This window comes from Paenibacillus sp. FSL A5-0031 (assembly GCF_001956295.1).
Taxonomy (GTDB): Bacteria; Bacillota; Bacilli; order Paenibacillales; family Paenibacillaceae; genus Pristimantibacillus.
In genome coordinates this window covers 173,015-230,685 of the sequence record NZ_MRTD01000011.1, presented here as the reverse complement: position 1 = coordinate 230,685, position 57,671 = coordinate 173,015, and the positions used below count along the sequence as shown (strand labels likewise).

Annotated in this window: 56 protein-coding genes and 1 pseudogene (2 of these 57 running past the window's edge); 8 read left to right on the top strand and 49 right to left on the bottom strand. The window is 44.7% G+C overall.

All coding sequences use genetic code 11. The features are described 5' to 3' along the window. A protein-coding gene (locus tag BK120_RS20325) for a lytic polysaccharide monooxygenase (RefSeq protein ID WP_076269394.1) crosses the window boundary here: on the top strand, window positions 1-1,271 show its 3' portion. It extends 79 nt beyond the left edge of the window; 1,271 of the gene's 1,350 nt are visible here — the last part of the coding sequence; its start codon lies off the left edge, out of view; it ends in the stop codon at window positions 1,269-1,271. A 128-nt stretch (window positions 1,272-1,399) separates the two neighbouring features. Here BK120_RS20325 and BK120_RS20320 read toward each other — a convergent pair whose 3' ends face one another. The 13 genes from BK120_RS20320 to BK120_RS20260 all read right to left on the bottom strand — a co-directional run bounded on the left by BK120_RS20320 (window position 1,400) and on the right by BK120_RS20260 (window position 16,140). Then, window positions 1,400-3,325: an ABC transporter ATP-binding protein gene (locus BK120_RS20320; RefSeq protein WP_076269319.1), complete on the bottom strand. Its 1,926-nt coding sequence runs from the start codon at window positions 3,323-3,325 to the stop codon at window positions 1,400-1,402. 188 nt (window positions 3,326-3,513) lie between these two features. Further along, entirely contained in the window at window positions 3,514-4,575 is a 1,062-nt protein-coding gene (gene add / locus BK120_RS20315) for an adenosine deaminase (RefSeq protein ID WP_256710958.1), read from the bottom strand. 67 nt (window positions 4,576-4,642) lie between these two features. Continuing rightward, window positions 4,643-5,020 carry a hydroxyisourate hydrolase gene (gene uraH / locus BK120_RS20310; protein WP_076269318.1) on the bottom strand — a complete coding sequence of 126 codons (378 nt, stop codon included), beginning with the start codon at window positions 5,018-5,020 and terminating at the stop codon, window positions 4,643-4,645. 6 nt (window positions 5,021-5,026) lie between these two features. Beyond that, window positions 5,027-5,977 carry a factor-independent urate hydroxylase gene (gene pucL / locus BK120_RS20305; protein WP_076269317.1) on the bottom strand — a complete coding sequence of 317 codons (951 nt, stop codon included), beginning with the start codon at window positions 5,975-5,977 and terminating at the stop codon, window positions 5,027-5,029. A 17-nt stretch (window positions 5,978-5,994) separates the two neighbouring features. Then, entirely contained in the window at window positions 5,995-6,537 is a 543-nt protein-coding gene (gene uraD, locus BK120_RS20300; protein ID WP_256710957.1) for a 2-oxo-4-hydroxy-4-carboxy-5-ureidoimidazoline decarboxylase, read from the bottom strand. Continuing rightward, on the bottom strand, window positions 6,534-7,034 hold the full coding sequence (locus BK120_RS20295; protein ID WP_076269316.1) for a (2Fe-2S)-binding protein: 501 nt from the start codon (window positions 7,032-7,034) through the stop codon (window positions 6,534-6,536). The genes uraD and BK120_RS20295 overlap by 4 nt, the downstream gene beginning before the upstream one ends. A gap of 6 nt (window positions 7,035-7,040) precedes the next feature. Beyond that, entirely contained in the window at window positions 7,041-9,317 is a 2,277-nt protein-coding gene (pucD, locus tag BK120_RS20290; RefSeq protein WP_076269315.1) for a xanthine dehydrogenase subunit D, read from the bottom strand. A gap of 24 nt (window positions 9,318-9,341) precedes the next feature. Next, window positions 9,342-10,268 (bottom strand): FAD binding domain-containing protein, encoded by a 927-nt coding sequence (locus tag BK120_RS20285; protein WP_076269314.1) that lies wholly within the window; start codon window positions 10,266-10,268, stop codon window positions 9,342-9,344. A 122-nt stretch (window positions 10,269-10,390) separates the two neighbouring features. Next, a complete protein-coding gene (locus BK120_RS20280; protein ID WP_179089838.1) occupies window positions 10,391-11,020 on the bottom strand; it encodes a nucleotidyltransferase family protein in 630 nt (209 codons plus the stop codon). Continuing rightward, entirely contained in the window at window positions 10,929-12,035 is a 1,107-nt protein-coding gene (locus tag BK120_RS20275; RefSeq protein ID WP_076269312.1) for an XdhC family protein, read from the bottom strand. Before BK120_RS20275 ends, BK120_RS20280 begins: the two co-directional genes overlap by 92 nt. A 74-nt stretch (window positions 12,036-12,109) precedes the next feature. After that, the gene (locus BK120_RS20270) at window positions 12,110-13,435 is read right to left on the bottom strand and encodes a 5'-deoxyadenosine deaminase (protein ID WP_076269311.1); all 1,326 of its coding nucleotides are present in this window, start codon (window positions 13,433-13,435) and stop codon (window positions 12,110-12,112) included. A gap of 339 nt (window positions 13,436-13,774) precedes the next feature. Then, window positions 13,775-14,719, bottom strand: a complete 945-nt coding sequence (locus BK120_RS20265) for a serine hydrolase domain-containing protein (protein ID WP_076269310.1) — start codon at window positions 14,717-14,719, stop codon at window positions 13,775-13,777. Window positions 14,720-14,736: 17 nt separating this feature from the next. Further along, window positions 14,737-16,140 carry an MDR family MFS transporter gene (locus tag BK120_RS20260; protein WP_076269309.1) on the bottom strand — a complete coding sequence of 468 codons (1,404 nt, stop codon included), beginning with the start codon at window positions 16,138-16,140 and terminating at the stop codon, window positions 14,737-14,739. A gap of 549 nt (window positions 16,141-16,689) precedes the next feature. Between BK120_RS20260 and BK120_RS20250 the strand changes: the two genes are divergently transcribed. Together BK120_RS20250 and BK120_RS20245 are read left to right on the top strand one after the other, a co-directional pair. Continuing rightward, window positions 16,690-17,307, top strand: a complete 618-nt coding sequence (locus tag BK120_RS20250; RefSeq protein WP_076269307.1) for a DedA family protein — start codon at window positions 16,690-16,692, stop codon at window positions 17,305-17,307. Between the two features lie 282 nt (window positions 17,308-17,589). Continuing rightward, on the top strand, window positions 17,590-19,041 hold the full coding sequence (locus BK120_RS20245; protein ID WP_076269306.1) for a SulP family inorganic anion transporter: 1,452 nt from the start codon (window positions 17,590-17,592) through the stop codon (window positions 19,039-19,041). A 61-nt stretch (window positions 19,042-19,102) separates the two neighbouring features. Here BK120_RS20245 and BK120_RS20240 read toward each other — a convergent pair whose 3' ends face one another. Together BK120_RS20240 and BK120_RS20235 are read right to left on the bottom strand one after the other, a co-directional pair. Next, the gene (locus BK120_RS20240) at window positions 19,103-19,387 is read right to left on the bottom strand and encodes a hypothetical protein (RefSeq protein ID WP_305953895.1); all 285 of its coding nucleotides are present in this window, start codon (window positions 19,385-19,387) and stop codon (window positions 19,103-19,105) included. Window positions 19,388-19,413: 26 nt separating this feature from the next. Further along, entirely contained in the window at window positions 19,414-19,854 is a 441-nt protein-coding gene (locus BK120_RS20235) for a DUF6376 family protein (protein ID WP_076269304.1), read from the bottom strand. Between the two features lie 123 nt (window positions 19,855-19,977). Between BK120_RS20235 and BK120_RS20230 the strand changes: the two genes are divergently transcribed. After that, window positions 19,978-21,390: a hypothetical protein gene (locus BK120_RS20230; RefSeq protein ID WP_076269303.1), complete on the top strand. Its 1,413-nt coding sequence runs from the start codon at window positions 19,978-19,980 to the stop codon at window positions 21,388-21,390. Here the strand turns inward: BK120_RS20230 and BK120_RS20225 are convergent. Together BK120_RS20225 and BK120_RS20220 are read right to left on the bottom strand one after the other, a co-directional pair. After that, entirely contained in the window at window positions 21,374-21,955 is a 582-nt protein-coding gene (locus BK120_RS20225; RefSeq protein ID WP_076269302.1) for a hypothetical protein, read from the bottom strand. The two genes, BK120_RS20230 and BK120_RS20225, sit on opposite strands and share 17 nt — an antisense overlap. Window positions 21,956-22,100: 145 nt before the next feature. Then, on the bottom strand, window positions 22,101-24,323 hold the full coding sequence (locus tag BK120_RS20220; RefSeq protein WP_076269301.1) for an MMPL family transporter: 2,223 nt from the start codon (window positions 24,321-24,323) through the stop codon (window positions 22,101-22,103). 133 nt (window positions 24,324-24,456) lie between these two features. On the opposite strand from BK120_RS20220, the gene BK120_RS20215 reads away from it, so the two are divergent. From BK120_RS20215 to BK120_RS20205, 3 genes are all read left to right on the top strand, one after another. Beyond that, a complete protein-coding gene (locus tag BK120_RS20215) occupies window positions 24,457-25,083 on the top strand; it encodes a TetR/AcrR family transcriptional regulator (protein WP_076269300.1) in 627 nt (208 codons plus the stop codon). A 14-nt stretch (window positions 25,084-25,097) separates the two neighbouring features. Continuing rightward, window positions 25,098-25,388, top strand: a complete 291-nt coding sequence (locus BK120_RS20210) for a DUF3817 domain-containing protein (RefSeq protein WP_076269299.1) — start codon at window positions 25,098-25,100, stop codon at window positions 25,386-25,388. Window positions 25,389-25,509: 121 nt separating this feature from the next. Next, entirely contained in the window at window positions 25,510-25,866 is a 357-nt protein-coding gene (locus tag BK120_RS20205; protein WP_076269298.1) for a VOC family protein, read from the top strand. A gap of 322 nt (window positions 25,867-26,188) precedes the next feature. On the opposite strand, the gene BK120_RS20200 is transcribed toward BK120_RS20205, so the two are convergent. The 11 genes and pseudogenes from BK120_RS20200 to BK120_RS20150 form a co-directional block, all read right to left on the bottom strand. Further along, window positions 26,189-26,692 (bottom strand): DinB family protein, encoded by a 504-nt coding sequence (locus BK120_RS20200; protein ID WP_076269297.1) that lies wholly within the window; start codon window positions 26,690-26,692, stop codon window positions 26,189-26,191. A gap of 223 nt (window positions 26,693-26,915) precedes the next feature. Beyond that, window positions 26,916-27,398 (bottom strand): NUDIX hydrolase, encoded by a 483-nt coding sequence (locus BK120_RS20195; protein ID WP_076269296.1) that lies wholly within the window; start codon window positions 27,396-27,398, stop codon window positions 26,916-26,918. A 483-nt stretch (window positions 27,399-27,881) separates the two neighbouring features. Beyond that, a pseudogene (locus BK120_RS20190) lies at window positions 27,882-29,186 on the bottom strand (IS110 family RNA-guided transposase). Window positions 29,187-29,392: 206 nt separating this feature from the next. Then, window positions 29,393-29,929, bottom strand: a complete 537-nt coding sequence (locus BK120_RS20185; protein ID WP_076269295.1) for a hypothetical protein — start codon at window positions 29,927-29,929, stop codon at window positions 29,393-29,395. Window positions 29,930-30,093: 164 nt separating this feature from the next. Further along, complete coding sequence (locus BK120_RS20180) at window positions 30,094-30,621, bottom strand: GNAT family N-acetyltransferase (RefSeq protein ID WP_076269294.1); 528 nt, start codon at window positions 30,619-30,621, stop codon at window positions 30,094-30,096. A 149-nt stretch (window positions 30,622-30,770) separates the two neighbouring features. Beyond that, window positions 30,771-32,495, bottom strand: coding sequence for an assimilatory sulfite reductase (NADPH) hemoprotein subunit (gene cysI / locus BK120_RS20175; protein ID WP_076269293.1), 1,725 nt, complete (start codon window positions 32,493-32,495; stop codon window positions 30,771-30,773). 52 nt (window positions 32,496-32,547) lie between these two features. Beyond that, on the bottom strand, window positions 32,548-34,410 hold the full coding sequence (locus BK120_RS20170; protein WP_076269292.1) for an assimilatory sulfite reductase (NADPH) flavoprotein subunit: 1,863 nt from the start codon (window positions 34,408-34,410) through the stop codon (window positions 32,548-32,550). A gap of 342 nt (window positions 34,411-34,752) precedes the next feature. After that, window positions 34,753-35,541 (bottom strand): undecaprenyl-diphosphate phosphatase, encoded by a 789-nt coding sequence (locus BK120_RS20165; protein WP_076269291.1) that lies wholly within the window; start codon window positions 35,539-35,541, stop codon window positions 34,753-34,755. Window positions 35,542-35,592: 51 nt separating this feature from the next. After that, window positions 35,593-36,906: a hemolysin family protein gene (locus BK120_RS20160; protein WP_076269290.1), complete on the bottom strand. Its 1,314-nt coding sequence runs from the start codon at window positions 36,904-36,906 to the stop codon at window positions 35,593-35,595. 30 nt (window positions 36,907-36,936) lie between these two features. Next, complete coding sequence (locus BK120_RS20155; protein ID WP_076269289.1) at window positions 36,937-37,296, bottom strand: Lin0512 family protein; 360 nt, start codon at window positions 37,294-37,296, stop codon at window positions 36,937-36,939. Window positions 37,297-37,343: 47 nt separating this feature from the next. Beyond that, a complete protein-coding gene (locus BK120_RS20150) occupies window positions 37,344-38,492 on the bottom strand; it encodes a DUF3900 domain-containing protein (protein ID WP_083682213.1) in 1,149 nt (382 codons plus the stop codon). 250 nt (window positions 38,493-38,742) lie between these two features. On the opposite strand from BK120_RS20150, the gene BK120_RS20145 reads away from it, so the two are divergent. Continuing rightward, the gene (locus BK120_RS20145; RefSeq protein ID WP_256710956.1) at window positions 38,743-39,669 is read left to right on the top strand and encodes a methyl-accepting chemotaxis protein; all 927 of its coding nucleotides are present in this window, start codon (window positions 38,743-38,745) and stop codon (window positions 39,667-39,669) included. Between the two features lie 136 nt (window positions 39,670-39,805). Here the strand turns inward: BK120_RS20145 and BK120_RS20140 are convergent, their stop codons facing one another. From BK120_RS20140 to BK120_RS20050, 21 genes are all read right to left on the bottom strand, one after another. Continuing rightward, window positions 39,806-40,300 carry a shikimate kinase gene (locus BK120_RS20140; RefSeq protein ID WP_076269389.1) on the bottom strand — a complete coding sequence of 165 codons (495 nt, stop codon included), beginning with the start codon at window positions 40,298-40,300 and terminating at the stop codon, window positions 39,806-39,808. Window positions 40,301-40,429: 129 nt separating this feature from the next. After that, window positions 40,430-40,915 carry a YhfM domain-containing protein gene (locus tag BK120_RS20135; protein ID WP_076269288.1) on the bottom strand — a complete coding sequence of 162 codons (486 nt, stop codon included), beginning with the start codon at window positions 40,913-40,915 and terminating at the stop codon, window positions 40,430-40,432. A 259-nt stretch (window positions 40,916-41,174) separates the two neighbouring features. Next, complete coding sequence (locus tag BK120_RS20130) at window positions 41,175-41,549, bottom strand: VOC family protein (protein WP_076269287.1); 375 nt, start codon at window positions 41,547-41,549, stop codon at window positions 41,175-41,177. A gap of 186 nt (window positions 41,550-41,735) precedes the next feature. After that, a complete protein-coding gene (locus tag BK120_RS20125) occupies window positions 41,736-42,830 on the bottom strand; it encodes a nitric oxide synthase oxygenase (RefSeq protein WP_076269286.1) in 1,095 nt (364 codons plus the stop codon). Continuing rightward, a complete protein-coding gene (locus tag BK120_RS20120) occupies window positions 42,830-43,675 on the bottom strand; it encodes an EcsC family protein (protein ID WP_076269285.1) in 846 nt (281 codons plus the stop codon). The genes BK120_RS20125 and BK120_RS20120 overlap by 1 nt, the downstream gene beginning before the upstream one ends. 65 nt (window positions 43,676-43,740) lie before the next feature. Continuing rightward, the gene (modB, locus tag BK120_RS20115; protein ID WP_076269284.1) at window positions 43,741-44,403 is read right to left on the bottom strand and encodes a molybdate ABC transporter permease subunit; all 663 of its coding nucleotides are present in this window, start codon (window positions 44,401-44,403) and stop codon (window positions 43,741-43,743) included. A gap of 50 nt (window positions 44,404-44,453) precedes the next feature. Continuing rightward, complete coding sequence (locus BK120_RS20110; protein WP_076269283.1) at window positions 44,454-46,535, bottom strand: HelD family protein; 2,082 nt, start codon at window positions 46,533-46,535, stop codon at window positions 44,454-44,456. An 81-nt stretch (window positions 46,536-46,616) separates the two neighbouring features. After that, window positions 46,617-46,907 carry a DUF1294 domain-containing protein gene (locus BK120_RS20105; RefSeq protein WP_076269282.1) on the bottom strand — a complete coding sequence of 97 codons (291 nt, stop codon included), beginning with the start codon at window positions 46,905-46,907 and terminating at the stop codon, window positions 46,617-46,619. A 66-nt stretch (window positions 46,908-46,973) separates the two neighbouring features. After that, the gene (gene hrpB / locus BK120_RS20100; RefSeq protein ID WP_076269281.1) at window positions 46,974-49,514 is read right to left on the bottom strand and encodes an ATP-dependent helicase HrpB; all 2,541 of its coding nucleotides are present in this window, start codon (window positions 49,512-49,514) and stop codon (window positions 46,974-46,976) included. A 27-nt stretch (window positions 49,515-49,541) separates the two neighbouring features. After that, window positions 49,542-50,366, bottom strand: a complete 825-nt coding sequence (locus BK120_RS20095; protein ID WP_076269280.1) for a hypothetical protein — start codon at window positions 50,364-50,366, stop codon at window positions 49,542-49,544. Between the two features lie 22 nt (window positions 50,367-50,388). Next, on the bottom strand, window positions 50,389-51,339 hold the full coding sequence (corA, locus tag BK120_RS20090; protein WP_076269279.1) for a magnesium/cobalt transporter CorA: 951 nt from the start codon (window positions 51,337-51,339) through the stop codon (window positions 50,389-50,391). A gap of 177 nt (window positions 51,340-51,516) precedes the next feature. Beyond that, window positions 51,517-51,741 (bottom strand): hypothetical protein, encoded by a 225-nt coding sequence (locus BK120_RS34940; RefSeq protein ID WP_144376803.1) that lies wholly within the window; start codon window positions 51,739-51,741, stop codon window positions 51,517-51,519. Beyond that, window positions 51,738-51,938 carry a GNAT family N-acetyltransferase gene (locus tag BK120_RS36435; protein ID WP_179089837.1) on the bottom strand — a complete coding sequence of 67 codons (201 nt, stop codon included), beginning with the start codon at window positions 51,936-51,938 and terminating at the stop codon, window positions 51,738-51,740. Before BK120_RS36435 ends, BK120_RS34940 begins: the two co-directional genes overlap by 4 nt. After that, window positions 51,847-52,176 carry a GNAT family N-acetyltransferase gene (locus BK120_RS35360; protein WP_076269278.1) on the bottom strand — a complete coding sequence of 110 codons (330 nt, stop codon included), beginning with the start codon at window positions 52,174-52,176 and terminating at the stop codon, window positions 51,847-51,849. The genes BK120_RS36435 and BK120_RS35360 overlap by 92 nt, the downstream gene beginning before the upstream one ends. Before the next feature lie 44 nt (window positions 52,177-52,220). Beyond that, window positions 52,221-52,934 carry an adenosylcobinamide amidohydrolase gene (locus BK120_RS20080; RefSeq protein WP_076269277.1) on the bottom strand — a complete coding sequence of 238 codons (714 nt, stop codon included), beginning with the start codon at window positions 52,932-52,934 and terminating at the stop codon, window positions 52,221-52,223. 86 nt (window positions 52,935-53,020) lie between these two features. After that, a complete protein-coding gene (cobD, locus tag BK120_RS20075; protein ID WP_076269276.1) occupies window positions 53,021-54,121 on the bottom strand; it encodes a threonine-phosphate decarboxylase CobD in 1,101 nt (366 codons plus the stop codon). 21 nt (window positions 54,122-54,142) lie between these two features. After that, window positions 54,143-54,955, bottom strand: a complete 813-nt coding sequence (gene cobS / locus BK120_RS20070; protein WP_076269275.1) for an adenosylcobinamide-GDP ribazoletransferase — start codon at window positions 54,953-54,955, stop codon at window positions 54,143-54,145. Next, a complete protein-coding gene (gene cbiB / locus BK120_RS20065) occupies window positions 54,937-55,917 on the bottom strand; it encodes an adenosylcobinamide-phosphate synthase CbiB (protein ID WP_076269274.1) in 981 nt (326 codons plus the stop codon). Before cbiB ends, cobS begins: the two co-directional genes overlap by 19 nt. Further along, complete coding sequence (gene cobU / locus BK120_RS20060; RefSeq protein WP_076269273.1) at window positions 55,914-56,504, bottom strand: bifunctional adenosylcobinamide kinase/adenosylcobinamide-phosphate guanylyltransferase; 591 nt, start codon at window positions 56,502-56,504, stop codon at window positions 55,914-55,916. The genes cbiB and cobU overlap by 4 nt, the downstream gene beginning before the upstream one ends. 10 nt (window positions 56,505-56,514) lie before the next feature. Next, window positions 56,515-57,591 carry a nicotinate-nucleotide--dimethylbenzimidazole phosphoribosyltransferase gene (gene cobT, locus BK120_RS20055; protein ID WP_076269272.1) on the bottom strand — a complete coding sequence of 359 codons (1,077 nt, stop codon included), beginning with the start codon at window positions 57,589-57,591 and terminating at the stop codon, window positions 56,515-56,517. A 26-nt stretch (window positions 57,592-57,617) separates the two neighbouring features. Further along, window positions 57,618-57,671 carry the final stretch of a heme ABC transporter ATP-binding protein gene (locus tag BK120_RS20050; RefSeq protein WP_076269271.1) on the bottom strand. Its footprint extends 729 nt past the window's final position, so the window shows 54 of its 783 coding nt (coding positions 730-783); the start codon falls outside the window, past its right edge — the gene reads right to left on this strand; it ends in the stop codon at window positions 57,618-57,620.

Below are 57,671 nucleotides of genomic sequence, written 5' to 3'. Positions count from 1 at the left end.
GATTGACGCTGTTCTCACAACAGCTTTTTGCACATGGTTATGTTGAAGGGCCTGCCAGCCGTGCTGCACTTTGTAAATCTGGTCAAAATACTGATTGTGGTCCAATCGTTTATGAGCCTCAAAGCCTTGAAGCACCTAAGGGTTTCCCCGCAGCAGGTCCTGCTGACGGTAAAATAGCTAGCGCTAATGGCGCTTTCCCTAAACTTGATGAGCAATCCGCTACTCGCTGGTCGAAAGTGAATATGTCTTCCGGTCCAAATACATTTACTTGGAAGCTGACTGCTAATCATGCAACAGCTAGCTGGAAATACTATATAACGAAACCAAATTGGAATCCAAATGCTGCACTAACTCGGGACTCCTTTGATTTAACGCCATTCTGTTCTGTAAATTATGGCGGCACGCAGCCTCCATTCTCCTATTCGAACAGCTGCAACGTACCTGAACGCAGCGGATATCATATCATTTTGGCGGTTTGGGAAGTCGCTGACACACCGAACGCTTTCTACAATGTCATTGATGCAAACTTCAGCGGCAGCAACCCTGTTGATACGCAAGCACCTACAGCACCTTCCGCTTTAACGACTACAGCGAAAACAACGAACAGCGTGTCCTTGGCATGGAATGCTTCGACGGACAATGTAAGCGTTACCGGATACCGGATATATAACGGCAGCACTTTAACTGGTTCCGTTTCTGGAACAACTCTTGCTTACAATGTAACGGGATTAGCTGCGAATACAGCTTACACATTCAGCGTCAAAGCAATCGACAATGCTGGCAATGAATCGAGTGCAAGCAACTCGCTGTCAGTTACAACAAACGCTCCAGTCGGCAATGATACACAAGCGCCAACTGCACCAGGCGCCCTTCATGTAATGGGTGCGCCAACATCCAGCAGCTTAATGCTTATGTGGAATCCATCGACTGATAATGTAGGGGTATCAGGCTACCGCATTTATAACGGAACAACGTTAGTTACAACAGTAGCCGGCACTGCAACTTTCTACACGGTTACAGGACTTAGCGCAAGCACAGCTTATACATTTAATGTTCAAGCGATCGATGCTGCCGGCAATGTTTCCGCTGCAAGCACGGTTACTGGAACAACCGCTGCCGCTTCCTCGGCTGCACCTTGGGCAGCCAATACAGCATACACAACAGGTACACTTGTTTCGTACAATGGCTCCACATACGAGTGTCGTCAATCTCATACCTCGCTTGTTGGCTGGGAACCTTCCAATGTTCCTTCGCTATGGCTTTTGAAATAATTCAGGCTGCTCTAAGCCAATTGCTTTCAAACCTCGAATGAGTACAATAAATGCCTCGTAACAAAAAAGGCTGTCCCTCAAGGTCAATGTAGATCTAGACCTTGAAGGACAGCCTCTTCTTATGTTCTTTATTGCGCCAGTCCTGTCATCTCTTCAGGCTTCATTGCTTTCAATTGCTGTTCATACAATTTGCGATAAAGCCCGCCTTCCCGAAGCAGCGTGCGATGGCTTCCTCTTTGTACAATTTCTCCATCATCGATAACCAATATCTGATTGGCGCGAACAACAGTAGCTAAACGATGCGCAATGACAAATGTTGTCCTTCCGACCATGAGGCGTTCAAGCGCTTCTGTCACCATAGCTTCCGATTCGGAATCAAGAGCAGATGTCGCTTCGTCCAAAATTAATATTTTGGGATCCTTCAAAATCGCTCTCGCAATGGCCAGCCTTTGCTTTTGTCCGCCCGACAATCGCATGCCTCGTTCGCCAATGACAGCTTCATAACCGTCCTTAAACGCGATAATGAAATCATGGGCATTTGCTGCTTTGGCAGCTGCGACAACCTCGTCATCCGTAGCATCGGGTCGACCATAAACCAGATTATCCCTGATCGTGCCCGAGAAAAGAATGTTTTCCTGTAAAACCAATGCAATATGCTTTCGCAAATCATCCAGATTGTATTCACGCACATCGACGCCGTCAATAAACACCGTACCCTCTACAGGCTCATAAAATCGCGGAATAAGGTTGATTAACGTCGATTTGCCTGCGCCGCTTGGCCCCACAAGCGCAATCACTTCGCCGGAGCGCGCTTCAAACGTAATGTCCTTTATTCCTTGTCTTTCTTCAATCGTAACTTCCGGCGGGAATGGATGTACATTCGTTGGTTTCCAATAAAACCGTTTAGTCGCCTTCTCACGTTCGATGATATCCGTGTCTTCAGTACCGTTAACGGTTTGTGCTGGTATTATATTTCGTGTCTTATAGTTATAGGTAACATTAACGAAAACGACATGCCCCTCACACGTTGGCATAGGAAGCGCATCCTCTGACTCCTTAATCGAAGGTTTCTCATCCAGCATTTCAAACACTCGTTCAATATTTGTAATCGAGTTTTGAATGGTGACATTAACATCTGCGAATCGCTGTATCGGTCCATAAAGATTGCCCAGCAGCAATTGAAAAGCGATGATTTCACCTGCTGTCATCTTACCTGCAAGTACTAAGCTGCCTCCGCCGAGCCAAATGATAATGCCGCCGATATGGGCAAACGATTCACTAAGCCTGCCAAGCACATTTGAGAATAAATGAGCGTACACCGTATGGTTATAATGCTGCTTTGTCTGCTTGCCAAACCGGGCCCGCTCCTGTCTTTCACCGTTGAATGCTTGCACGATCCGTATTCCCGCCATACGCTCGACAAGAGTGCCTGATATACGCTCCATCTGCCGATGAACGGAACGCCATGCAAGCCGAATATGCACATTCATGTTCGTAAATGACAAGTAATAAAAAGGCAAAATAATAAGTGAAAGCGATGCTAAGTACACATTCATCCGAAATAACAGAAACCCCGCAAAAAGCACCATAAACAAATCGAGAACAAGGTTAATGATGCCCCCGCCAATCAAGTTTTGAGCCCCTCCGATGTCATGAATGACTCTAGAGGATATTCCTCCCACTTGCCTTTGATCATAGAAGCTGACAGGCATCTTTTGCAGATGATGATACAGCTGCTCGCGAAGATCCTTCATCATTCGATTGCCAAGCATCGCCGAGAAATAATTTCTTAAAAAGCTGACAATAACACCAAAAAATAAAATAATAGCCATGATGCCTACAATTTGATAAAGCCCCCAGTTCCCTTTGCCTGCAAGTACATCGTCGAGCAAAATTTGCGTGTAGATGGGTGTTGATAGAGGTGCAACGAATTGAACCATACCTAACAAAATGATAAGTCCTATCGACCACCAGTAAGGTTTTGCCCATAGTAAATATCGTTTAACTGGACTAATGTGAATCCCTCCCGAAACACAATTAATAACTTTTTCCATCTTAGTTCATGATGTAAGGGATTACAAAGCCCAAGGTGCACAGGATATAGCAGAAAATGGTTGCGATTGGGAGTAATGTCTATCTGTCAATGCTCAGATGAAACATTTTCAATAAATTCAAGGATTTAGGAGCAAAAACAAAGGCTCCACGTCAATATCCGACGTGAAGCCTTTTACCTTATATTTTGTTAAACCTTAAATCCTTTTGCTGCCCATTCATTTTCCAGCTTAGCAATCAATAATTGTTTCTCTGCTTCCTCTAAGAAAGCAGCCTTTGCGCCGTTTAGCACGATTTTGGCGATATCATTCATCGTTAAGCCGCAATGCTCAGCCAGCTGCTCATATTCCTTCTGAATCGTCGTATTCGAAACCGTTCGGTTGTCCGTATTTACTGTAACAATGATCCCATCCTCCAAATAACGGCGGATCGGATACGCGTCCCAGCTTGGAACAGCTTTTGTCTGGATGTTGCTGAGCGGGCACATCTCCAAAGGTATTTGTCGTTCCCTCACGAGAGCAACGACCTCCGGGTCTTCCTGCATCCGAATGCCGTGGCCGATACGTACAGCACCTAAGCCCGTGATAGCGACTCGGACGTTTTCCGCACCTGCCGCTTCTCCCGCGTGGATCGTAATCGGCAGCCCCAGCTGCTGTGCCTCTTCAAAGAGCTGAAGGAACAGCTTGGCGGGAAATCCTGCCTCGTCACCAGCCAAATCGACGGCAACGACACCTTTATTATAAAATCGTGCTGCTTCTTCAACAACGTCCTTATTGAGCGCATAGGAATGATGCCTCATACAAATAATGATTGCTCTAGCTACCGTGCCAAATGCTTGCTCACCGCGCTTTAAGCCAATTATCACATGCTGGATGACATCCTGAATGGTTAAGCCTTGTGTGCGATGCAGCTGAGGAGCAAAGCGAACCTCAATATAGCTTACCTTATCGATTGCAGCCTGCTCAACAAGCTCATAAGCAACTCTCTCTAACGCTGATCCCGTTTGCAAGTACGGCAAGACAAAACCAAACTTGTCCAAATACTCCTTTAAGCTCTCGCAAGTTTCTCCAACCTGCATATGAGACAGAAGCTCCGTTTCCGAGTCTATTTGTAAAGGATTTCCTTGCTCGATAGCGAGCTCTCTAATGGTCTCCGGCTTTACACTCCCATCCAAATGCACATGCAAATCAACCTTAGGCAGCTGCGACAATAACGTTGTCATAGCTGCAGTTTTTTCATTCATTAACGCCATCGTCAAATCCCCTTTCGGTATATTCATACACTATCCTGATAGTTTGTATACATAAGCGCAAAATGGGCTAGCTTCCACGATAGGTGCTGTAGCCGCCAGGAGCAACTAATAATGGAACGTGATAATGCGAGTTTTTATCGCGAATGCGGAACCTAATCGGAATTTCATCAAATATGCTCTCTTCTATCGCTGACAAATGTTCCGATCGCCGAAAAAATTCTCCTGCTGCAAAAACGATCTCATAGGTTCCGCACTGAATATTTTCACCCAGAAGCAATGGCTCATCAACGCGTCCATCTTCATTGGTCTTATAAGAACCAATGAGCCTAGGCTGCTTTGCGGCTTCCGCACTCTCCTCACCCAAATACCATAGCTCTATGGTTATGCCAACAACCGGTTTGCCTCCAGCAAGATCAAGAACATGCGTCGTAACTTTTCCGTTCACTCCGGATCACTCCCCCTCAATCAGGTCAGCTCTTGTAAGAGTGAATCCTTGGAAGCCATAAGGCGGACGTGGTTCAGTAAACACGCCTGCTGCTGCGGAATGCTCAGGCTCCATTACCGTTTCCCATGTCCGATTGTTCGACTCGAATCGAACCTCAGACAGCTGCGGGAAGGTTGTAAGAATGCTTTTTCCAATTTGATAGATTAAATACTGAATGGAAGGTGAGTTTGCAAGATGGAATAACGTGTGGGCTAAATCATGAATCTGCTCGGATGGAACATAATTTCCGCGCCGACTGTCCAATGCATCCTCTGCATGCTCATAAGTCCAAAAGATATGAAGGAAAATAAATAAAGGACGATCATAGCTTTCAGGCAACGTTGTATATTCATCGCGAACAAATCCATAAAATGAGCTGCCCCTCACCTTAATTAGCTGAATATGGGACAATGCACTTTCATGTTCAGCGAGTTGCAAGCTATTAGCTGTCCGTATCCATTTTTGCGAAGCGCTCGCATGCTCGTTGTGCGATCTTCGAAACACAAGCTGGCTATCGTTCCAGCTGCTGCCTTCGGCAATCGTGACGGAATTAAAAGGCAGCCGATCCGCACGAATCTCAATCGCATCGATATGCGAATAACGCTCCATAAATCGCTCGCTTATGAAAGCTAGCAGTCCCTCTGTTGTACTTCCTTCATAATGAGCGGTTTGCCGTAATATAAAATTTTTCATCGAGTCAGTAGCTACGACCTGCGCATTGTCACCCTCCGTAAAGGAGGTAAGCAGCACCTCGCTGCTCACGGAGAAGGTGATGTTATGAGCAAAAATAATATTAGGATCACCCGTATACGTTGATTGAGGGATCGATTTAACAGAAAGCGGTATTGCGTATGTCCGGTAGCTCAGCACATCGCCTTTGCCATAATATAATGTTCGTCCGCTGCGTAATTTTAGCATAATGATCGTTCCTTTCTCTACTCCATGATGAGATCTCTTAAACGAAATCCGGAAATTTTCTCAATTTCTCGCAATGCTTGCTCTATTTCTTCAGCAGCAGAATGCCATAATCTAGCTTCCATCGCTGCGAGTATATCCTCTTTCTTTTTTCCTCTTACTGCGAAAATAAAGGGAAACCCAAATGATTTTACATACGTTTGATTTAATCCGAGGAAGAGCTCGTATTCATCTGTCGTCAATTGATCCAAACCAGCACCTTGCTGCTCTATTGCGGAATACTCGGCAACCGAAAGCCTTGTTCCAAGGTCGGGATGGGCGCGGAACAAATCGATAATCGTCTCTACTCTCGATTCCCGCACAACGTTCATCATCGCGTCATGAAGCGCTTCGACCGAAGCAAACGGACGTGCTGCACTTGCCGATGCTGCCACCCAAGGCGAATGCTCAAATATCGTTCCCAGCCAAGCAATGAACTGCTCGCGTGTACATGCATTGATTTGATCCATATTTATTCTCAATTCCAGTACCCCTCGTGAATCGATCTCATGCCTATCTCTCATATCGCTTGACGCCTCCCTTCAATGGCTCGTTTCACAGCTCTCCATATTCCGCCATATCCAGTACAGCGACACGAATTACCTGACAAGGCTTCTGCAATTTCATCGTCTGACGGCTCTGGCTGGTGGTCGAGCAGCGATTTAACGGAAACGATCATTCCTGGTGTGCAATAACCGCATTGAAAGCCACCTTCCTCTAGAAAGGCTTGCCCAATCGGGTCGATCCCCTCTGACGAAATACCTTCTATCGTCGTAATCCGCTTGCTGGTGCATTGATAAGCCATCGTTAAACAAGAATTGACCGCCTGGCCATCAATCAGTACCATACAGGCACCACACCTGCCGATATCACATGATCGCTTCGTCCCCGTAAGCGCCAAGTCATCACGCAATATGGTCAGCAATCTGGTGGAAGCTGCCGTTTCAATCTTAAGCTCCTGTTCATTAATGAAGCATTCGAGTGCAAACGGTGTTTGAACTTTTGCAGTATGATCGCTCATCTCCGTTCACCCCTTCATAAGAAAAAATGGCTTTTCTTGCAAAAAAGCAGGGTCTATCGGCAGTTTAGTCACCCATTTCCCGCAAGCTTGCCTTATAGCAGCTGCGATAGCAGGTGCTAGAGTAACCGATCCGACCTCGCCAATACCGCGTGGCCCATAATCATCCCCCTCAGGCAAATGCTCAATGGCTTCCACTTCTACTAACCCTTTTTGGTCGAAGATCGTCGGAACAAGATACGTATCCAAATTTCGCGTAACATATTGTCCTTTTTCCATAATCGCATCTTCCATAAGTGTAAAACCAAGAGCCATACTGCTGCCTCCTTCGATTTGACCGAGGAAGCCTTGTGGATTTATGACAGGTCCAGCCGCTACCGCATGATACTGCTGCAGCACCTTGACTCGCCCTGTCAGCGTATTAATCTCAACCTTTACAACTACGGCCGAATAGGTATACATAAAATGTGCGCCTACACGTTCTGTAGGTGAGGTTGGAAATGAAAAAGAAGTTTCACAGCGAATAGAGGAATCGCAAGCTTCAGCAAGCTCTTGGTAGGTAAGCAGCAGTGCGTTGCTCGACGTCTCTCTTATGCCGCCTTCACCCAGTTGCAGCTCCTGAGCTGGCTGTCCTAACACTGCTTCAGCTCGTTTTAGCAACTGCTCTGTAAATGGCTGTTTTAACTTTTGAAGTGATTTCCACATCATTGCTGTTGCACGTGAAGCCGTAGTTGAACCGCTGTTTGGCACAACATCGGTATCGCCGATAATGATCCGCAAATCATCTGCTCCTAACTTGAACTGTTCGATGAGCATCTGCTCCAGCGATGCAATGAGACCTTGCCCAAACTCCTCATAACCGAATACGGCTTCAATCTTCCCGTCTTTCGCAAGCTCTAAGCGACCGCCTGCAGGGTCAGGAATACCAACTCCAAGTCCTGCGCCATGCATCGTAAAAGCTGCTCCGATGCCCGTTTTCACCCAAGGTTCTGCGCCATCTTTGCTTCGTGACTTATTTTGCAGCTTCTCCTGCATCAATGGGCTGTTTGTGATGGCATTCCATACTCGCTCGGCACCTTCCGTCACCACGATCGGTTGATCAAATGGCCCGAGATCTTCCATTTGGCGCATATTTAATAGGCGAAATGTCCAAGGGTCAATGCCAACCTGCTCAGCCAGTCGATCCAATTGCCCCTCAAGTGCGAAGATAGCTTGATTGCCACCAAAACCTCGGAATTCACCCGACATGCCGTTGTTCGTAAATACCGATACGCCTTCAACGTCCAAATGCTCGTATTTATAAGGGCCAATAACATGCTCTACAGCAAAATTAAGCACCTCGGCTCCAAGCGTTGAATAGGGGCCCGTATCAGAAATAAGTCTGACTTGGTGAGCAATTAATTTCCCTGCAGAGTCAGTGCCCGTTTTCATCGTAATTTTCATCGGATGCCGCTTTAAGCCAGCACGAACCGATTCCTGCCTCGAATTATGCATCTTGACTGGTTTTCCTGTATAAGTGGCGAGCAGCGCCCCGTAAGGCTGTACATTCAACTCGTCCTTCCCGCCAAACGAGCCTCCAATGGGGCTGGATACGATCCGAATATCCTCTTGTGGTACAGCTAAAATTCGTGATAATTGCATACGATCCATAAAGCCGTGCTGCGTTGGTGAATATACCGTTAACCGATGATTCGCCTCCGGCACGAACAGGCCGCCTTCCGTTTCCATATACGTGTGCATTTGGCGCGGCGTGTAATAGGTTTCCTCTACGATATAAGCACATTGCTCGAATCCAGCCTCAGCGTTCCCTCTATGAAAGGATGCCCGGTGCAACGCATTGCCTTTTGGATGAAGCAGAGGTGCGTCATCCCGCAGCGCGTGCTCCGGATCGTCCACTACCTGCAAAACCTCATATTCAACTTCGATAAGTGCAATTGCTCTTTGTGCAATGGCAAGGGATTCAGCAGCTACTGTCGCTATTGCATCACCCACATATCTCACCCGCTCCTCGCATAAAACAGGCTGGTCAGGATGTGCAATGCCAAAAGCATTTAAACCAGGGACATCTTCAAAGGTAAGCACGGCGTGGACACCGGTTAGTTGCTTGGCTTTATCTGTATGAATGGACAGAATACGCGCATGAGGATATTCACTTCGCAGAACAAGGCCATAAAGCATATGCTCTCTTGTCATATCGGTTAGATAAACAAGACTGCCTGTAACTTTACCTGGACCATCAGGACGGATTCGCCATCTACCTCCGCTGCTTGTGCGGTTTAAGAGCATACGCTCACTCCTTCCTGTCATTCCTCAATCTCTAGCTGCCTTCCAAAGCTCCGCTGCGATGACGTTAGCTGCTGTAATCTTCCGATACGACGATGATGCGAATAAATCTTCCCTAGGTTCGTACTCTTGCAAAATACAATCATAGGCTTGTTGAAGAAGCTGATGATCCACAGCCGCTCCTACGATTTCTGCTTCTAATCGTTCTAGCCTTTGCGGAAGCGTTTGTCCTCCTCCAAGCGCGATTCTTAGTTCCATGAGCACGCCAGCGGACGAAATCGCGCCTAAAATGGCTGCAGTTACAATAGACGGAGTAAATGCTTCACGACGTCCTACTTTATGGTAAGCGCCAAAATGCTTGATTTTCGAAATGGTATTTTCCTCTTCATCCCCACACGCCGTGTTCTCTTCCTTAAATCGTGTGAAAGGCAGGATGATGCTGAGGAGCAATCGCTCACATCCTTGTGCCGGATCGTTTGCTAGAAGCAAATAGCTGGATAAAGGAGCGCGCTGCTCTATTGCACCGTTGTACCAAATCACTTCAGCATCATAGGCAAGGAGAGCGGGAATAGCGTCACCAACTAAGGAGGAAACATTACCGCCAATCGTTGCTAAATGCCGGATGGACGGCGCTGCTATTGCGCGTACAGCATCGGTGACTAATGGGAAATTTCGCTGCAGGAATGCATTCGTCCGACAAGCCTGCAAAGTCACTTGGCCGCCAATAATGACACCTGATTCGCCGATTTTAACTTCGTTTAATCCACGAATCGTACTCAAATTGATCAAATGTTTCGGGATAGCGGAAACACCAGATTCCCACTGCGTTCGAAGCAAGGTTCCACCTGAAATATATAATCCATCAAACCCATAGCTTTGTTTAAGCAGCCAAGCCTCTGCGGCCGTCTGAGGATGCCATACAAGAGGAGATGACATGATCTCCTGAGCATTCATGTTCACATTACTCCCCCGATCTGTTTGCATCTAAATAAGTGCGTACCCCTGCTCCAAACAAGGTCATTGCAAGCCTGCGTACCATTTGTTTGGCCCGAAGTAATCTGCTAAAAAAGGTATCTCTAGCACTCTTTAGACAAACCCAAATATCGTTTTTTAGCTAAAGCAAAATCAGCTGGCGTATCTACGTCAAATAATGTCTCACGATCTAACGCCAGCAGCCCATAGCCTTGAAAATCAGTTGATCCGAACAGCTTACGAGCTCCAGCATCGCCCTTTAATTGGAATAAAGAATCGAACATGGAGCGGGATAATATCGCCGGAGGCATTAGAACAATTTTCCCTTCATTCGCTTCATGCACAGCGGTTGCGACAAAATCCAGCTCCGGACGCTCACTCCAACAGCGGGTAAGCCTATTAATCATTCCGGAAGTAATAAAGGGTTGATCAGCGAGTACAACCACAACTGCATCAAGCGCAGCTCCCTCTCTCAGAAGCGCTTCAAGGCCGCAGCGGATTGAATAGGACATTCCCTTCTGCGCATCCGCACATTCAATCATAGTGACGCCGCTTGACTGAAAATGATGAGCAGCACTCACAGCACGATCCTCTGCCCCGATCCAGTCATTTGAATCTTCGGGATTAACAACAACCTTTATTTCATGAAGATCGCTGGACAACAGAGCCAGCAGCCCCATCCGTGCCAGCGGCTTGTTCTTCGACAGCTCGAGCGATTGCTTTCGAACTCCCATACGTTTGCTCTGTCCTGCTGCTAAATAAAGGGCTGATATTCGCATGTTTGCTCCCCTCCTGGCGCAGGCTCCCTTTCCTTGCTGCACGTATGGCAATTAATTCAGCCGCAACGCTGACAGCTATTTCATACGGTCCATCTGCATGAATCGAGAGACCTATCGGAGCGTGTACATTGGATGGGATGAGAAAGGTCTCAAACAGCATCCGTATCCGCTTCTTTGAACCAAGAACGCCGATGTAAACAAGCTTTAGAGGCAATGCAAGCCTAATCATCTCCTTATCCTGAGACAAATTATGGCTGCATACGATTAAATAATCATCTGGACGTAGTTGCACCTGCTCCATAATTTGTACGGGAGATCCAATCACACATTCGGCGTGTGGAAACCTTTCCTTCGTACATAACGCCGGCCGCCAATCAGCCGCTATAACACGAAAGCCAATTTGCATCGCTAACGAATAGATAGCTTCCGCGTCTTTTCCTAGCCCGAATAACACCAAACGAGGTCTAGGCGTAATTATGATCGACATTTGATTGGAATTGTTGTTCATTCCATCTTCATAGTCCACCAGTGATTGATCGCCAAGGTTTTCAATAAGAGCGTAGCTGATTTCCTTTTCATCCCAGCTTCGCATTAGCTTAACGGAAATACCGGCATCATTTTTTGCTTTCGCTTCAAGCAAAAGCGTCCGCAATTGTCCTTCCACAGGCTCCAGCAACATGCGAATTTCGCCGCCGCAACCCACACTCTCACCCCATATAACATCCTCTTCAGGCTTCATATTATAATTGACACAAATGAATTGACCGGAATCCCATACCCCCGCCGCCCTTTCCAACAAATCTTGCTCTAAGCAGCCAGGGCTAACCGATCCAATCTGATCACCGCTGAAGCTGAACAACATCGATGCTCCGGTCTTACGATAGGAATGACCCTCAACACATACAATGGTAGCGAGCACACTCGGCTCGTCGCTTGCCTTCAACGATTCCAATACATCATGCATATCCATCCGCTATCCCTCCATTAGCATTAGCGTATTTAACCCTCGCAGCGTAATCATTAGCTTAGCCTTCAACCTATCAGCTACAATCGAGCGATCAATTTTTTGAGTGAGCGATCCGCTTCCTTTAAGACAACTTTTTTATCAACCGTTCTCACAATCTTGTTTTCCATAACCACTTGCCCATCAATAAGAACGGTATCAACATCGCCTCTTGTCGCCGCATAAACAACTCTTGAATACCAATCTGCATCGAATGATGGATACACATGGAAATCCTCCAAATCAAGCAGCTGCAAATCTGCAAGTTTCCCAGTCTCAATACTGCCGATCTCATTTTCTAAGCCAAGCACCTTCGCACCGCCCATCGTCGCCATCCGCAGCACCGTTTTTGCATTCATAATCGTTGGGCCATGCTTCACCTTTTGCATATAAGCGGTTAAGCGCATCTCCTGAAACATATCCAAATTATTGTTGCAAGGCGCGCCATCCGCACCAATGCCAATATCAATCCCTTGCTCAAGAAGATGCGGAATTTCTGCAACGCCTGACGCAAGCTTCATATTAGAGCCCGGGCAATGAGTAATCTTGACTCCCCTCTCCCGTATAATTCTTTTTTCCTCTTCATCTAACCAAATGCTATGTGCCAAAATGAGATTCGGCTTCGCAAGTCCAATATGATCGAGATAGACGACATTTCTCATTCCGCGTTCCGCCTCGACCATTGCAATTTCGCCCTGGTTTTCCGATGCATGCGTGTGCACCATTACGCCATACTTGGCAGACAAGTCACGAACCCCAATAAGCAATTCCTCGGTACATGAAACAACAAAACGCGGGCAAAAGGCGTATTGAATTCTCCCATTTTCGGCACCATGCCATTTTTCGAGAAGATCCACACTGTCCTGCAGCGATTTTTGAGTATTTTCCTGCAGAGCAAGCGGCACCTCCGTACCATGATCCATCATCACTTTTCCAGAGAGAGCTCGAATGCCGCTTTCTTTAATGGCTTGGAAAGCCGATTCTGTATAATGAACCGTCTCCATATCTAGAATTGTCGTTGTACCGCTGCGAATCAGTTCACCAATCCCGAGCATGGCTGAGTAGTAAACTGAATCCTCACTATGAGCAGCCTCAAGCGGCCAAATCTTTTCCTTCAACCATTCAATGAGCGATAAATCATCAGCCCTCCCTCGAAACAGCGTTTGGCATAAATGGATATGCGTTTGTACAAACCCGGGCAGCAGCACTTTGCCACCTGCTTCAATAACACGATCAACATTCTGTGTCTCCAACCGTTCGCCCATTTGGGCAATTCGACTTCCCTCTATTAAGACATCACCTGTGAAAATCTGATTGTCATGGTTCATAGTCATAACTACTGCGTTCCGAATAAGTATAGTTGTCATTCAAAAATCCCCCTCATGCCTCAAGTGCTAGTATGTTAAATTCACCAAATATTCTGCCTTTATTAATTACAGCATCACCGTCATCCTACAAACAGAAAGACAATGCAGTCATTCACTTTCTTTGCGTAAGGTTATCTAACATAATAATGCAGAATTGATCGTTAGGCAATACGTTTCTTTAAATATTTATATGCTTTACTACGAAATATCGTAACTACTTAACATTAATGTTACATGAATATTCCGCCAAATAAATTCAATTCAGCAAAAAGAACAAAAAACCGCTCCAAACACGGAAAAATCGCGTTTGGAGCGGCTTTTGATTTGTTCACATACCGTTTATTGTTTATTTGTTCCTAAACAAGAAGGAATAATATGTTCAAATATAAGTCGTCTTGACCATATGGCCTCATTTCGTTTCGTTATTTGTTTTCGAACGACGATTACAAGCTCATGCTCAGGCGCGATGAGCAAATATTGACCGCCATGGCCAAAAGCAAAATAACAATCGCATTGGCCGTTGTGACTCTCCGGCGAATACCACCAGTGATAGCCATAGCCGCCATAGATCGGCGGTTCATACTGCATCAATCCGCGATGATGGAGCTGAGTCGATTCTGCTATCCATGAAGCTGACAGCAGCTGCTCGTTGTCAAACTGTCCGCTACCTACAAATAAACTGCCTATCTTCGCAAGATCTCTGCCATACAGTTGAAGTCCGGTTCCGCCTTCATTAATACCTGCCCGTTCCATCCATCTCGCACTGCGAAAGCCAAGCGGAGCAAACAAATAATCTTTGGCAAACGAAAGAGCAGGCATCCCAGTTGCTGAAGTCAATATCGCAGACAACAGATGGGATCCACCCGAGTTATAAGCAAAAGCTGTTCCAGGCTCAGAAATCAGCGGCTGATTGAATACAAATTGTATGGGATCTTTCGCTGCTTTCAAGGCTTTATAAGGCTTGTCAAAGTCAGGCCAATCAAACCCAGGCGTCATGGTCAGCAAATGCTTGATGGAGATTTGGCTGAGCGCTTCGCTTATTTCCTGCGGATGGTCCAAATAATTCGTAATGGGCTCGTCCACACTCTTAAGAAAATGTTTATCAATCGCGATTCCAATTAACGCGGATAAGATGCTTTTTGTACAAGAATAGAGCGGACCGATTGAATCCTGTCCGCTCTCATACCATTCGCCAAGCAGCTTTTGTCCTTTAAGCACGATAACAGATTTCATTTTCCATTCGGCTAACAGGTTGTTACTTGCTTCCAAATCTACAGGATTCATCTGTTTAATCGACCTTTCTAAGAAGCATTTCTTTGCTGCTGTTCAGGCTGCTTAATCTTAGGCATGCCAATTGATACAAATACAACAAAAACAGATAATACCGCTACCCATATAAATATCGTATGCAAGCTTCCTGCAAGAACTGTTGCTTCAATTCGATCAGCTTGACCGGTATGAAGCAGCAAACCAAACACAGTAATCCCAATTGTCTGGCCGAGTGTACGAATGAAATTGTTGCTCGCCACAGCAGATCCACGAAGCTCCCAGCCGACAGCTGAAGATACGGCTACCGTTATGGATGTAAGAGAAAGGCCAAACGAAAGTCCTGCCAAAAACGTATAAATGATAAATAATACAATGGATGTAGAAGCTGTCATAAAAGCGAAACCAATGCTGCTGACGAACAAGAAGCAAGAACCCGCGACACTAATAAAACGCAATCCTTTTTTGGCTATCCAGTTTCCTGCTAATATTGAGCCCAGCGGCCATGCTACGGATAGTGGAATCATGGCAAGTCCAGAGTACGTAGCCGGTTTGCCGTAAACGCCTTGAATCCATAAAGGCAAATAAAATATTATGACGACATTGATCACACACAATAAGAAACTGCTAAGATTCGCCATGCTAATAATCGGATTCCGAAATAGCTGGAACGGAATGATCGGTTCTGGAGAACGTTTTTCGATACGAGCAAAAATGACGAAAAATAGTACAGCTACACCGAATAAAACGCTAATCGTTAGTTTTCCGCCGTTTCCACCATCGGCATCGCGAATTAGCGTCATCGCATACAAGAAACTGAACATAGCGATCGTAAAGGTAACGATGCCAGGATAATCGATATGTCTCTTTTTCTTCTCCAATGTCTCCCGCAGTGAAGTGGAGAGCAAATAAATAGCAACGATTCCAAACGGCAAATTCATATAGAAGATTGCCCGCCAGGATATGTAATCGACCAACAGACCGCCAAACAATGGGCCTGAAATACCCGCTATCCCCCATATGCTTGACATCCAGCCCTGCACCTTCGCACGCTGTTCATAGGGATATAAATCTCCAATGATCGTATAAGGTATCGTCGTGAGCGCACCTGCTCCGAGTCCTTGCAAAGCACGAAACATAATAAGCTGATTCATTGATTGCGCTACACCTGAAAGCATGGAGCCGGCAAGAAAGATCAATGCCCCGATAATAAATATTTTCTTTCGACCGTAAAGATCGGATAGCTTGCCGTAAACAGGAGTAGTAATAACGGTTGCAAGCAAATAGATCGAAATGATCCAGCTGTACTGCTGGATTCCTTGAAGTTCTCCCGTAATGCTAGGCATGGCTGTACTTACGATCGTCCCCTCGATAGCAGCAAGAAATGTGGCGACGAATAATGCAATGGTAACTTTTTTCCGTGTCTGATTAGCGTTCATTGTTCATCCTTTCTGTGAATAACATGATAAATAAAAAAATATTCACACGACCTTTCTATTATGGTCGCTGGAAGCATGAAATATCAACGTATTTATTTCAATCAAGACGTTCGCGATAAACGAATCTCCTTCTTTTGCATGCATAATTTAGTACAAACCCGCAATATATATTGTGATCGATCAACTTCAGCTGTACGCCAAAATTCACGATCGCCAAAAAGCTGACATAAAGCCTGTTCAGCTGTTTTATATGAAGCATGTTCTTCTATTAAGATTGTGACGCAAACCGTAAAACATAGCGATTCATATCGCCGTAAAGCATCCACCTTTTTTTGGAAATCCAGCATGAGAATAGTCGCCCCTTCATACACATAAAACCTATTCCCTATTGTAACTGTTCCTGAAAAGCAATTAGTTACGAAATGGTTAAATTTGAATCCTTTCCTCTCACCAATCGTATGTATGGTATCCTTTCGGATTCGGATATGTTAACATGTTTGAAGTGGAATAATAAAAATTCTATTTTTTGGTAGGTTAGGATGTTGCCGAGTGTATGATTTATTATTGAACATAATAGATGATTTTGGTTATTTCGCTTTATTCCTCGTTTTATGTCTTGGCTTAATCGGTTTGCCCATACCTAATGAAGCAGTCGTGATGACTGGCGGAGCCTTAGCAGAATCCGGTGTATTATCGCCGATACCCGCTTTTATTATGACGTGTCTAGGTATTTGCTCCGCTATGACCTTTGGATACAGCATCGGTAGATTTGCAGGAAGCAAGTTGTCCAACTGGTTCAGCCAGAAGAAAAACATAAGTAAATTTGTCGCTAAATCCGAACAGTTAAGTGAAAAGTACGGCGGCTACGCCATTAGCCTTAGCCTTTGTCTTCCTTTTTTAAGACATGTCACTCCTTATGTTATGGGGATGAATCGCATGCCTTACAAAAGATTCGCAATCTTCGCTTACCCATCCGCATTTGTATGGACACTCATCTACTTTATTATTGGTACGTTCGTAGGAGATCAAGTGCAAGACCTCTCTGATCACATTTACAAATATTTAATCTGGGTCATTTATGCCATCATTGTCATCGTTGTTGGTTTTATCATTTATAAATATTATAAAAGCAAACAACAAAAGGATCATATCGAACGGCCAATGTAGCCGTTACAGATTCAAGAACCATCGCAAGCCGCGGTGGTTCTTTTCTATTCCTAGCCTTATGCCTGAAAATTAGATAATACAAGATAACTGGCGAATTCACTGGATGTAATCGCTTTCTCAAGATATCGAGCCACGTTGTTTTCACTTTATTTGTTGTATAATAACGAACAGTGTGCAACGGCCCCGACTTTTCTGCGAGAGGAAAGTCAACCAATATCATTTTCATGTTATTGGTGTCAATAAAATTAGACAAATGACTGCAATTTGGGAGGTTTATTTGCTTTGCTTGAACAACTAAAAAAATCATGGTTTTCAAATGTACGCGGTGATATTTTGGCGGGCATTACAGTGGCGTTGGCGCTCATACCGGAGTCTATCTCTTTTTCTTTAATGGTAGGTGTCGGGCCAATGGTTGGATTGTACGCCTCCTTCTGCATCGCTGTCATTATTTCCATAGTTGGCGGCAGACCCGGAATGATTTCCGCTGCGACAGGAGCGATGGCGTTACTGATGGTCTCTCTAGTTAAAGATCATGGCATCGAGTATTTGTTCGCAGCTACGATTTTGGCGGGTGTATTGCAGTATATTATGGGCGTGCTCAAGCTAGGGCAGCTTATTCAATTCATTCCGCAATCCGTCATGCTCGGCTTTGTCAATGCATTAGGCATCCTCATCTTCACTACCCAGCTTGTTCATTTTGTGGGTGCTACTTGGATCATGTATGCACTTGTTGCTTTAACATTAGTCATTATCTATACGCTGCCTAAATTCACAAAGGTTATACCTTCACCACTGGCTGCAATTATTATCGTTTCCATTATAGCCGTTGCCATCGGCGCGGATCTCAAAACCGTTGGCGACAGAGGTTTAATCGAAAGCACATTGCCGCTGTTCCATATTCCGGATACGTTATTTTCGCTTCATACGTTGTGGATCATATTGCCGTATTCCTTCTCACTCTCTATCGTAGGAATTTTGGAGTCGCTTTTAACAGCTTCGGTCCTTGATGAAATGACAGATACCACAAGCAACAAAAACAAAGAGGTACGCGGTCAAGGCATTGCAAACATGGTGACAGGCTTCTTTGGCGGAATGGCAGGCTGTGCATTAATTGGTCAATCGGTCATCAATGTGAAATCAGGCGGCCGAACTAGACTTTCCACCTTCGTAGCTGGCTCGTTCCTGCTCTTTCTTATTATGGTATTAAGCGATGTCGTCAATAAAATTCCGATGGCTGCTTTAGTCGGCGTCATGATTATGGTATCTATTAGCACATTTGATTGGAAATCAGTATTTCATATTCATAAAGTCCCACGTACCGATGCGCTTATCATGATCGTTACAGTAGTAATTGTTCTTATCACACATGACTTGTCAAAAGGCGTATTTGCTGGAGTTGTGCTAAGTGCATTTGTATTCGTTGGTAAAATGGCGAAAATCCGTGTTTCCATCGCAGGCGAACGCTCGAAAAATCTTACTTATCACGTAACCGGACAGTTGTTTTTCGGGACAACCAGTCGTTTTGTGACCCTTTTTAATTATAAAGATGATCCAACACATGTGACCATTAACTTTAGCGGCTCGCATGTATGGGATCAATCCGCAGTGACCGCCATAGCGAAGGTTAAAAACAAATATGAGCAGCTGAACAAAAAAGTTTCATTTACGGGGCTCAATGAGGAAAGCAAACTAATTATACGTCATTTGGGCTTAACTTCATCTGGCGGTCATTAACAAATAAAGCTCATGCAAGTGCACCTGTCGGTGTGCTAGCATGAGCTTTTCTAATCATTTTCTATTCCTGTTTTTCATCCTTAACTAGCTTTTCCTTGGCTGTATCGATGAAGAAATCAAACAGCTCGTCATCTTCCTCTAACAAATCCTCAAGTGCCAGCAGCTCTTCTTCCTTGCCTGATTCATGAAGGAAAAACAAGCCATAACCCCACTCTTTGCCTCGCTTGCTGTGCAGTGCAATTTCATACTCATTCTTATGTCCTTCTACCCCGAATTGAACATTGCCTACGTAACCGTCTTCTTTCGAATACGTCATAGTAGCCTGTATTACATTGATGTTAATCACTTCTGTTCTTCCTTTCTCATCGTTCATTACGGTGCGAGCTGATTGATTTGATTTAACAGCTCGTTAATTTTGTTGATCGTATCTGGAATACCCGTCGATTCAAAAGCGGCTCTACCCTGCTCAATATTCGTTAGAGCTTGATCGATACCCTGCTGCAGCGTCGCGTTGTAATCGGCAATCGATTGATGGATATCTTTTGCGTAATCAGGTACCTGCAGTCCTTCATAATGGACAACCTGTTCCTTCAAAGCAAGAAGCTTCTCCTTTAAATCCGTTCTTTTGTCCAAATCCGTCACTGCTTGCTCTGCAAGTGTATTCATATCTTGTCCGAAATCCGTTAACGTTTGTAAGTAATCCGTCGTTTCTGTTGCAAAATTTACCGTTTGACCTACTTGATCAATAATACCACACCCAGATGTCATTAGCATTATGGAGAGCAATATTATCGAAACGCCTCGTTTAATCATAAGCAACCTCCTTGTCATAATCATCCTACTACCGAGATGAACGCCTATTCGAGTTGATGCATACATTACTGTACGATTAACAGCTCATGCTGGTTTCGTGTATGTCACAAGGAGATGATCGAGATGGATATTCATTTATCGGCGATTCACTGGGTTTATTTGACCTTTATTATCGCAATCATTGGATTTATGCTGATGCGACGCGATACAACGCTTATTTGTATTGCCGGAATCTTAGGAATTGGAATACTAGCAACCACATCGGCAAGCGGTTCTGTAAGCGGTATTTTTAACAGCTTTATCTTTGCCATAAAAGAATTGCTGGGAACGATTTTAATTATATCCATCATCGTCGCCATGAGTCGTATCCTTATTCGAACCGGTATAAACGAGATTATGATATCTCCGTTTACCCGTTTTCTTAGAACGCCCGCGCTCGCCTTCTGGGGAATCGGCTTAATTATGATGGTAACCTCATTTTTCTTCTGGCCTTCGCCAGCGGTTGCACTCATCGGTGCCGTCTTACTCCCTGTAGCTTTACGTGTTGGGCTGCCTGCACTCGGAGCGGCAGTCGCTATGAATTTATTCGGACATGGCATCGCCTTGTCTGGTGATTATATCATCCAAGGCGCACCGAAGCTTACTGCAGATGCTGCTGGTATTCCTGTCAGCTCCGTCATGCAGGCCAGCATTCCGTTAGTCATTGTCATGGGGGTTGTCACAACCGTTGCTGCCTACTGGATCATGCGACGTGATCAGAAACTTGGTACATGGCGTGATGGACTTGTCCTTTCAGCCGCAGGGCCAGATTCGTCAAACGACCCCAGCTTCGATGCCGACCGCAATGCGCTGTCACTGAGTACAAAGCGCTGGCTCGCAGCACTTATTCCTTTGTTATTCGCACTTGATGTGGCAGCCATGTTCGTGCTTAAGCTTCAAGGCGGTGATGCCACTGCGCTGATTGGCGGAACAGCCATACTCATTATGCTGTTCATTACAATGCTGACACACCGTGGCAAAGGGTTCGAGAAAACGACTAGTTATTTAATTGAAGGCTTCCTATTCGGCTTCAAAGTATTTGGACCGGTTATACCGATTGCGGCTTTCTTTTACTTGGGCGACTCTGGTTTTCTAGCCATGTTCGGCGACAAGCTTCCTGAAGCGTCGCATGGAATAGTTAATGACCTCGGTATTGCCCTTGCTCATGTCGTACCCGTTAATGGAGTTGTTGGCTCGATTACGTTAACAGTAGTCGGAGCTGTGACCGGCCTTGATGGTTCAGGCTTCTCTGGTATCTCGCTTGCAGGCTCGATCGCGCAGCTCTTTGGCCACGCTATAGGCTCTGGGATTGCCACTTTGACTGCTCTTGGTCAAGTTGCTGCAATCTGGGTAGGCGGCGGTACAATCATACCTTGGGCGCTTATCCCTGCTGCAGCCATTTGCGGGGTAGATCCGTTTGAACTTGCGCGTCGCAATTTAAAACCGGTGCTCATCGGTCTTTGTGTGACAACGATCGTTGCTATGTTCTTGATTTAGATCGCTTTCGTTGACGATAAAATACGGAGATGAGTGATACTACAGCAACACCGCCAAGTCCTATGTACCAGCCTTGTGCAAATGAGCTTTCCGTTTTCTTAACGGGGATATCAGGCTGCGGCGGCAATGAACCGATGCCCAGCAGCTTGATATGTTGATTTGCTTCACTATGCAATAGTGTCGCGCTGCAGAGTGCTTGTAGCGATTTGCCAGTTGTTTTTGCGTAAACCAAATAACGTTCTCCTACTTTAAACGTATAGCCGCAGCTGTCTTTGCTTTCAGGCGTTTTCACTTCAAGCGTTGGAGCAACATGTCCTTTCCACACTTCATTGACTTGGAAGCTGGCTTTGACCGCTCTCTCAGAGGAGCGAAACAAGGATTGTGAGGATGTTTTAACGGAAGTTGCCGTTCCTTCAAACACTGCGTCACTTTTGATTTTGCTTTCCTCCACCGTACCTGGCTTTACGCAAGAACAGGCTTGGACATTCGATGGGATAATCAATAAGCTGCTGATAAAGAATATAGAAATTATTCCAACTGTAAGTATAAGTTTTTTATTGATCATATCTACTCCCCCAACCTTTTCTCTATAGCAGGCATTTATGCCTTTAGGTTAAGACGGTTTCTTATGGGAAAATGTTTCATTTATAGCAATAAAAAAGCTGTTTCTCCGTAGTAGAAGCTACGGTCGAAACAGCTTTTTTTGATTGTTATCCTTTTACCTTTTGTTTTGTTTCCTCTACAAGTGATACTTTTGCTGGCCAGAACGCTCTCTTGCCCAGTAAAGTCGTAATAGCCGGTACGAGGAATGGACGAACGATAAAGGTATCCATTAATACCCCAATCGCTGTAATGAGGCCAAACTGGACAAGCACTTGGATAGGAAGCGTAGCAAGCACAGCAAACGTAGCGGCAAGTATAAGTCCTGCTGAAGTGATAACGCCACCCGTTTCACTAACGCCTTCTTTGATGGCTTGCTTCAGCGGCAGCGTTTTGCTCTTTTTCCAAATGCTTGAGATCATAAATATATTGTAATCTTCACCAAGCGCAATGAGGAAAACGAAAGCATAAAGCGGAATTGCACCTTGAATGGCATCAACGCCCATGATGTAATGCAGGATCACCCAGCCTAAGCCAAGTGCAGCTGCATACGACAGCAATACAGTGCCGATTAAGTATAATGTTGCAGTAATGGATCTTAAATAAGCAAACAGCAGAATCATGATAAGTCCGATAACTAAAGGAATAATGACATTATTATCATGATCCGTCAGCACCTTGGAATCATATTGCGTAGCTGTCTGGCCAGCGATCCATACTTTTTGATCAGCCTCAGCAACGTTTCCATTCGTAAGCGCAGCTTCTGTTGCAGCTCGGAGTAACGGAATCGTCTCCATTGCTTCCTGGGAATATGGATTCGTATTCAAGATGACCGTATACGAAAGTAAATTAGGGTCATTAACGCTCGGCTGCGGCTCCTGAACATGATCTACAAGCGGTACAGCTGCAAGCTTTTCTGCTAACTCAGGTACTGCACCATCCGTCGCAGCAACCACTGTAATCGGTGCTAAATCTCCTGGCGTAAATGACTTCGAAATCACTTCAAAACCTTCTCTTGAAGGCATATCTTTTGGAAAAGAAGACAATAAATCATAAGTAAATTTAATTTGACTGGAGAAACTTGCGAAAATTCCTAATATCAAAACAGAGGTGATAACGACCATCCAAGGCTTCGTTATCACGAGATTTCCAATTTTGGAGCCTAGCTTTTTCTCCGAATTCGGCTTGCGGTACACTTTTCCTTTTTTGTCCGCATGTGCATGCCCCATCGCATCTGTACGCGGGATAAACGGGTAAAATGAGGCTCTTCCAATAATCGAAAGCAATGCCGGAACCAGCGTCAAACTTGCGATTCCCATAATAAGGATCGATAAGCTGAATGGAACTGCGAACCGATCATAAGCACCGTACTTAGCCGCAAGCAAAGCAAGCAAAGAAAGAACTACCGTAAAGCCGCTCATTGCAATAGCACCCGATGCGTCTTTGAACGATCGTTTTAGTGCTTTCATTTTGTCGCTTTCACGAGTAAGCTCTTGACGGAAATGCGAGATGAAAAATAAACAATAATCAGTACCTGCTCCGAATAAGAGCACAGTCATAATGGATATAGCTTGACCATCCACCGTTATCCAGCCTTCACCTGCCATAAAGCCAAGCAATGGTCCTGTAACAGCATAAGCAAATCCAACCCCAATGAGTGGAATGATAGCAAGAATCGGTGAGCGGTAAATGAGGAGCAGCAAGACTAGTACGATAAGTACTGTTGCGATCATCAGTGATACATCCGCTCCTTTGAACAAATCGGTTGCATCAACCGAAATCCCAACAGGACCGCTGACACGTACGCTTAATTCAGCAGCATCATGGATAGGTACGGAAAAAGGTTCTTTACCTGATGCTTCTCCGATGATAGCTTTAATGGACTCAATATTTTCCTTCAAAACTTCAGTTTCTGTTGCTTCACCGAACTGAATCGGCTGAACGAGTGTCGTTCCGTCTTCTGAAGCAAATTTTTGCAAAGCAGGTAAAGACATTTGATGAAGAGGTATAACCTCGCCTTGCTCTTTCAACGGATTTTCAACAATCTTCTGCGTCGTTTTTTGAATAAGCGCATAATCCGCTTCTGTTAAGCCGCCTTCTCGATGCCAGACCACCAATGCTGGAATGCCAGAGGAGCTTGGAAACTTATCCTTTATTAATTGATCAGCGACAACGGACGGGCTGTCAGCCTCTAGGTTTGGAGCATTGCTTACTTCTTTGTCGCCCACAGCTGGCAGAAATACAGTTAGCAGCCCGGCTAATACAATCCACGCAACTAATGTTATCCACCTTGTACGTCGTCCAGCGACCATTCCTGCTAATCTTTCGATCATTTGACAAATCCTCCATTTCACATTACGACTAATATCGTTTAAAATTAACTCATGCGATAATTTAATTATATATACCGAAAGGTTAATTAATCAATTCATATTTATTACAATTTGATGAATGGAGGGCATGTCGATGAGCGAGGACCAAATAAAACGCAAACCAGGCCGGCCCAAAGGCACAGGTTCAATTCAGACGATGCAGCAAATTTTGCGCACAGCAGCCTTTTTATTTATGGAGCAAGGTTTCGAAAAAGTTTCATTAGAAAGTGTAGCCCAAGCATGCGGGGTTACTAAAGCAAGCGTTTATTATTATTTTAATAATAAAAGCGTTTTGTTCACGGAATGTCTTCAATTTGTTCTAAAGATGGCTTATGATCAAACTTCAAAAATTGTTAGCAGCACCGGGTCGCTGAAGGAAAGAATGCTTGTTGTTGCTGAACGCCATATGAACAATGCTCATGTTGAGTTTGAAACGATGATGCGGGAAGCTTCCAGCGGTTTGACTGAGGAGCAAATTACGAGCATTCGTACGAGCGAGCAAGCGATACACGAATTAATTGGGAGTGTATTTCAGAAGGCAATGGACGAGGGCGAAATCAAACGGGGTGATTCGATGCTGCTTGCTCATGTCTTTACAGCTATGTTGACGGTACGAAACCGTAAAGAAATCATTAATAATGAAAAAACAGTGGAACAAGCCGCGTTCGAAATCGTAGAACTATTGTGGGCAGGACTTGAACCTCGCTCGCAATCTTATTAATTGGAGGTTTTTTAATGCTTAAAACCGCAATGGGTCGTCTGCGGGTCGTTGGTTTCATCGAAGGGTTATCTTTTCTATTACTTCTTTTGATAGCAATGCCCCTCAAATACTGGGCTGATATTCCAGAACCCGTGACTATTGTAGGCGGACTTCATGGCCTCTTATTCGTTCTTTATATCCTTGCTGTCTTCCATGTATGGATTAAACACCGCTGGTCGATTCTCAAGGCAGCAGCAGCGTTTATCGCAGCTTTCCTTCCGTTTGGCACATTTATTCTTGATAAGAAGCTGCTTCGCGATCAATAAGTTAAAGAGGTTATTCCGAGCAATTGGAATAACCTCTTTTTGATAATAATGGAAGAAATGATGTGATCTAGCCCTCAAAGCATGATAGAATAAATGTAAAATTAAAGGAGAGTGTTTCATAATGGGTATTATTATGAATAGAGTAGGAGCAATCTTTGTTACGGTTAGCGATATTGAAAAAGCTCGTGAATGGTATTGCTCCATTCTTGAATTGGAGCCTACCTATGATATCATTGCAGGTCATTTATGCTGTATTCCTTTAGATAACAACGGCCAAAACCTTGTTTTAGACAGTAAAATTTATACAGAAGATACTTATGCAAGAACACCTATTTTTCATTTTAATACGGATGACATCCATGCTGCTTTTCAATTCATGCGTGATAAGAATGTAGAGCTTGTAAGCGAAATTGAACATGGTCACTTTTTCAGCTTTAAAGACCCCGACGGAAATTTGCTGATGGTTTGCAAATGCTAGAAAAATTTTTCGGTGAGAATAAAGTATTGGACTGGAGTTGTTGGTCTAGCAAAGTTTTTGAATTGAAGAATCGTCAGCTTTTGAAAAATTTGATTTAGACTACACCATAAATATAAAGCAGCGACAGACCAAGACTTGATAATAAAGTCTTAGACTGCCGCTTTTGAAATTAAACTAATTTTACCCGTTAGTTCAATAGAATCAACAGTTTCAGTCCGATGGTATCCTCTTGTCTATGATTCAAGTCACCACTTTCAATCCTATTATAAAATACTTATAAATCCCACTATAGCCAAACGGCCAAAGCGGATATAATCTTACTCTAAATTACTGGAGATAGCACTCCATACTCGGCCCACTGCTCTTTTGTCGGGCCGTAAAGATCCGGCACACGAAGGCCTGCCTGACGCATCAGGACTGTCATCTGACCACGATGATGAATCTCATGCTTTACGAGAATATCCAGCATTAAGCCGTTTGGCCATTGATCACCATACATATCGCTCATGATCAGCAGATTCTCATCTTTCCAACTGGACTGTATAGCATCAAGGAGCGCTTGTGAGGTCCTCTTATAGACTGACGCGATGTCTGCTGCCGAAGCTGGCACCGGCATATCTTCGCCCGGTCCTTCGAAAGACAGTCCCGTCCGAGATGGCATTTCGTGCAACGTCTGTACAAGGTGCCATGCAACACGTCCAAGCGTTCTATGATCGCTTGATATCTGTTGGCCAAGAGACTCATCGGTCAGCATCTCCAGTGTCCGCATTGTTGCTTCCGTTTCATTTTGCCAAGTTGCGGTAAAATCTTTAATGTGTTTATACATATCCAACATCTCCTTTTTGTAATGGAATCAAGTTTATTATACCGAACACTAGTTCGCAAGTAAATATTTACATTTACTTAAACTACCCCCGTTAACCAAACAAAGCTGCCGAAAATCATTGCGCTAATCCCAAAATATAATTAACTACGTATGGTTAATACTTTTGATCAATTTGTTTACGCTAGCCTGCCCGTTAGCGTAACGAGCTTTGCAATCAAACCTTCTACTTAAGTGATTTTAAGTAAAACATTATCCCTGCTCTGTCTACATTAGAAAATTGCAAAGGTTCATCATCCATCAAACGTCTTAATTCGTTTACTGAAATCCATCGTGGGTACTTAGTATCATCACCGGAAGATAATAACTCCCCTTGCACTTTGCACCGGAAATAAACTCCAACTGAATCGAAAGGACCCTTTAATGTTTGATAAGCTCCAAACGGTCTTATACATTCCACGTGGAATTCTGGGTCGATTCCTGTTGTATCGACCCGTGTATCCTCGCCTTCAATTTCAACTACATCCAGTCCAGTCTCTTCCTTAACTTCCCTTATTAGAGCTTGTGTTAAAGATTCATATTGCTCAATTCTGCCACCAGGAAGTTCAATTTTTTTCGCTTCACCCGCTTTATCCCTTGTTTGTACTACTATTTCTAATGTTCCGTTTACTATTCTTTCAATTATGGCACGAGAATTTACTAAAAACATTTGTATCAACCCCATTTCGCACTATTAAATTAACCAAAATATGGTTTTGCTATAATGGATTATTCTACGCGAGCTTCAAACTATCCTCCCTCTATGGAGAATAGTTTTTCTCTTAAATTCGCTTGTTTTCGTAGGTTTTGAACGTTTTTCTTTCGTACCCCAGACAACCACTGAATGGAATCAGGTTGTAGAGGATGTAAAATATAGGGCGAAGAAAGTGCAAAAATATATCCATCCAGACCACTCGTTTTAAAAAGTGGACATTCTGGAGATATATGGTCGCACCTTTGGATCTCCACTTAGGCTCATGGCGGTCAACCCTCCCATGTCTCACAGAGTCTTCGCTCCCACATTCCTTCATTCAACCTGTCCATGAGGTGGAGGTCGGATATTGCTGCGAGGGCAGGATCTTTCTCCGTATGATAGTTCTGTTCCGACTCATCCGTGCTTCAATTGTTTGTACCTTTTATTGATGTTCGACGTCTATGAAAACTTTGAAACTAAGCTGCTAACGACACTGCCGTGTACCTTGGGATATCCTGCAACATCTTTTTTTTCACTGAACTGATGCCCCTTCTTCAAGACCCCAAATAGAATTCGAATCAGCTTGTTGCATAGCGCAATGATCGAATGCATCTTTTTCAAGGGATTATCTAGTCGTTTGGTATAGTATTGATGCAATGCCTTAAACGCACAGTTCTTAGCCACCAGTGGCATCATGACACGAAATAGCAGCGCTCGTAGTCGCTTACGACCTCGCTTCGTGATCTTCGTTTGTCCTTTGTGTTTACCGGACGTGTTTTCTTTTAGGTTCAAGCCGGCGAGCTTAATGATTTGTTTCGGATGCCGGTAATACGTAATGTCACCAATTTCAGCGAGGAAACCGGCTATAATTTCCCGGCCAATGCCTTTTATGTCCAGTAATTGCTTCTCATGGGGGATTTGCTCCAAGAGCTTATCCAGCCTTGCCTCAAGCTCTTCAAACTTACTCTCAAGCAACTCGTACTGCGTTAACAACAGTTGAAGCTCAAGTTTTGCTAGTGCGGTCCCTTCTCGTAAACCAACAGAACGGCTTGCCGCTGCTTTCAGACTTCTCATACGCTCCATGCCGAGACCTCGCTTGGCAACCTTTCTGAGGTGACTTAGCAAGGTTTCCTCAGACTCAGAAACCAGCTCATGCGGCAACAAACAAAGACTGAGCATTTGGCGTGCTGACTTGCATTCCCTGTCCTTAAATACCGTGAGGAACTCTGGAAAGTACCGATCCAATCAGTTATGGACGCGGCCTTGCACCACACGCAGGTCAGTCGACATATGATCGCGAATTTTCATCGCTTCCCTTAGTTAAACATAGATGCCCTGGGGAAGGTTGGGTACGGCGTATCTCCCGTCTTTGACGAGCTGTGCGATGACTTTGGCATCTTTTATGTCATTCTTGGTTGGTGAATTGTCATCCAATTCTTTGCTTTACTTCACGTGGAGTGGATTAACCACAGCACACGTAACGTGCTGTTCTCTTAGAAAATGGGCCAGGTTCAGCCAGTAGTGACCAGTCGGTTCCATGCCAACAACGACATTCTGGAATTCCTGCTCTGTTGCAATCTTTTCGAACCAGCTTACGAACATTTCGAAGCCTTCTCGATTATTCTCAAACGTAATGGGCTTCCCGAACTCGACTCCGCGGTAGTCTTGTGCCCTGGCCACATGTTTGAATTTAGCAATGTCTACACCGACAATTAAGGTAGAAGAAGTAATTTGATTAATGCGTTCATTTTGAATAGAATTCATTTTGTAGTCTCCTTGGTTTGTATTTGGATCCGGTCGCTGGCGAGCATCTGGGACCCTCATACATCATAACAAGGAGTCTTTTTGTTTCTCAAAACTCGTATTTCTTCATTATAGGAATGCTGCCCGTTAGCTTAATAAGAAGAGCAGGCCACTGTAGCGCCTGCTCTTCATGAGCGTTATTCAACTATCGTTCTTCGTTAGTTCAATCATTTCCTACTTTCTTCTTCAAACTTCTTGATTAACCCTTGGGACCTTTTCATTGCTTCCTGCCTGTCTTTCGCTGGTGCTGTAATCATATATCCGTTTGATGGGGACCACTGGCCATCATCATTCATAACTTTAATTGTAAATTCAGAGAATTTATTATCAGTATATACCAAACCGTAAGTAAAAATATTAGACTCTATTCTACCTTTATCATCTATGATTCGAAAACCGGAAGAAATAGTTGTAAAATTATAACCATCGTAATGCAACTCTAATTTTGTTCTATCTTTAGGAATTTGAGGAACCTTACTTCCTTCAAAGTCAATTTCACCTTTAAAGCTTCTTTTTCCATTTATATGATTTTGTATTTTCCCATCAAGATGTACGTTTATATGCTCGGTTATTCCTTCCGTTCCTAATTGATAATATACACCATTGATGGTCTCTGAGTACTGCTTAGGTATCAAGTACCAAATAGAGAATACACTTAGAATTATTGCAAATGCAGCAAGTACAACAGTAATTTTTCGCTTCATTACACACCCCCTTTATTTTTTAGGCTCTTCCTTTAATAAACGTAAACATACTCACTAAGTTGCACTATCCTGCCCGTCGCTTAATGAAACATCGTCAATCTAATACTTTATTTGCACAGTCTAAAACTTTATTTTCTTCTGACAAGAATAGCTAGCTGCATTGATTATAGGTCTATCCAAAACCTTTTAATAATATTGCCATTTTCCTCTACGAATTCTGATTCCATCACGCCGCCGTTTTTTAAAATCGTTTTTTCTGAGCCGATATTCCCTTTATCACAAACAACTAGCACTTTTTGATGGCCCCAACCTTTTAACAGCTCCAACGTATTTGATAATATGATATTGGCATACCCTTTTCTTCTCTCCGATGGACGAACGCCATATCCGATATGGCCGCCTTGATTGAGCAGTTTTTCATTTAAGCGATGCCGAATATTAACCGCTCCTACAATTAAGTTGTCCTCACTTAGGAGCCAATAAGTGGAATGTGGAACACGATCACTGCTTGATATTTTAGATTCATTATCTTCAGCATACAAAAAATCTATCATGGCATTAAAATCTTCCGGTTCTCTCTCAATGACCCACGGAACCATGTCTTCACCGCTCTTTATCCAGTCCTCATAAAAGGATATATACGCGTCGCGGTATTCGATCGTTGGTTTAATTAATCTCGCTGATTTTGGCATAAGCACGCTCCACTCCGATGATTTTTACCAAATTAACACATTTAATGAATAGGGTCAATCTTATTCCATCAATGATTCATCGTGCTCTTCATAACAAAGAAGACTAAGGCATATCGCCCTAGTCTTCTTTTGCTTAAATTATACTTATATTAGTTATGGAATTGTTGACCATCATGAACAGCCTTTACATAACCCGCGCGGATTACGAAATCTCCGAAATGCTCGCCCGTTTCCCGTTCCTTCGCATACTGATTAATAATCGGTTTTAAAGTATCGAGAATTTCGGTCTCATCGATATTTTCACGGTAAAGCTTGTTTAGTCTATCACCTGCATAGCCCGCGCCCATATACATATTGTATTTGCCGAGTGCCTTGCCGATAAATGAGATTTCTCCAAGCGCTGGTCTTGCGCAGCCGTTCGGGCATCCAGTCATCCTAATGTTGATCTCCTGGTCACGCAGCCCTGCTTCATTAATAATCGGCTCCAGCTTATCGATCAGTGTTGGAAGGTACCGTTCTGCTTCCGCCATAGCAAGACCGCAAGTCGGCAACGAAACACAAGATAATGAGCTTCGGCGCAGCGCAGAGTGCTGCGTACCGTCCGTAAGTCCGTATTGCTCTGCTAGCTCCGTAATTTTGCGTTTCTTCTGGCTGCTAACATTACCGATAATAAGATTCTGATTCGGAGTAATGCGGAAGTCGCCTGTATGAACTTTGGCGATTTCGCGTAAACCCGTCATTTGCGGGTTGCCTTCTTGATCTTCAATACGTCCGCTCTGGATAAACAACGTCAAATTCCATTTGCCGTTGCTTCCCTTCAGCCAGCCATAACGGTCTCCGTTATTTTGGAATTGATAAGGACGTACCTCTTCAAGCTGCCAGCCAAGACGGTTTTGCAGCTCGGTTTTGAACCATTCAATACCATGACGGTCAATCGTATACTTAAACCGAGCGTTTTTGCGAACTGAACGGTTGCCATAGTCACGTTGAATCATAACGGTCTTCTCGGCAAGCTCGACAATACGCTCCGGCGGACAGAAGCCAATCACTTTACCAAGCTGCGGATAAGTCGTTGTATCGCCGTGTGTCATCCCCATACCGCCGCCAACGGAAATGTTAAAGCCCTTCAGCTTGCCATCTTCCACGATTGCAATGTAGCCGATGTCTTGAGAGAATACATCCACATCATTAAAAGGCGGAATCGCAAATCCGATTTTGAACTTACGCGGCAAATATACAGGTCCGTAGATCGGCTCTACTTCCGCTCCATCCTCTTTACCATCGATTACTTTTTCTCCATCCAACCAAATTTCGTGATAAGCGCGAGTACGCGGCGCCAAATGATCATTCACTTGACGTGCCCAGTAGCTTACTTCCTCATGATGGTTCGATTGAAAAGGATTTGGACTGCACATAACGTTCCGATTGACGTCACCGCAGGCAGCAAGTGTAGTCATCAGCTCGCTATTGATTTTTTGAAGCGTAGGCTTCAAATTCCATTTCAAAATGCCATGCATTTGGAACGTTTGACGTGTCGTGAGTCGCAAAGTCCCGTTGCCGTACTTGTGAGCTAGTTCATCCATGGCAAGCCATTGATCAGAGGTTGCTACACCGCTTGGCAGTACCACCCGGATCATGAATTGGAATGCCGGCTCCAGCTTCTGCTTTTCACGTTCATTGCGCAAATCTCTGTCATCCTGCATATAACTTCCATGAAACTTCAACAACCGATTGTCATCCTCAGGCAAACCGCCTGTAATCGGATTGCTCATCGTTTCTACTAATGCGCCGCGCAAATAGTTGCTTTCGCTTTTGATATGCTCAACTTCACTTGGCGGTCCACCGATAGGTTTTACCAACTGCTCTTTCGCCATTGTTGCTGTCTCCTCTCGCAATCATTCAAGTACTCATGTTGTTATCTATTTATTAATAAACATCACGTTGGTAGCGTTGTTGATCCTGCATATCATTCAAATAAGCAGCCGCTTGCTCAGCGCTTAATCCGCCCTCTTGCTCTATGACAGTTAATAGAGCCGTATGGACATCATGTGCCATATGTTTCTCATCACCGCAAATATAAACATAAGCGCCAACTTGAAGCCATTCGAATAGTTCACGGCTCTTCTGCAGCAAACGATGCTGTACATATACCTTCTCTTCCGTATCGCGGGAGAAAGCCACATCAAGTTTGGTCAAGACGCCGTCTTTAAGCATTCTTTGCCAATCGGTCTGATATAAGAAATCCGTAACAAAGTGGCGATCTCCATAAAACAGCCATGATTTTCCTTCTGCGCCAATTTCCTCGCGCTCTTCAAGGAAAGCACGGAATGGAGCAACACCAGTACCTGGACCAATCATAATAATTGGAGTATTCGTATCCGCAGGCAGCTTGAAATTCGGATTTTGTTGAATGTAGATCGGCAGACTGTCGCCTGGTTGTACACGCTCTGCACAATGTACGGAGCATACCCCATAACGCTCACGACCATGAGACTCATAACGAACAGCTCTCACGGTAAGATGAACCTCATCCTCATTCGCTTTAAAACTGCTGGCAATGGAATAAAGTCTTGCTGGCAGCTTACGCAAGATAGCAACAAATTGTTTTGCGCTTCCTTGCCAAGGCTCAAAATCCTGCAATAAATCAAGTAGATCCCGACCGTTAATGTAGCTTCTAAGCGCTTGCTCTTGCCCTTGAGCTAGCAGTTCACGAAGTGCTGAGTTTGAAGTCAGTTCGGCTGCTTGCGTGATCAGCGGTTTCGTTAGAGCTGTAATTTCATAATACTTAAGTAGAGCTTCACGCAATGAGCCTTGCTCACCGCTCTTATTGATCGGAACAACTTCTTCAGCGTTCCAATTCATTTGCTTAATAATTGCATCCACTAGCTCTGGATGATTTTCAGGATAAATACCAAGGCTATCCCCTGGTTCATATTGTAAATTAGAGCCTTCAAGCGACAGCTCCAAATGACGAGTTTCCCGATCAGATCCGCGGCCATTTAAGTTAATATTCGCAAGAACTTCAGCCTTAAAAGGGTTGTTTCGCGAATAGGCGGATAGTTCTGGTGTTGTTTCGCTGCTTGTTTGCGCTATAGCTGCAGTCGTTCCCGAGGCAGCATTCAAACGATCATTTAATGAGCTGATAACCTCTGCTGACCAGCCAGCAACAGCCTCATCGTAATCGAGATCACAATCTACACGAGGAACAAGACGTTTTGCACCAAGCTCTTCAAGACGTTGATCAAAGTCTTTACCCGTTTGACAGAAAAATTCATACGACGTATCGCCAAGCGACAAGACAGAAAAGCTAACGTTTTCTAGCTGCGGAGCTCGCTTGCTGTAAAGGAACTCGTGGAAGCTCTTCGCATTATCCGGCGGTTCCCCTTCACCATGAGTACTGACAACCAAAAACAGGTTTTCAACTTTTTTCAAATTGTTTGTCTTAAACTTGTTCATTGGCGCAAGTGTCACTTGCAGACCCTGTTCTTCCAGCTTGCGCGATAAGCTGGTAGCTACCCGCTGGCAATTGCCGGTTTGAGAGCCAAACAATACAGTAACCTCGCGGGAAACCGCTGGTTGACTGATAGCCGAAATGACTTCTGCAACTGCTGCTCCCTCGGAGACAGCCTGCACATCCGCACTAATCGTTAACGGACCTGCTGATGCTTGACGAGCAAACAAATAACCTGTCAGCCAAATTTGCTGAGACTCCGATAGTGATGGTACAAGGCGATTCAGAAGGTCAACTTGCTCTTGATTAAAAGGACTGTTCGTTACCTGAAGTTGCAACAATATCCACCTCTCATAAACATAAAATCATCATTAGTTTTCATAGTCATATTTTAAAATTAGTGCTTCAGAAGTGCTTCAATAATTATTAACCTAACATAATCAGACAAATCCATCAACGATGATTTCATGTTCCAAAATTACAATTTTATGGAAAAAGATCGTTATTCATCCACAAAACAAAGAAATCAGGGCAATTTGCCCTGATTATCTCGGATTTATTAGAAAAAATGATCGATTGGATATAAATTAATGATAGTTGATCCAAGCGAATTTTTGCTACATTATATGTAGTTGAAAATCATTCTCGATAATTTTGTCGAAAATCAGTGTTTTCTCCATTTATAAAATAATAAAATAAAAAAGTGCTGCGAGCGCAAAACGATAATAGGCAAACCATGAAAGCCTAATTTTTTTCATCATATTTATGAACGTTACGACCGCAATCATACCTACAACAAATGCAGCTATTAGCCCAATTAGAAAGAGAGGCAAATCCGACATCGTGAGAAACTCTCGGCTTTTAAGTAGGTCTATTCCACTCGCTCCAGCCATAATCGGGACGGATACTAAAAAAGTAAACTCTGCCGCAGCCTTCTGGCTTACACCAAACAGCATGCCGCCAGATATCGTCGAGCCTGAACGCGAGAACCCCGGCCATAATGCGAGTATCTGAAAACATCCAACAGCAAAGGCCTGCTTGTAGGTAATATCATCAAGCTCCTCTGCAGTCGGCTTCTTTCGTATACGATCGGCGATAATCATCAGTATACCACCCGCCACAAGACCAATCAGCACTTTCTCAGCAACGAACAACTCGCCTTTTATAAACGAATGAAGCAGAACAGCACATGCTCCCGCCGGTGCCATTGCAATAATGATGTGAAGAGCATTCAAACCCGAATTTTTGCCTACCTTGAAATTAAGTAAACTCGCAAACCGATTTCGGTATAACACAAGCACAGCCAGCACTGCGCCAAATTGAATGACCACCTCAAAGGTTTTCACTCGATCACCTGTGAAATTCAACAGCTCCGCTGTTAAAATCAAGTGACCCGTTGATGAAACTGGTAAAAACTCAGTAAGGCCCTCCACGATACCCATAATAATCGCATTAATTAGATCGCCCAACGCCCAATCTCCTCCTAGAAATAGACTGAAAATTACTCACTCTATACAAGCCTATGCATGTCCGTAGGTTCCCATTTCATTTTCGATCAAATCGGTATGAATTTCGATTTTTCGGATTCGATTGTCGTCACGTTCACGAATAATGAAGGTCATATTCCCATAGGTCCACGGCTCACCGATAGGAAGCTCGGGCTTCTGATTAAAAAGCCAACCGCCTACAGAATCTACTTCTTCACTTTCAAGATCAGTTCCTGCAATCTCGTTCCAATCACTGATCAGCGCCTTGCCATTAACCAAATAACGCTGCTGCTCAATATATTCGATTTCTTTCACTTCATCCTCATCAAACTCATCACGGATTTCCCCTACAATTTCTTCTATGATGTCTTCGATGGTAATGAGCCCCGCCGTTCCACCATATTCGTCCAACAGAATTGCAATTTGAACGCGTTCCTGCTGCATTTTGCGGAGCAGCTTATTGATTGGCATGACTTCAGGAACCGACATAACGGGCTGAAGCAACGACGTTACGTCGATATCTCGGTTTGTTTCATAGCGGAGAAAAAATTGCTTTGTATTTAATATCCCAATGATATTGTCTTTGCTTCCTTTGGCAACAGGAAAACGTGTGTATTGTTCTCGTATTATAATTTCGAGGTTCTCCGCGCGAGTTTGATCCACATACAAGCAGGCCATATCCGTCCGAGGAACCATAATTTCTCTCGCAAGCCGCTCATCAAATGCAAAAATCCGGTTGACATAGCCATATTCACTTTTATTAATTTTCCCGCTCTCATAGCTTTCCGACAAAATGATGCGGATTTCCTCTTCGGAATGAGCCTCATGCTCATTCGCTGGCTTTAAGCCCAGCAATCTTACCAAGGAGTTCGCAGATCCGTTGAGAAGCCAAATAAACGGATACATCACCTTATAAAAAACGATGATAATCGGAGCTGTAAACTGACTGACTTCTTCCGATTTAATGATGGCTAACGTTTTGGGAGCAAGTTCTCCTAGTACGACATGCAAGTACGTTACAATGATGAAAGAAATGACAAACGAAAGCACCGAGCTCAGCTCGCCTTCGATATGTATCCGATCAAATAACGGGTGCAATATAAGCTCAATCGTTGGTTCTCCCAACCATCCGAGGCCAAGCGCCGTAATTGTAATGCCGAGCTGGCAGGCAGATAAATAACCGTCAAGCTTGCTCGTTACCTGCTCAACCGCTCTAGCATTTTTCATGCCCTCTGCTACCATCTGATTGACGCGGCTTGATCGCATGCGAATAATTGCAAATTCAGTCGCGACAAAAAAAGCTGTAAATACAAGCAATAATACGAATAGTGCAAGCTTTAAAACCATCGTCTTCTCCCTTTTGCAATGGAGATGCTACTAGTAGCCCACCTCAACTGATGCATTAACGATGTATATCAAATCGTTTTTATCATCTTTGTCCGGCAGTACTACACCGCTAGTCGTCAGCATGCCGCCGTGTATGACTTCTACAGTCACTTGTCCATACGGCAGCACTGCTTTTACCTGCTCAACGTCAAGAAGCTCATGATCACAAGGAAGTGCAAGCCTTACCCGCACCTTCATGTTATCAAGCGTTCCTCCTGGCAGTACGGATCGCAGTCCGGGCATCGAGTTATGATGAATCGCGTTTTGTACCGCGCGCACCGATGCCTTTGTAATATTTTGACCGTGTAGATCGCATCCCATGCCTATTTCTATAAAAAATAAGTTGTCCACTTAAATATCCTCTCCTTCAAAGTGAAATTTCATACGTACTAGATGACTTACCATGGAACATCATCGTTATTGCCTGTGCCTTCTCCAGCAGGGGTGTAGCTATATCCGGAATCCGCATCCTCAGCAGGCTTCTTGCTTCCGATACGCGGCATAACATCAACCAGATCAAGCGGCTGGACGAGCTCAACCGGCGACATGCCCTTATCGAATTGGAAGGAATCACCTTCAATTACGACGACGTAACGTCCATTATGTTTGGCAAAATGGATGCTGTCGCCAAAGTCAGCAAGCAGTCCTTTTACAGTAACGTCGCCTAGTTTAAATGTAAAAGGTAAATCCGGCTTCTGCTCAACTAATGCCGCAGCTGCAACTTCTACCTGCTCAGGCGTCCACCACTCCTGAAGGTCGCGCTTCTCGCTTGCCGCCCACACCTCAACCGCATTTTCCTCCTCACGGCGCTCTGAGCTTTCATCCTCTTGCCACTTATCCGCAATATATTGATGAACCATCTCCACCACTTGCTCACCCATGACCTCAGGCAAAGGCTTCTCATAAGAAACATATTTTAAGAAATCTTCAAAATAACGTGCATGCGATGCCTGATGAATTTTTAGCTCCCAATTCTCTAGCATGCCCTCCTCCGGCATATGCGGATACTGAATCGATTTGATGCTGCGAGCAGATATTGCCATCTCCACCTGGGAGATTAAGCTTTTTTCATCTGAAATACGAGCAATCTTAGGCTCAAAATCACATTTCAGCAAAAATAAAAACGGCTCATCGAAATACGTATTAAGCTTGGATAACGCAATAATAAATGCGCCTCCCCTTACTGCACTCGTATCCATGTAGATTCGAACGAGCTCGTCGGCAATGCCGATAAAGCGCTCCTTTGAATCCGCGTCACGCAGCCGCTGAAATAAATTGTAGTTCTGATTGCTGCCGAGTTCATAACCGGGCTCAACCATAAATCGTCCAATCTTCGTTGGCGCGCCTGCTGAGTTTGGATTGCGCTCTACTTTTCTTTTGACGATCCGTTTAAATTCATCATCCAAAAACCTTTGAATTTCACTATCTTCATACGTGTCCTCTTCTAAAGTCTGATAATGTTTAAACCGTTTTCCTGATGATGCGGCACTCTCTTCACCATCGGTATGAATAACGAAAAAGGATAAATATTGCATATTAAAATCCACGTTTATAATTCCTCCAAGCAAGCTGATGTCATCTACTTAGAATAGCATATCTCGCCTCTTCGCGACATCAGATGAGAGAGCCAATCACATTAATCTCGCATCTGAATCTGATAGAATTTCAAACATGTTCCAAGTGCATTTCAAACCCTTGATAATAATATCTTGCACAACATGTACAATGTTTGTAGAATGTTGTGAAGGCTATTTTTGCTTACTATAAGCATTCGAACGAATGAAGGAGAATCTCGACATGACAGAACGTAACACCATGCTACATACGAGTACCCAGGTATTGGACAAGCGAGCTGTTCTTACAGCTATTGAGCAGTCGCTCGCCATGATTGAATTCGATGTTCAAGGGAAGGTTTTATGGGCAAACGAAAATTTTGCGCAAGCCATGGGATATCACTCCACAGAGATGCCAGGCATGCTGCATAAGCAATTTTGTTCGCAACAATTTGTGAATAGCACTGCGTATGCCAAACTCTGGGAAGACTTGCGCAATGGACTACCTTTTCAGAATAAAATTTTGCGGATTACAAAAACCGGAAATGCAATTTGGCTGGAGGCCACTTACATGCCGGTTAGGGACGAAGAAGGCAGAGTCATTGCGATTTTAAAAATGGCAACCGATATTAATGCCCGCGAGCAGGCTACTTCTCAGATGACAGAGAATTTGCTGAAAATGTCCGAGGAGCTGCTCGGCCGTGCCCAAGAAGGGATATCACACAGCCAAGAAGTGGAAGCGGCTATTGAAAGAGTGGCTGTAGGTGCAAGCGATAATATGACTGTCCTTCACCTGCTGGAACAACAAACAAGCTTCATTCGTAAAATCGTTCGTACCATCCGCGATATTGCTTCGCAAACGAATATTTTATCTTTAAATGCGGCAATCGAAGCAGCACATGCCGGTGAGCATGGCCGGGGCTTCAATGTGGTCGCGATAGAGGTCCGCAAGCTAGCTGGTGAAGTCCAGGAAGCAACCAAAGAAGTAAATGGGTATGTAGAAGATATCGTAAACCATGTTCAAGAGGTCGTAAACGGCACCAAACTATCACAAGAGGTCGTTGCGGAAAGCCAGCTGCGCATTCAACGGGCTGTCGATGAATTCATGAGCATTGGGGAAGCGGCGCGGCAGCTGGATATGCAGGCGAAAGAGCTTAAAAATACGATATAGCAATCATCTATCATCTTCAGCATGGCCCGAAATGAGATGAATATGATTCTCCCGTACGGCCTCAAGCTGTTTCTACTCCCCTCACACGAGTAATTATGTAATAAATGTTAAACATTAGGTGCACTATTTTGCTCCTTTATTTCTTCATGCTCTCTATAATTTCGCTAACACAATGTTCGATATCCTTATTTGAGCAATCAAAAGTTCTATCACTATACTTCATGTATAGCGGCACTCTTTCCTCATAAACGTCCTTCAGGCTATTTCCCTTCTTCATTACAATCCCTCTAGTTGTTATGTTTATGAGCCGCCTTTGAATTTCTTCATATGGGACATGCAAATAAACAATGTGCCCAACCTGTTTCAGGGCATTCATAGCTTTATTTGAATAGATAACACTTCCACCTGTAGAAATAATACAATTTTCCAGTTCCAATTCAGAAACGATTTTCTCTTCGGTTTCCATAAATTTGTCGATACCATCATGATCAATTATTTCTTGCAGCAGCCTACCTTCTTGTTGTTGAATAACAAGATCTGTATCGATGAAATCCATTCCTAAAGCTTTTGCAAGCAGCACACCTAAAGTGCTTTTACCCGCACCTGACATACCAATTAGTACGATATTCATATTTTTCCTCACCTTTGTAATGCCTCCATTTTCCCCTTAAAATAAATCGAACTAAACCTCAAAGTAGCACGGCAAGGCTGTCATCCTACCTGCTGCCTCGTTCAGTTAATTGTTCAGATCATTGTTAACCTAATCCTTTACACCATTTGTCAGCCGCTTGTTGATTAACTCATCAATTTGATTGATCGCTTCTTCACTTAAGAAATATGACTTTTGTACTTCAAGATCTGTAATCATTTTTAGAGGTTTGCTATTCCAGTATCGAAATCGTTGCTCCGAGGATGCATATTTTACGACGGATATGTCGTAGTTCGGTCCGATAGCAACAACCTCCCCTGTAGCTCTAACCGCATCTTTTATTGCATCTGAAAATGCTTGAAATTCATTTTTCTCGGTAAGCGTCGCTAATGGTTTAGGCATTTGCTCTAAATCTATGCCATCAGGTTCTATGATAACAATGTCCTTTATCTCATTCACTGGCAATTGCGCCAATGGCAAATTTGCTTCAACTACAGTATTTTCGGAAATTCGGTCTGACGCTGCGGGATCAGACTTTGTGGAACAACCAGATAGACAAACCGCAATAAACAATACAATGCAGACAAGCTTTTGCACGAGAACCCCCTGCCTCTCTAACAGTCAAATTAAAAGTACACACATCTACTTCGACGTATATTAATAATTTTATGTTGCTTGATTTTTGGGGATCACCTGCACAGATTTGCTAGATGTAAGCTTTTATTAGAAATCGTTATGGCCAATAGAAAGAGCAGGCCGATTAGCGCCTGCTCATCCAAATGTATGATTCAAATATCATTTAACGTCAGCTATTAAAAGTCTATCAGTTGGTTACAGTTTACCAAAATTAACATTCCTAAATAGTATGTGCAACCAACATATTGCCATCAGGATCAAAAAACTTCAAAAACCTTCTACCTTCCTCGCCTGGCGGTGCTTGTGGGTTACCGTGTACCTTAACGCCGGCTTCAGATAGCTTTCTGCAAAGCTCATCCATATCCTCTACCTGAAATCCGATGCTTGGAAACGGTTCACCGTTAACTGAAAACGTTGATGATTCCTTATCTGAAGACTGCCATAAAAAGATATGTGTTTTATCTTCCTTAAAGCCTATAATAGCAAATTTACCGAAATTAGCATGTAACGTACAATCGAGATTGGTAATATACCATAAAGCTGCTTCCTCCAAGTTTTTCACTGGAATCTGTACATGACTAATAAATTTTCCCATAAAAGAGCCTCCTTATTTTTTAAGTCTCCTATTAAAACAATCAAGCATTCATAATTTTCTCTGAAAAAGCCAGTTCATCTTAAAATTTGACCTCCACATGCTTAAAATAAAAAAATAGAGGAGATTAGCCCAATTCATGAACTAACATTCCTCTATTTATCTTACTACATTTCATACATTATTTGCTTAATATGGAGCAGCTTGTGCTCGATAAGCAGGCGTTCGTTCCGTATCATCAAAGCTGCGATGCCATATGCCCGTTGTAGCGGGTGACATAGGCGGTATAAGCCATGACCAACGACCGGTCACTGCTCTCCCCTGCTCCTGCTCTTGCTTCTCAAAACGTAGAAACTGCTCCGATGCTGTATGATGGTCAACAATGCTGACGCCCTGCTTTTTGAATGAATGCAGTACAGCTACATTTAGCTCCGTTAAAGCACGGTCCTTCCATAACGAAGTATTCGTTGACATATCAAATTGAAAAAGCTTTGCAACATTCGGCAGCTGATTATAGCGACTGGTGTCCGATAGGTTTCTCGCTCCGATTTCTGTACCCATGTACCATCCATTAAAAGGAGCAGCCTTATACATGATTCCACCAATTTCAAGCTCCATATCGGATATAAAAGGAACGGCGTACCACTGCAATGCGAGCTGCTCGAACTCCTGATTCTCAGGATGCGTCAACGCAACCTCCAGCACGTTCTCTTTAGGCAGCTCATACCATTTAGGCGATTTCCCAGAAAGCGAAATGACTAGCGGAAGCACGTCAAATCGAGTACCTTCACCCTTCCAGCCCAGCTTCTCACAAACAGCTGTAAAGGGTGCGGAGGCAGGATCGCCAATAATAGCGTCTCCTTCGCTATAACCTGCATAACGTACGAGCTGATGATTCCAAATTCTTACGTTATTTTGGGAGTGGCTGGCCGGAAAAATCGTAATAGCCGGCCTAATCCTACCTCCATTTGTTGCATAGCTCATATGTTGGAAGATTCGTTTTGCGGCGTCTAGCTCATCCACTATATCGCGTGCATCGAATACTTCCAGCGTCTGCCAAAACAATCGACCGATACAGCGGTTATTGTTCCGCCACGCCATCTTTGCACCATGCTTAAGTTCTTCATACGTATGTGTATAATAACCAGTATCCTCTAATTGCTTCAGCACTTCATCAATTCGCCGCTTCGCTTCTTCTTCGGTTTTTCCAAGCTCATAATATGCTTCACCTAGGAAAGCAATCGCTTGCTCGGCTATGTTCTTTCTCATGCTGCTCGTCGTCATTATGCTTTCGCCTCATTTTCCCCCAGCTTTATCAATACTCTGCGTTTCCGATACAGCATGGTTGCTGCTTCTGCAACATCATTCAGCATGCCCCGATTGATGAACGCTCCGAATAACATGCCTGCCACAGGTATCATTTGAAATAGCTTCTTCCAGCCAAAATTGTCCCGATAAACAGCAACCACTTCACTCCAGCCCTGCAGCTGCGACAGCATTTGATTGCTTCGGTTCACTTCCTCATAAGCACCGAGCTCATCAAGTATCGCTTTTTTTCCTACAATATCTGAAGAAGCAAATTGCATTACTTTAACTGCAAATACACGTTCTTCCTTGCTTTTTGGATCAAATCCGTAGCAAATCGCAATTTCTTGAATGATCTTCAGCGATAAGCCGAGTATTGCTGGAATATCGATCGCTAATGTAAAAATGCCGCCAATTCCTGTCGTTGCCCCTTGAAGCGTGGCCATTTTCGAACGACTGGATGCCAATTGCTCAGCAGTTAAGTTTAAAATAGACAACGGCATATCAGCCACATCGTTAATGGTCGTCTCTTCATGATTGGCTCCAAGAAGCCCATCGTTCTGAGCAGCATTTTGATGCAGTTTATCAATAACCGAACGCTCCGAAATCAAATATTTCCCGCCATTTTGAATATAGCTTCCGATCTCATCCACTGCAAGTCCTAGTTTTTCCTGTATAAACTTTGGAGTAATTTTGTCGAGCAGCATAAATGGCAAACGCCCAAGCTTTTCCCAAAACCATAAATCCTTCTGATCTTTTTCCCATTTCTCTATTTCAAGCAAAGCAGATTTCAAATTTTCTGGTGAATCCATGACAGTAGGCATCTTCGGGCACGCTCCTTCTCCGCAAGTAATACGCAGAAAAACTGGATTCGGATTCGTCCTTCACATTATTGTTCCAATTTGCGTCCCGTAAACAGCAGCATGACAAAAGAGAACGAAATAATAGCTATCGTCCATGCCCAAGCCATTCCCATTTCACCCGTCTCAACAGCGATGTAAATAGCAGTAGGTACTGTCTGCGTGCGACCTGGTATATTTCCTGCAATCATCAAGGTTGCGCCAAACTCGCCAAGGCCTCGAGCAAATCCTAGCAAGTATGCCGTAGTCAGTGATCGTTTAGCAAGCGGCAGCGTGATATATCTCAGCACCTGCAGCTCACTGGCTCCTGCTGAACGTGCAGAATCCTCAAGATGGCGATCGACGGAAAGAAAACCAACCTTCATCGTCTGATAAACGAGCGGAAACGCAACAATGACCGCCGCGATAACCGCGGCGATCCATGAGAAAACGATAGGCTGAGCAAATAACCACTCATATGCTTTACCGATCCAACTCCCTCGTCCAAGCGTAATGAGAAGAATGAATCCAACGACGGTTGGGGGAAGGACCAGCGGAAGCATGAAGAAGGTTTCTACGATACTTTTGCCTTTAAAAGAATGCCGTGACATGAAGCGCGCTACAAGCATTCCAATAATGGCAACGATAATGCTAGCAATAATAGATACTCTTAAAGAGAGCCATACTGGCGGCAGCCATTCGTCCCAGTTCATAAATAAGTAGCCTCCGGATAGACGTTATGTTGCTGCCTATTATATCGAAATTAAGCTTCGTCGCCCAGCAGTAATGTGAGTTTTCCGCGATAAAACAGCTTAAGCTTATGCAAGGCGCGCGTGCATCCGACGTACAATAGCTTCGCATCAAGCTCAGAATAAGCTTCCTCGCTCGCATCTGCTACCAAAACCGCATCGAATTCCAAACCTTTAGACAAATAGACAGGTACTACAGACAGGCCGCCGCCATATGCAGGCTGCTTGCTCTGCACTAACGAAGCGTCCAAACCTTGCTTAATCAAGAAGTTATAAATTTCTTCGCATTCAATCGCTGTACGGCCAATGACAGAAATCGTCTCATATTCTGACTTCGATTGCCATTCACGGATAGTACTTTCAATGGAAGCTAACCAATTATCGTTTTCAACTGGCACTGCAAGAACGGCATCTCCGCTTCGGAAAACAGGCACCGCAGGTTTGACTTCGCCGATCATGCTTCCTAAAATTTTATTGGCAAATTCGATAATTTCCATTGTCGAACGATAGCTACGATTGAGCTCATAAAAGTCTATCTGCTCTTCATTAAACAAAGTGGTAAGCTCTGTCCAGCTTTGTACGCCTGCGTAGGCATGAATTCCTTGCTGCAAATCGCCTAGCACGGTCATCGATGCTGTTCTTTGACACAGCCGCAGTACTTCCAGCTGAAATGGAGAATAATCCTGTGCTTCATCTATAACGATATGATCGAAAAACTGCTTCGGCAATCCAAATAGCTGAAGCTGGATATAGGCGAGCGGTGCCAAATCCTCCGCAGCAGCCATTTCTTTCTTCAAACGTTCGGCAGTTGCAGCTGCGATAACCTTAGGAATACGGCTCTCAAGCAGTTTTCCGCTGAATAACGAAGCATATAGCTGTAAAGAGGTATAGGCCGGAATTTTTTTGGTGTAGCTATTAAACTTAGTGAGCGCCTTCGCTCTTATTTTTTTATCAACAATCCGCTTCATCTTCAGCTCGGACTCCATCCAGCGACGAATCCGACTAACCAGTCGATCTCGTTTCTTCATGAGCGTCTCTTCGCCATAATCGGTATCATACCACTCGCGGATTTGCTCTGGCGAGAGCTCAAGCCCGTCAATTGGCATAAAAGATGTCGTTGGCACAATTCGTTTCTCAAAGTTGGCGATCCGCTCATCAATAATTGCTTTAAAATCGAGATTCCCTTTAAAACGTCCGGATGCATTCTCCACTTCTGAAGCGGTTCTGCGTTCTTCGAACCAATAAGCCATCGTATCGGAAGGATCGCTGACGGTTACTGCTTTCTCCAGCAGCTCAAGAGACCAGTCACTGAATGTCGTTTGCTGAATATCACCCACGCCTAGCTCTGGCAATACACCGGATATGTAGTCTAGGAACATTCGGTTAGGCGCAAAGATGATCATGCGCTCCGCTCGCATCCGATCGGCGTACTGATAAAGCAAGAAAGCAAGTCTATGCAGCGCAACGGTCGTTTTACCGCTTCCCGCGACGCCCTGTATAAACAACGCTTTGTTACGATCCGCACGAATAATACGGTCTTGCTCGCCTTGGATCGTAGAAACGATATCACGCAGCTTATTATCCTTGTTCTCTCCTAAGCGATACAAAAGGAATTCATCCGTTACCGAGCCTTCTTCTTGGCCGCGTACATAACTATCAACCAGACGAATGATTTCTCCCTGGCGGATCATGAAATTTCGCTTTAAATGGACATATCCTTCAATTTCTCCGTCAGGCGATTCATAGGAAGCTGGCGCTTCTCCGCCTGTGAAGGAATAAAACAAGCTTGCTGCTGGCGCACGCCAATCGATGACAAGCAGCTCATTGCTGCCTTGCTTTGCCACGCCGGCTTTTCCAATATATAGGGGCTTTGTTTCGCCCACTGGCAACTCTTGAAAATCAATGCGGCCGAAATAAGGCTCACGCTTCGATATTTCAAGTCTAAGTCTACGTTCCTCTTGCTGTAAATCGAGCATTTGCTCTGTGAAATCATCGCCTTTGTAGCGTGGACCAATTTCTTGAAGCTGATTTACAATATCATTCAGCGACTCGGTTAATCGATCCTGCTCTTCTTGATAGGCACTTTGAACGGTCATGTCAGTTACCTCCTAAGTTTGTGGTGTGCAAGAAAAAAAAAGAGAAGCCCCAATATACCATAGGAAGGCTTCTCAAAGCAATCAAGAGTTTATCGTCATTCCAATAAGCTTGGCAGCTCCCAGAATGAGCAATATATTTAAGACAAACAGAAAAGGAATTCCTACTGTAAATGAGCGATGTTTTGTTTTATGACGCCATTTTTTCATCGCAAGCCATGTTCCGCCTGCACCGCCAATGGCACTCAGCAAAAACAATCGTTTTTCGGGAACACGCCTGCGCTGCTTCTTAGCGCTTTTCTTATCAAAGCCCATAAGCGCAAACGTGTAAATATTTATAAACAGCAAATATAGTATGACTAAATAAATGATCATTGCTTTGGCACACATCCTCTCAGAATAGGGAGATTTCTCGTGCTTAGGCAGAAACAGCTGAGTCCCTTATGTGTTTCTCGGCTTCGCTCGATTCGTCGGCATCGCTGTGTAAGGATCATCCGGCCAATAATGCTTCGGATAACGTCCTTTCAAATCCTTCTTTACTTCGAAATACGTATTCTCCCAAAAGCTGCGCAAATCACGCGTCACTTGAACCGGTCGCTGCGACGGAGATAAAAGATGCAGTGTAACCGGCAATCTACCCCTTGCTAGTCGTGGTGTATCCGTTAGACCGAATAGCTCCTGTAACCTTACGGCGAGCACTGGCGACTCCGGATCACTGTAGTCTATCGGTATGCGAGAACCGCTAGGTACAACGATATGGGTAGGAACCTGCTCATCAAGCTCCTGTTTTTGCTTCCAGCTAAGCTTGCCTTCAAGCAGCTGAAGCATGGAGAGCTTTTGTAAATCAGCACGGCTCTTCATCCCGAATAGATGCGGCTTCAGCCACTCATCAAGCGTGCCGAGAAGCTCTTCATCTGAAGCATCGGGCCAATCATCGCCAGCCAGCGCCATCAGCTTCATCCTTGCTTTCAACTGCTGCGCCTGCTTGCTCATTGGCAGCATTACAAATCCAGTTTCCTGAATCGCAGAAATCAAAGCATCCGCAACAAGTTGTTCATCCGGTTTCTGAAGAATGCTTTCTTTCATCACAATACTGCCAAGTCGCAATCGTTTCCTTGCACGAACAGCTTGTGCAGCAGCATCCCACTCTACGACCTCTTCAGCTGTTATATAACTACTTAGATAATGCTCGATATCGCTTAGATGAAGTTCAGCCGCTAACCGTATCCGGCTTTCGGAGCCTGTATCATCGAGCTCGCAAGCAGCAAGATAGGCTGAACGTGATAGCGGCTGAAGTTCAGGCAGTACGGCTCCTCTGCCATTAGCTAATAAGTATCGGCCATCGCTGCGCCTTTGAGCGATTCGGTCCGGATACGCAAATGCCAGCAAAATGCCAATCGGAATAGGCGACTTGTGCTGAGCTGTTTTCTCAGAAGCTGTCTCGACAGCGGTTTGCGCTGACAATTTCCGCTCCCATTGATCCGCTTGCGCGATAACTCGGCGTACTGCGCCTCTGCTAGGATGCTCGGAGCTGCCGCCCTTCAGCAGTTTGCCATCTTTTCCGGACAGCTGATATAACAAATCCAACCGAAGCTGCACATCTACATTGCGCTCCTGTGGAAGTAAATCACGTTCGCTTAGCAAAGCTGCTGCATCACATGCCAGTCGCGCAGAACCTAGCTCTGAAGCATGCAAAATCATGGCACCGAGCCGCGGATGCAAACCAAACTGTGCCATTTTCACTCCCGCGGCTGTTGGTTTACTGTCACCGTCTATTGCGTTTAGCTCTTTCAGCAAAGCAACCGCTTGCTCATAAGCAGCTGCAGGCGGCGGCGTCAACCAATTAAGCTCCTGCGGATCTTTTATTCCCCAAATGGCTAGCTCAAGGGCAAGGGCAGCAAGATCTGCCTCAAGCAGCTCGGGTGTACTTTGTTTCGGCAAATATAGATGCTCTTGCTCTGTCCATAACCGATAACAAGCGCCTTTAGCCAACCGTCCTGCTCTCCCTCTGCGCTGATCCGCGGAAGCGATCGAAACCGGCAATGTTTCCAGCCGAGTCATGCCTGTTCTTGGAGAAAACCGGGGAACTCGCATTAAGCCGCTGTCTACAACAACCTTAACTCCTTCAACGGTCAGACTTGATTCTGCAATGGAAGTTGCAAGCACAACCTTGCGTTCGCCATCAGCACATGGAGCAACAGCCGCATCTTGTTTCTCGAGCGGCAAGCTGCCATGCAGCTCCTCTACTCGAGCAAATGAAGATACGCTGCTCTCCATTAACCATCGGGCTGTGCGGCGTATCTCTGCAACACCTGGCAAAAACGCTAATACATCTCCATCAAACGAACGGAGCGCTTCCATAATCGTTTGTGCCATGTGGGGCTCTATAGGTCCCGTAAGCTTTGCTTTCATGTACTGTGTCTCAACAGGGAAAACCCGGCCTTCGCTGCTAATAATTGGTGCATCCTCAAGCAGTTCGGCAATCGGCTCTGCATCCAGCGTTGCTGACATAATAACGAGGCGTAAATCATCTCTCAGCAATTGCTGTGATTGCAAGCAAAGCGTTAAGCCAAGATCGCCATGCAAATGTCGTTCATGGAATTCATCGAACAAGATCGCCCCAACCTGCTCGAGTGCGGGGTCCTCCTGCAGCATGCGCGTTAATACACCTTCCGTCACCACTTCAATACGTGTTTGCGAACTAACCCGAGAATCTAATCTCACCCGATAACCAACCGTTTCACCAGCCTGCTCGCCTAGCGATTTTGCCATAAACTGTGCGGCTGACCTTGCGGCGAGTCTGCGCGGCTCAAGCATTATTATTTTTTTGCTTCCCAGCCATGGCTGATCAAGCAGCGCAAGAGGAACTCGTGTCGTCTTTCCGGCTCCCGGCTCTGCGATCAGCACCGCATTCACACCGCTTTGGAGAGCCAATAGCAGTTCCGGCAATACCTGATCAATCGGCAATTGTTGTTGATTCATGCTGATTGCTCCTTATCTTATCTCAACTCATTTTACGATTCGAATCATTTGTACAACCGGTCTGTTATCCCCAGGCAACGATGCCTTGCTGCCAAAAAGCTGGGACGACCCGTCACCGTCTAGAAATATGCCATCAACCAGCTTTCCATCGCCAACGCTTGATATAATCGCTTCTCTAAATACGGCAAGCGAGTTTTTCGTTTCGCTAACAATTAAATATAACGCCCCTGCTTGATCATACACCGCTGCCGATCGCAAGCGATTGTCATCTGGGAACGGCGCGTTCTCCTTAACCGACTGCTCGATCCAATGCGCATCATCGCCTAAGCTCATGCTAATGCCGCCTTGTGCCCAGAAACGTGTGTGATCCTTCACTTTTATCTCGGACGCTTGACTTGCAACTTGAACGCTTAATGAATCAGAAGCGCCATCCCAGACGAGTGTGCCTCGCTCATATTTTACGTTTTCACTTCCCGTTCCGAAATTGCCAATTTCCTTATTAACCGGAATACTATTTACGACTCCGATGCTTAACAGCTGATTGCCGTAAAAAAATCCGCCGTTAATGCCGACCTTCCCTGTAAGCGTAACATTCGTATTGATTGTTTCCAGCGTGACATACGCGGGCTTTGTTTGCAGTACGTGCAGCTTTACTCCGCTAGGCGATGTCTCTGAAAAATAGGAGTAATGCAACGCTTGCTCAGACTTTGAGAGATTAACCGCATTGCGATTTCCGAGTGAAATAATCATCAAATAAAGCATCACGACTAGCACAAGCATTATTCCCGCCATAATGCCGACTATGGTGAACAGCCGCTTTTTGCTCATCCGAGCAGGTTCTTTCATTTCCATTGCTCTCCAAGCTCCTTAACATTCATTTAAACCAACCTTTGCTTCGGAACCAAGCATACATGCCAAGCCCGATGACGAGCATAATCGTTATGACAGCAAAATAACCCCACGTCCACTCCAGCTCAGGCATATTTTGAAAGTTCATGCCATAAATGCCTGCCAAAAAAGTGAGCGGCATAAAGATCGTCGTGATAACGGTAAGAGTTTTCATAATGGAGTTCATCCGATTGGAGTTAAAGGAAATGAAGCTGTCACGAAGATCTGCCGTCATCTCTCGACTTGAATCCATCATTTCAGTCAATTTGAGCAAATGATCATAAATATCATGATAAAAGGCCATATAAGGCTTCAGCCCGTCAATGCGATCGGAATTCGTTATGCGATACAATAAATCACGCATAGGTACAATCGTTTTGCGCAAACGCAGCAGCCTAGAACGTATGTTGAAAATATCGCTCATAGCGGTTTGACTTTGTTCGTCACCACTACCGATTTCCATATCAAGAAGCTGGTCTTCCAGCTCATGAACCGCAGGGAAATATTGATCAACCAGCTTGTCTATTACGAGATATGCCGCATATAGCTGGCCTTTCTCGCCGATCTTCGTGCTCGATATTAGCTTAGTTTGAGCTTCCTCAATCTCTGGTGATCGCTCATAATGAAACGTAACAATAAACGATGGACCGATGAACATATTGATTTCATTTACGGTCAACGTCTTACGCTCAATTTCGTGCAGCACAAAAAAATGAATATCGTCGTAATGATCTACTTTCGGCCGCTGAAGCAAATGGTAGCAATCCTCGATAGCGAGCGGATGAAAATGAAAAAAGGTATCGAGCAGTCTGCACTCCTCTTCCTTCGGGTTACTAAAGTCGACCCAATACCAGTCAAGCTCAGGCGAGTTTAGATCTTCTATCGTTAAATCAGTTAACCATTGCTTTTGTTTTGTATAACCTACTATTTTAATCAAAGGAAGTTCCTCCGTTCTAAGCGGCACACGATCGATCTTATGACCGATTGTTCAACTATATCATTTTACACGATTTCACAATCGCTGTAATGTAACTCCGCTATTTTATTCCGCTGCTTCTTTTATATTTATCGATGAGCATTCCCTCTAATTGGCGCCTTGCTTCCAAATATAAGTCTAGATTGCGGATAAATGCTCAAACCATTCGTATTCTTTTGCCCATTTTCGCAGCTTTCTCTCATACTTTGTCTGTTTGAGCTTCTCCCATTTCCCGTTTCCGTCCGCTATAAATAAATCGGCAATAAACTCAAAGACAATTTCAATTAACATCCCCATTGTTATTTTGTCTCCGGCATGGCGTAGTCGGTAGTCGGTAAAAGTCCAAGCAGTACGCTGTTTCATTGTTTAAGCTGCATGTTCGTATAATAGGGTTCAAAACCACAACTCGTCCAAAATTGCTGCCCGCGCGGATTTGAGGCCAACACATCAATCGTCACTTTGGCACCGCTAGGAAATGAGTCGCGGACTAATTGTTTTAATACTGCGCTTCCATAACCATGGCTCCGTTGCTGTCGAGTGGTACTGTCTGAGATAAACATTTGACTCCTCTGGATAAAAAACATCTGCGCTGATTTGATATACCGCATAACCTAAAATAGCAGAATCCTTCTCAAACAATGAAATCTCCCAATCGCTTGACAGCCACCCAAGAAATCTGTCTTCAAGCTGCGCGAGAGTCATTGGATTACGGCTGCCTTCATCCTCGATAAGCTCTTTGTTCATTTGAGAGAGAAGCTTAAGATCATCGATCGTCGCTTTCCGTATCCAAAATTCCAATTCGCAAACCTCCATTTAGTCATTATAGCGAAGGTCATTAATCCTTAGTCATCATGCTGCGTTCGTGCTGCTTCTAACACGGTCTCATAGACCGCTTCTCCAATCGCGCAACCAATTGTCGTAGCTGCACCAGCATACGCATGTACCGCATTCCAGCTTGCTGCTTGACTAACCGCTACGACAATGGCATCCGTTGTCGTCCCCGTAGCTGATTGTCCTGTTTCCATCTCAACGATGCCTAAATGCTGTAATGCTGCTGTTTTCGCTTCAGTTGCTGTTATGACCGCATTCACCATAGCTGATTCAGTCATTTGACCATCGATTAAAATAACAATATTGATCGTTCCCGGAGAATAAGCAGAGAAGGTACTTCGCGGCATACCAGATCTTGCTGCATTTCGTGTGCCTACCGTCGTACAGCAGATAAGCTTAAACCGATCGCCTTCCATTTCAGTGATGGATGCATGTGTCAGCTTCGCTGCTGTTAATAAACCTACTGTAGCTACTGGTTCGCAGCCCCATTGCGTACATTGATTAACGATGTCGAGAACAGGATCTTCACATTGATAAGTAAGCGGAACTTTCCAATTCACAATCCGATTGGTATAAGAAAAGCCGCCCGGATGAATCGCGCTGCTTAGCGCATACAAAGGAACATTGCTGCTTGCTTCAATGCGGTCCTCAAGGAGCTGCAAGCTTACGCCGCACCACAGCTGTGATTGATAATAATACTGGTCTTTGCGAAAGGGCTGTGTCACTGCTTTCCCTCCTTTTGCTGTCACAGAAGCTTATACATGAGTTTAATTTGTAATGGGTAGGAAATTTGTATTTCGTTCAAATCCCCTTATCCGCCTTGGTTTTCATTCCATTTCAAGCAATGCTTAAAAGCAGCGATCAGCTGTTCATTTTGCTGCCGAAGTTTAATAGCAACCCGGATATACGTATGATCAAGCCCTGCAAATCTCGATGCATCGCGAATAAGCACCCCTTGCTTGCCCATCTCGAGCTGAAGCATGCTGGCACTGAGACCCGCATCGCTCGGAATCCTAATGAGCAAATAATTGGCTGCACTTGGGTTAACGTCAAAGCCGATGGCCTCAAGCTCAGACATGAGCCAAGGTCTTTCCTGCTCTAACCAAGCGAGTGTACGCTCTGCATAATCCTTCTCATCCAGCACCGCTTCCCCAATCAGCTGCGCTAAAGAGTTAACGCTCCATGGTATTTGCAAGCGTCGCAAGCCGCTTATCGTTCTAGGCATGCCAACGATATATCCAAGTCGAATGCCTGGTATCGCATAAAATTTTGTCATTGAGCGGATGACGAACAACCGTTCATGCCTAGTTGCTTCTTGAACAAGGCTGTACCGTGCTTCATCAGGCACAAAATCCATAAACGCCTCGTCAACTACGACGTAGGCGCCTTTACTTAAGAGTGCTCGAATTAGTTCTGGATCTACAAGCTGACCCGTCGGATTGTTTGGCGAACCGAGCATAACTAATGATCCTGTGGCGGCCGCTTCGCATAAATGCTCGGAATCCAAGCTAAGCTTAAACTGCATGTGCGATGATAATTTAATTTCATACACAGCTCCGCCGATTTTCCGAATGGCATCGCCATATTCATCAAAGCACGGAATGGCAAGCGTCGTTAACTTTGGTTGCAGCGTACGGACGATAAGATCGATTAGTTCTGCCGCTCCGTTTCCTACTACGATGGATTGAGCATCAATATTATGTAGTTCAGCAAGCTTCTTTCTTAGGCCGCGAACGGCTGGATCAGGGTATTGCTCTATCATATCTGCATAGGCAAGAAGCGCTTGTTTAACGCTTAATGGCGCACCTAGCGGATTCATATTCGAGCTGAAATCAACAAATTTATGCGCAGGTATATCGAACGCTTCTTCCGCGGTCCGCAAATCGCCGCCATGACCATATCTTTCCAACATTTAACAAAAACAACTCCTTTTCTATTGCGCATATAACCAGATGACCGCCGCAAGCAGCAATAACGCTTCAATCGCTTCGTTCATCGCACCATATGTATCCCCAGTTAATCCGCCAAGCTTCCGATTTAACCATGCTGCTATGAAACCACCGCAGCAAATCGTTAAGATGACGATAATAAGCAGCATTATTAATGCTACGTTTGTACCTGTGCCAGCGATCCAAAAAGTAAGGACAGAAAGAATGGCTGCCATCACAAAAGAAGCAGTCGCTTGCGGCCATTTGACCTCATTAAATAAAACGGCGATCCCTTCACCCTGACGGGCATTCGGCCACCAAGCAATAGCTGCGCTCATCCAAGCACGGCTCCAAATCGGCACGATGACAAGCAATGGTCCATATTGCTCAAAATGGTCACCTCTCAGCAGTTCTGCTAATAACGACGCCTTGAGAAGAAGGAGCAATACTGCGGCAATGACGCCCATCGCTCCAACTCGGCTATCCTTCATAATCTCTAGCATGCGCTCGGGTGAGCGGTGACTCAGCACGCCGTCCGCTGTATCCATCCAACCGTCCAAATGCAGCCCCCCGCTTAATGCAGTCCATATCGCAAGAATCAGTACAGCACTTGGCCAAGCAGGGACAAACAATGCTAGCAGCCACGTACATGCAAGGAGACAGATACCGATAAACGCACCAGCTACAGGGAAATAGACAACACTTCGCAAGAGAACAGATCCTTGGAAAGGAACAGTGATGGGAATTGGAAAACGAGTTAGAAATTGAAAAGCAGCAATAAGTGCTTGGAAATGCAGCTTTAGTTCACGACGAACCATACGGTGATCACCCCCGCAAATAATATAAAACTAACGCTGTACAGTAATCGCACGCTTAGTACAATATCGTTTGGTTCCAGTTGGCGAGTTGGCCATCCCATCCTTGCTCGTTCACTGATTACACCAAAATACGAATTCATACCGCCAAGCTCAATGCCTAGCGCCCCTGCAACCGCTGATTCCGGTATGCCGCTATTGGGACTAGGATGAAAATGTGCAAATGTACGAATGGCAAGCCACGCCTGCTTCGCCTTCATTCTCTGATCAAACAGCGATGACAACGTAAGCAAAACGCCAGTTATTCTGGCAGGAATATAGTTTAATACATCATCCGTAAGTGCAGAGCACCAGCCAAAATACTTATATTTTTCATTCCGATATCCGACCATGGAATCCAGCGTATTCGTTGCTCGGTAGAGCATTGCAAGCGGTGCGCCTCCAATTAAAGCGAACAACAACGGTGAAACGAGCGCATCTACCGTATTTTCAGCAACCGTCTCAATTGCAGCGCGCGATGCCTCTCGCTCATCCAGCTTTGCTGTATCTCGGCCAACGATATAACCAACATATTTACGTGCTTCATCTAATCTGCCTTCCACTAATGGCTGATAGACGAGCATGGCTGCTTCCTTTAATCCCTTCACCGCTAGCGTTGTCGAAATAAACCATGCGCTCACCGCATAGCCTAACCAAGTATGTATAGCATCTGCCGCCCAAATAATGAACCACATTGCGCCGCAGCTGACAACGAGTGTGACAAAGGTCAACACTACACCTAAGCCTCTTACAGCAGCCGGATGTTCCTTCAATCGTTCTGGAGCAAGCAAACGTTCCAGCAGTCGAATGAGCCTGCCTATCCATATGACGGGATGAGTTGGCCATTTCGGATCGCCAACGATCCAATCTATTGCAATGGCTGCCGCTGCGAGGAGCAGGAGCTCCTTTATTGAATAAATCATCATAATTGATCCCAGTTAAAAGCTTGCGATTTCAATTCAACTGGTATGCCTGCGGTGACGAGAAAAACCCGCTCGCATATCGCAGCAATCTGTTGGTTGAACCTCCCCGCCTCGTCTCGAAAAAGTCTGCCTAGAGGATATGCCGGAACAATGCCATCTCCTACCTCATTGGTGACAATGATTAATGGATATGGATAGTTGGAAATAGCTTCGATAAGTTTCTGCTGCTCCATTTTCAGCCTCGTATCTTCATACGATTCTTGTTCTATTCGCATAAGCCAATTTGTCAGCCATAACGTTAAGCAATCGAGCAAGACGACAGCAGGCTGCTGTCCGTTTGAAATTTCTTTATCCATTTGCTCTTTCAATCTGTAAAGCACATTTGCTGCTTCATGCGGATCTTCGATGGTCTGCCAGCGGAAGCCTGAATCCTCACGATCCTTGCGATGTTTTCCTATTCGCTCGCGCATCTCCGTATCATAAGGCTGACAGGTCGCAATATAAAATCCACGGGCTGCAACCCTCATCGCATACTGCTCGGCGAATCCGCTCTTCCCGCTTCTTGCTCCGCCCGTTACTAGAATTGCCATTCACGCTCACCTAACCTTTGGATACGCCTGCACTCTCAAATGTTGCCATTTCATTCATGAGATGGAGAGCAGCGTCTATAAAATGAAAACATAATACAGCACCAGTGCCTTCGCCAAGCCGCATCTCCAGCTGCATCATGGGAAGCAAACCTATTGATTCAAGCAGCTTCAAATGACCTTGCTCTTGAGAGAGGTGAGAAGCAATCATAAAGGGAAGCGTCTGCTCCGCTATCCGTGATGCGACAAGCCCCGCAGCAGATGAAATATAACCGTCGATGACGACTGGGCAGCCGTTTGCTGCAGCTCCGATAATAACGCCAACAAGTCCTGCGATTTCTGCACCGCCAACCTTAGCCAGCACATCGATTGGATCGACACTAGCGCGGTCCAATTCGTTGACAGCAATTGCGCGTTTGACTACCCGTACTTTATTTGCCCAGCTTTCATCATTTATGCCGGTTCCTCGGCCGACTGATTCCTCAGGAGATAGGCCCGTCAATACGGTCGTTAACGCCGCACTGGCTGTCGTATTGCCAATACCCATTTCGCCTGTTGCAAACAAACGGCAGCCGCGCTGCACCTGCTCATTAACCACTTCAATGCCAACAATAATAGCTTGGACGGCTTCTTCGCGTGTCATCGCGGGCTGCTTGGCCATATTAGCCGTCCCCCGCACCACTTTACGGCTCACTAACATCTCATGCTCCAAATCCGCATTTACACCAATATCCACACAAACAACATCTGCGCCGGCTTGTCTTGCCAACACATTGACAGCAGCTCCTCCGCTGAGGAAGTTGAGCACCATTTGTGGTGTCACCGCTTGTGGAAACGCACTGACTCCTTCATCGCATACTCCATGATCACCCGCCATGACAATAACGGCTTTACGTGACAAATCCGGCCACAGCTCGCCTGAAATGCCTGCAAGCTGCCTGGCGATTGTCTCTAGCTTGCCGAGGCTGCCTGGCGGTTTCGTCAATGAATCTGAATGTTTCACAGCTAGTTCTGCGGCCTCTTCATTAAATGGTTTGATTTGTTTGATCGTCTCTGCAAGCTGAGTTTCCAATGCATGTTTCAATTTCATAACTCCTTCAAACGTTTTATAATATTTTATATTTTCATATTCGGTTGGAGCAATATTTGCGGTGCACCCGTAACAGGATG

Coding starts and splice junctions, on each gene's coding strand:
- BK120_RS20140 (WP_076269389.1), bottom strand. CDS start 40,300: ATGAATATCGTACTAATTGGTATGTCAGGTGCGGGTAAAAGCACTTTA.
- BK120_RS20295 (WP_076269316.1), bottom strand. CDS start 7,034: ATGAGCGATCATACTGCAAAAGTTCAAACACCGTTTGCACTCGAATGC.
- BK120_RS20125 (WP_076269286.1), bottom strand. CDS start 42,830: ATGACGACGAGCAGCATGAGAAAGAACATAGCCGAGCAAGCGATTGCT.
- BK120_RS20215 (WP_076269300.1), top strand. CDS start 24,457: ATGAGCGAGGACCAAATAAAACGCAAACCAGGCCGGCCCAAAGGCACA.
- add (WP_256710958.1), bottom strand. CDS start 4,575: ATGGCGTTAATGAATGAAAAAACTGCAGCTATGACAACGTTATTGTCG.
- BK120_RS20280 (WP_179089838.1), bottom strand. CDS start 11,020: ATGGGAGTTCGAAAGCAATCGCTCGAGCTGTCGAAGAACAAGCCGCTG.
- BK120_RS20235 (WP_076269304.1), bottom strand. CDS start 19,854: ATGATTAAACGAGGCGTTTCGATAATATTGCTCTCCATAATGCTAATG.
- cobS (WP_076269275.1), bottom strand. CDS start 54,955: ATGGTTCGTCGTGAACTAAAGCTGCATTTCCAAGCACTTATTGCTGCT.
- BK120_RS20160 (WP_076269290.1), bottom strand. CDS start 36,906: ATGGTTTTAAAGCTTGCACTATTCGTATTATTGCTTGTATTTACAGCT.
- BK120_RS20230 (WP_076269303.1), top strand. CDS start 19,978: ATGGATATTCATTTATCGGCGATTCACTGGGTTTATTTGACCTTTATT.
- cobU (WP_076269273.1), bottom strand. CDS start 56,504: ATGGCAATTCTAGTAACGGGCGGAGCAAGAAGCGGGAAGAGCGGATTC.
- BK120_RS20210 (WP_076269299.1), top strand. CDS start 25,098: ATGCTTAAAACCGCAATGGGTCGTCTGCGGGTCGTTGGTTTCATCGAA.
- cbiB (WP_076269274.1), bottom strand. CDS start 55,917: ATGATGATTTATTCAATAAAGGAGCTCCTGCTCCTCGCAGCGGCAGCC.
- uraD (WP_256710957.1), bottom strand. CDS start 6,537: ATGAGAGATAGGCATGAGATCGATTCACGAGGGGTACTGGAATTGAGA.
- BK120_RS20120 (WP_076269285.1), bottom strand. CDS start 43,675: ATGCCTACTGTCATGGATTCACCAGAAAATTTGAAATCTGCTTTGCTT.
- BK120_RS20145 (WP_256710956.1), top strand. CDS start 38,743: ATGACAGAACGTAACACCATGCTACATACGAGTACCCAGGTATTGGAC.
- BK120_RS20205 (WP_076269298.1), top strand. CDS start 25,510: ATGGGTATTATTATGAATAGAGTAGGAGCAATCTTTGTTACGGTTAGC.
- BK120_RS20180 (WP_076269294.1), bottom strand. CDS start 30,621: ATGCCAAAATCAGCGAGATTAATTAAACCAACGATCGAATACCGCGAC.
- cobT (WP_076269272.1), bottom strand. CDS start 57,591: ATGAAATTGAAACATGCATTGGAAACTCAGCTTGCAGAGACGATCAAA.
- cobD (WP_076269276.1), bottom strand. CDS start 54,121: ATGTTGGAAAGATATGGTCATGGCGGCGATTTGCGGACCGCGGAAGAA.
- modB (WP_076269284.1), bottom strand. CDS start 44,403: ATGAACTGGGACGAATGGCTGCCGCCAGTATGGCTCTCTTTAAGAGTA.
- BK120_RS20265 (WP_076269310.1), bottom strand. CDS start 14,719: ATGAATCCTGTAGATTTGGAAGCAAGTAACAACCTGTTAGCCGAATGG.
- BK120_RS20270 (WP_076269311.1), bottom strand. CDS start 13,435: ATGACAACTATACTTATTCGGAACGCAGTAGTTATGACTATGAACCAT.
- BK120_RS20195 (WP_076269296.1), bottom strand. CDS start 27,398: ATGTTTTTAGTAAATTCTCGTGCCATAATTGAAAGAATAGTAAACGGA.
- BK120_RS20225 (WP_076269302.1), bottom strand. CDS start 21,955: ATGATCAATAAAAAACTTATACTTACAGTTGGAATAATTTCTATATTC.
- BK120_RS20185 (WP_076269295.1), bottom strand. CDS start 29,929: ATGAAGCGAAAAATTACTGTTGTACTTGCTGCATTTGCAATAATTCTA.
- BK120_RS20285 (WP_076269314.1), bottom strand. CDS start 10,268: ATGAATGCTCAGGAGATCATGTCATCTCCTCTTGTATGGCATCCTCAG.
- BK120_RS20275 (WP_076269312.1), bottom strand. CDS start 12,035: ATGGATATGCATGATGTATTGGAATCGTTGAAGGCAAGCGACGAGCCG.
- hrpB (WP_076269281.1), bottom strand. CDS start 49,514: ATGAATCAACAACAATTGCCGATTGATCAGGTATTGCCGGAACTGCTA.
- BK120_RS20200 (WP_076269297.1), bottom strand. CDS start 26,692: ATGTATAAACACATTAAAGATTTTACCGCAACTTGGCAAAATGAAACG.
- BK120_RS20260 (WP_076269309.1), bottom strand. CDS start 16,140: ATGAACGCTAATCAGACACGGAAAAAAGTTACCATTGCATTATTCGTC.
- pucD (WP_076269315.1), bottom strand. CDS start 9,317: ATGCTCTTAAACCGCACAAGCAGCGGAGGTAGATGGCGAATCCGTCCT.
- BK120_RS20220 (WP_076269301.1), bottom strand. CDS start 24,323: ATGATCGAAAGATTAGCAGGAATGGTCGCTGGACGACGTACAAGGTGG.
- pucL (WP_076269317.1), bottom strand. CDS start 5,977: ATGCTAAAATTACGCAGCGGACGAACATTATATTATGGCAAAGGCGAT.
- BK120_RS36435 (WP_179089837.1), bottom strand. CDS start 51,938: ATGTTTATCTCAGACAGTACCACTCGACAGCAACGGAGCCATGGTTAT.
- BK120_RS20110 (WP_076269283.1), bottom strand. CDS start 46,535: ATGACCGTTCAAAGTGCCTATCAAGAAGAGCAGGATCGATTAACCGAG.
- BK120_RS20130 (WP_076269287.1), bottom strand. CDS start 41,549: ATGGGAAAATTTATTAGTCATGTACAGATTCCAGTGAAAAACTTGGAG.
- cysI (WP_076269293.1), bottom strand. CDS start 32,495: ATGGCGAAAGAGCAGTTGGTAAAACCTATCGGTGGACCGCCAAGTGAA.
- BK120_RS34940 (WP_144376803.1), bottom strand. CDS start 51,741: ATGAAACAGCGTACTGCTTGGACTTTTACCGACTACCGACTACGCCAT.
- BK120_RS20095 (WP_076269280.1), bottom strand. CDS start 50,366: ATGGAAATGAAAGAACCTGCTCGGATGAGCAAAAAGCGGCTGTTCACC.
- BK120_RS20105 (WP_076269282.1), bottom strand. CDS start 46,907: ATGATCATTTATTTAGTCATACTATATTTGCTGTTTATAAATATTTAC.
- BK120_RS20320 (WP_076269319.1), bottom strand. CDS start 3,325: ATGGAAAAAGTTATTAATTGTGTTTCGGGAGGGATTCACATTAGTCCA.